Source organism: Stappia stellulata (assembly GCF_020176715.1).
Taxonomy (GTDB): domain Bacteria; phylum Pseudomonadota; class Alphaproteobacteria; order Rhizobiales; family Stappiaceae; genus Stappia.
In genome coordinates this window covers 56,791-114,461 of sequence record NZ_JAIVMF010000003.1, presented here as the reverse complement: position 1 = coordinate 114,461, position 57,671 = coordinate 56,791, and the positions used below count along the sequence as shown (strand labels likewise).

The window sequence follows — 57,671 nt, the reverse complement described above, 5'->3', positions numbered from 1 at the left end:
TCTCTTCGTGTTCGACACCGAGCTGGTGCAGAACATCTTCGGCTCGCGCCTCGCGGATCGCCCGAACAACCCCAACACCACGGATGTGGTCGTGGCGGTGCTGGGCGTGATCTTCCTGCTTGAGGCGACGCGCCGTTCGCTCGGGCCGCCGCTGATGATCGTGGCGATGGTCTTCCTCGGCTACACCTTCCTCGGGCCCTATGCGCCGGGGCTGCTGGCCTGGAAGGGCGCGAGCTTCAACGCGGTTGCCTATCACCAGTGGCTGTCGACGGAGGGCGTGTTCGGTATCGCGCTTGGCGTGTCGACGGACCTTGTGTTCCTGTTCGTTCTGTTCGGCGCACTGCTCGACAAGGCGGGGGCCGGCAACTACTTCATCAAGGTGGCCTTTTCGCTGATGGGCCATTTCAGCGGCGGTCCGGCAAAGGCCGCTGTCGTCGCCTCCGGCATGACCGGGCTGATCTCCGGCTCGTCGATCGCCAATGTGGTGACCACGGGTACCTTCACCATTCCGATGATGCGCCGCGTCGGCTTTTCGCGGGAAAAGGCCGGCGCCGTCGAGGTGGCGTCCTCGGTCAACGGCCAGATCATGCCGCCGGTGATGGGCGCGGCCGCCTTCCTGATGGTCGAATATATCGGCATTTCCTATTTCGAGGTGGTCAAGCACGCCTTCCTGCCGGCGATCATCTCCTACATCGCGCTGGTCTACATCGTTCACCTTGAAGCACTGAAACAGGGTATGGAAGGTCTGCCGCGCGCCGGCGAGGTCAAGCCGCTGAAATGGGCGTTGCTGTCCTTCGGCATCACCATGGCCGTGCTGCTGGCCGCTGCCAGTGGCGTCTATTACCTGTTCCTCGCCTTCCAGGCGCTTGGAACCGCCGAAATGCGCCTGCTGGCGATTGTCATCGTGCTGGCGATCCTGTTTGCCTTCGTCAAGCTGGTCCAGGCGCGCACGGACGCCGACACCCGTGGCCGCATCCTGTCGACGGGTGCGTTGGTGATCGGCGGGTCCGCGGTCGCAGCCTTCGGCCTGTTCTATTTCATGGACGTGCTGCAGGCGTTGGCGGGCGAGGCGACCCTTTGGGTGGTCTCCGCGCTGATTGTTGCCGTCTATGTGGCGCTTGTTCGGTATTGCTCGGTCTTTCCCAAACTGGAAATGGACGATCCGAACGAGCCGGTGGTGCGCTTGCCGGAGCCGGGGCCGACGGTGAAATCCGGCCTGCATTTCCTGCTGCCGGTCTTCGTCCTGATCTGGTGCCTGATGGTCGAACGGCTGTCGCCGTCGCTCTCCGCCTTCTGGGCGACCGCGCTGATGATCTTCATCCTTCTCACGCAACGCCCGCTGTTCGCGATGTTCCGGGGGCAGGACCTTGGCGGAACGGTGGGGCAGGGCTTCTCCGAGCTGATCGACGGCATGATCGCCGGAGCCCGCAACATGATCGGGATCGGCATTGCCACCGCCGCGGCCGGCATCATCGTCGGGGCGGTGTCGCAGACCGGCGTCGGCGCCGTGCTTGCCGCGCTGGTGGAGTTCCTGAGCCAGGGGCAGATCCTGCTGATCCTGCTGTTCACCGCGATTCTCAGCCTGATCCTGGGCATGGGCCTGCCGACGACGGCCAATTACATCGTGGTGTCGTCGCTGCTTGCCCCGGTAATCGTCGCGCTCGGCCAGCAGAACGGGCTGATCGTGCCGTTGATCGCGGTGCATCTCTTCGTGTTCTACTTCGGCATCATGGCGGATGTGACGCCACCAGTGGGGCTTGCCTCCTTCGCGGCGGCGGCCGTGTCGGGCGGCGATCCGATCCGCACCGGTTTCGTGGCCTTCTTCTACTCGTTGCGCACCGCGCTGCTGCCGTTCCTGTTCATCTTCAACACCGATCTGCTGCTGATCGACGTCACCTTCATGGAAGGGGTGATCGTCTTCATCGTGGCAACCGCCGCGATTCTCGTCTTCACCGCGGGCGCGCAGGGCGTGTTCCTGGTGCGGTCGCGGCTGTGGGAATCGGCGACGCTGATCCTCATCGCCTTCACCCTGTTCCGGCCCGGCTTCTGGATGGACATGGTCTATCCGCCCTTCAACACGGTCGATCCGGTGGAGATCGAGCAGGTGATCGGCGATGCCGCGCCGGGGTCGGAGTTGCGCGCGACGGTGGACGCCTTCGACGATGTCGGCGATCCCATTACGCTGACGATGATGATCCCGGTCGGCGACGAGCCGACCGGCGCGGAGCGGCTCGAGGCCTTCGGTCTGGAAATCCTTGTCCAGGACGACAAGCTCATCGTCGACAATGCCGTCTATGATTCGCCCGCCCAGGCGGCCGGGTTCGATTTCGACCAGACCATCAAGACGCTGGCGGTTGCCAGTGCCCAACCGCCGCGCGAGCTGTTCTATGTGCCCGCGCTGGCGTTCCTGGGGCTGATCTACATGTTGCAGCGACGCCGGCGGAAAACGGCGAAGGACGCACGCTTGGCAGCAAAGGGGGAACCGGCATGAGCGCCCTGTTCAAACACGTCCTGGCCTGTGTCGATCTGGGGGACGTCGCGTCTTCGAAACAGGTCGTGCTGGCCGCTCAGGAGATCATGTCGCCGGAAAGCGTGCTGCATATCTTCACCGCGGTTCCCGATTTCGGGCGCTCCATCGTCGGGTCGTTCTTTCCCGACGATTTCGAGACGACGGCGATCGACAAGACGCGGGAAGAATTGCACGGATTTATCGATGCGCAGGTCCCGAAGGGCATCCGCGTTCAGGCGGTGATCGGCCACGGCAACATCTATGAGGAAATCCTCGAGGCCGCCGACAAGGTCGAGGCGGATCTGATCGTGATCGGGTCGCATCGCCCGGAGTTGAAGGACTACCTTCTCGGTCCCAATGCCGCGCGGGTTGTCCGGCATGCGCCGATTTCCGTGCTGGTGGTGCGAAAGACCTGATTTCCCGGATGCCGCTTGCCCGTCGAACCCGGCCAAGGCCCATCGACGGGCGTCGGGATCGCACGGTTGGCGAGACTAGCCGTCCCGGGAAAACGCGTGCGCGGCAAAGACGCCGCGCAAGCTCCCCTCGATCAGCCAGGCGAGACCCGCGCGTGCCCCGATGGCGATCGAGATCATTACCACGGGTGCGGATATCGACAGCGTCGAGGCGGCGGTGATCCCCTGGCCGATGGTGCAGCCGAAGGCCATCACGCCACCGGTTCCCATCAGGAACGCTCCGACAATGTGACGGCGCAACTCGCGCACGTCGTCGCAGGCCTCCCAGCGGAACTCGCGCTTGAACAGCGCACCGGCCAATGCTCCGGCGACGACGCCGATGACGCTGCCGATACCGAAAGTCACCGTGGCCCCGCTGAAGGTCATCAGATAGATCAGCGTGTCGCCGAGCGGACGCACGAAGGTGAAGGATTCAAGCCGCTGCGGGGCAAAGGGATCGCTGCCGGCGAGGCCGGTGGCAAGCCATCCGCCGACAATCGCCAGTCCGACCGCGATACCGCTGAGGACAAGGCGGGTTTCAGCCCGGAATTTCGCATCCTTCAGCGCCCAATAGGCGAGGCCGGCAGCGATCAGCAGGCCGATGGAAGGGCCGCTCTGGAGGCCGGTCAGCGTGTCGAAGATGCCATCGAGCGCCATGCCGCCAGTGGCCTCGAAGGACAGGATCCAGGGATCAATCAATGCCTGACGCACCACGCCGGTCAGTCCGCGCATGGCCATATAGGCGGAAACGCCCATGACCAGGAAGGTAACGACGGCACGCAGGTCGCCGCCGCCGATGCGGGCAAGGGTCCCGTAGCCGCAGGTGCCGACCAGCGCCATGCCGCCGCCGAACATCAGCCCGCCCAGAACCGCGCCGAGCCAGGGAAAGCCGTTGCTGAGATAAATCGAATGGTGGAAGTCCAGAAATCCGGCAAAGGCGAGGGACTGCGACAGCGCTGTTGCGACCGCTATGGCAAGCGCCCAACTGCGAAGGCGACGCCGGTCGGCGCCCAGAAACGCGTCTTCTAGCGCGCCCATGGTGCAGAACCGGCCAACGCGCGCGGCCAGGCCGAGCACCACGCCGCCGGCGAAGCCGTAAAGGGCCACCGTTTGTGCTGTGCCAACGTCCATTGCTCGCGCCTCCCGATCGCGTCGTCAACGGATGTGCCGCGCGCCCTCTTTTCGGGGATTGCGCAGGGTGTCCTGCCAAGTGTCAGTCCCGGCAGAAGACATCATAGACGGATTCAATGATCTTCCGGGCGTCTTCGTTTGCCAAGCTGTAAAATACCGTCTTGCCCTCCCGCCGGGTTGAGACGAGCTTGTCCATGCGCAGCCGCGCCAGTTGCTGGGACACGGTCGGCTGGCGCAGGGACAGGAGCTCTTCCAGCTCGGTGACGGACTTCTCGCCCTCCGCGAGGATGCAAAGGATCAGCAGCCGGCTTTCATGCGCGATTGCCTTGAGGAAATCGCTCGCCGTTTTCGCCCGGTCGATGATCTTCTCGAGGTCGGAGGAACACTCGAGATCCTGAGTGCTGGGAAGAGACACTGCGTAATCCTCATAATTCATCTGGCTTGCCGGCGTGGCAAAACATCCCCGGCAAAGGTCGCGAAACCGGGCTCGTCAGCCTGTTGCCGGATCGCCGCTTTCTTTCGCGGATCAGCATATACTTCGAACCGGCCTCGCTGGGAAGGTTAGGGCGGACATTACCCCGGCGCGGGCCTTTGCGTTTGCGCCGCCGCCGCGTCGGCTGCGGCTTGTCTGTATTTCTCGACCATCTGGGCAAGCAGTCCCCAGAAAAAGTCTTCTCCCGGGTACCCGCGGATCCTCCCGTATTCGCGTCCCTCATGGATGAGCGCGAAGCTCGGGGTGAACACTTCCGGGCGCAGCCAGCGCAGGTCTTCGGGCATTTTTTCGTGAATGTCGACCCGGCGCAGGGGCGCCAGCCGGCCTTCTTCGGTCTTGGGATAGATCGGACCGATTTCCGCGTTCCAGCGCTCGCACCATTCGCAGCCGCGCTGCTCGAACATGATGAGTTCAGCCGCCGTCACGGGCAGAGGGCGCGCCATGACGGTAGCCGCCAGCAGGACGAGGGCGGCAAGGGCAAGGGTGGGCGAATGCCTTGTCAAAAGTCTGGTCATTGAGCGTGCGATGTCCGCTTGCGGGCGCTTCATCCGAGCAGGGAATTTTCAGTGTAGCGCAAATCAGGCTGGATCATATGCAAAAACAGGAATACGAAACTGAGGCGTGTCGTCACATTGTCGTGTGATGAGGGGGGCGGCACGGTGCAGAAATCGCCAGAGACGATATGCTGCGGCGTCTTCCGAATTCGAGCCGCATGGGCGCATGCGGCTTGTTCCGTACCCCGTGGATGGGGTCATCCTCACTGCGAACGGATCCGCTTCATGTTTCAAGAAGTCACTCTCATCGGCTCGTTTTTCGCCGGCCTCCTGTCCTTCGTCTCGCCTTGCGTGTTGCCGCTTGTCCCGCCGTACCTGGGCTTCCTTGCCGGCGTTTCGCTGGACGAGCTCACGGGCGAGGGCGTGGACCGCGCCGACCCCCGCCGCGTCTTCTTCGCCTCGCTTGCCTTCGTCCTCGGCTTCTCCACCGTGTTTGTCGCCCTGGGGGCGAGTGCCTCTTTCGTCGGGCAGTTCGTCACTCAGCACATCCAGATCTTCGGATACATCGCCGGCGCGGCCATCATCGTGATGGGACTGCATTTCCTCGGTGTGTTCCGCATTGGCCTGCTCTACCGCGAGGCGCGGGTGCATGTGGAGCGCAAGCCCGCCGGTCTGATCGGCGCCTATGTCATCGGCCTGGCCTTCGCCTTCGGCTGGACGCCCTGCGTCGGACCGATCCTGGCTGCGATCCTCTTCGTCGCCGGAAGCGAGGAGTCGGTGCTGCAAGGGGCAACGCTGCTTGGCGCCTACTCGTTGGGAATCGGTGTGCCGTTCCTGGTCGCCGGGATGTTCGCCGGGCCGTTCATGCGGTTCATGTCGCGGTTCCGCAAACACATGGTCACCGTCGAGCGGATCATGGGTGTGGTGCTGATCCTGACCGGCATCGCCTTCATGACAGGCCAGATGGCGGCGCTGTCGTTCTGGCTGCTCGAGACCTTCCCGACACTTGGCACAATCGGCTGATATTGAAGCGCTTCTTCGCGCCTGCGCGATGCGGCCGAGAGACCCGTCGCCCGTGCGCCGCCGAAAGGGACCGCGCGGCGACCGGCGGGCCGGACCTGCATCAGACGATAGATGTATTCTGATAATCGAATATGTGAATTGATCCGGGCAAAGCTTGCTGCTACGTTTCGGAATGCGTCGTGGATTAGCGGCCGATCAAAAAAATCAAAGGCCGGGTTCGCCGGCAGAGGGAAGGAAAAACGCCCATGAGTGTCATTCGCCCAGGCATGGCGGCCGCCTGTGTGCTGCTGCTCGGAGTTGCCACGGCCTCCGCCAGTGATATCGCCTCCTTTGAGGTCGTGGACGGAAAAATCCCCCAGCCCCTGACGGACGTCGCCGGTGATCCGGTTGCCGGCCGGCAGGCCGTTGTCGACCGCAAGCTCGGCAATTGTCTTGCCTGCCACACCGCATCGGATCTCTCGAGCGAGCCGTTTCACGGCGAGGTCGGCCCCCCGCTCGACGGCGTGGCCGATCGCTGGGACGAGGCCTCGCTTCGGATGATCGTCGTCAATGCCAAGATGGTCTACGACGGGACGATCATGCCGGCCTTTCACCGCGTGGACGGGTTGAACCTCGTGATGGACAGTTTCGCCGACAAGCCGATTCTCACCGCGCAGCAGGTTGAAGACGTCGTCGCCTATCTCAAGACCCTTTCGCAATAAGCGCCGCAGGGCGCATGCGTCCGCCATGTGCCGTGGCGGGCCCGATCAGAATGAGGATGCAGACAATGACCATCACACGACGCCAGGTGTTTGCCCTGGGAGCCGGGGTTGCGGCCGTCGCCATCACCGGCCTGCCGCGGGTGGCTCTGGCCGAGGAAGACAAGGTCCAGGCCGCAATCGACGCCTTTTCGGGCGGCGCGACGCCGGAAACCGCCAATGTCACGCTGACCGCGCCCGAGATTGCCGAGAACGGCAACACGGTGCCGATCAGCTTCGCCGTCGACAGCCCGATGAGCGACGACGATCACGTGACCGATGTCACGCTGCTGGCCGCCGGCAATCCGTCGCCGGGCGTTGCCACCTTCCATTTCACGCCGATGTCCGGCGCGGCGGAAGCGACGACGCGCATGCGTCTTGCCAAGACGCAGGACGTGATCGCTCTCGCCAAGACCTCGACCGGAAAGGTCTACATCGATCGCAAGACCGTGAAGGTCACCATCGGCGGCTGCGGCGGCTGATCCGCTCACCACGCCCCTTAGTCAGTTTCAGTTAGCCAGGAGAGCCAGATGGCCAAGTCGAAACCCCGGGTCAAGGTGCCCAAGACGGCGTCCAAGGACGAAGTCATCACGATCAAGACGCTGATTTCGCACAAGATGGAATCAGGTCAGCGCAAGGACAAGGACGGCAATCCGATCCCGCGTCAGATCATCAACAAGTTCACGTGCGATTTCAACGGCAAGACCGTGTTTTCATGCGATCTCGAGCCGGCGATTTCCGCCAATCCCTATCTTGAGTTCAGCGCCAAGGTTCCGGAATCCGGCACGTTCAAGTTCACCTGGGTGGATGATGACGGGTCGGAATACTCGTCGGAATCCAAGATCGCGGTCGAGTAAGCGCGATTTGGCTGGCGGCCGCGGTGCCGCCAGTCCTGGGTCTGGAAGAAAACAAAGATAACAAGACGAACCGAAGGGTTCGCGCTGGAGGGAAAGCCATCATGAGGAATCTCCCGGGTATTTTCGTCGCCGGCGCTGCCGCAACCGCCATTCTGGCGACGAGCGGTGTGTTGGCCGACCAATCCAACCTGCCAAGCATCGACGGTGTCGAGTTGAAGACACGCGCCGAAGCGCCGAAAGACCATCCGCTTACCGAAATCATTTCGGGGTTCGAGTTCCGTACCAAGGAAACCCAGGCGCTTGAGCTCGACGATTTTACCAATCCAGGGTTCCTGATGGTGGAAAACGGCGAGGCGGCCTGGTCGACCGTTGAAGGCTCCGCCGGAAAGTCCTGCGAGAGCTGTCATGGCGACGCGTCGGACAGCATGAAGGGCGTGCGCGCCAACATGCCGAAGTGGAACGCGGCCGCCGGACGTCCCTTCACGCTCGAGAACCAGATCAACGAGTGCCGGACGGAACGCATGGGCGCCGACGCCTGGAAATGGGAGTCCGACGACATGCTGTCGATGACGGCCTACGTCGGTCTGCAGTCGCGCGGCATGCCGGTCGCGGTGGACCTTGAAGCCGGCGACATGATGAGCTGGTGGGAGAAGGGCAAGGATTTTTATTACACGCGCTTCGGCCAGCTCGATCTGGCTTGCGCGAACTGTCACGAAGACAACTACGGCAATTACATCCGCGCCGACCGCCTCAGCCAGGGCCAGTCGAACGGATTTCCGACCTATCGTCTGAAGTGGCAGAAGATGGGCTCGCTGCATCGCCGCTTCAAGGGCTGCATGGACAATATCCGGGCGAAGGCTTTCAAGCGCGGATCGGACGAGTTCGTGGCGCTTGAAACCTATCTCGCCTGGCGCGGGCAGGGGTTGTCGGTGGAAACGCCGGCGGTGCGCAACTGACGCGCATGACGTGATTCCGACGTCGGCGGCGGCGTCTGACCGGATCTCCGGTCTTCGCTTCTCGCCGCCGCCGTCGACCGACCGGACGCAGGATCCGCGCTCGCAAGAGGTGGCATCGCCCGGGTCGGCGGGGATCCTTCGGGATCTATAGAACGATGTGTCGGAGCTGGTTCGCCGGCGGGGCTTTCGCCGGAACGGCGGAGCTGTGTCCGTTGGAATATGCCTTGAAAAGGTGGAATGCAGGATGATTTCCAGACGTGAATTCCTGATGGCGGCGGTGGCGACGTCGGCGATTGTCGGTGGCTCGGGGTTCGGCAAATGGAGCCGGCTCGCGGCACAGCAGGCGCTGCGCGAGGATGATATTCTCGGCTTCCAGCCGCTCGGCAATGTCACTTTGGTGCATCTCACCGACATTCACGCACAGCTCATGCCGGTCTACTTCCGCGAGCCGTCGATCAACCTCGGCGTCGGCGAGGTCAAGGGCCTGCCGCCGCATGTGAGCGGTGCCGACTTCCTCAAGCTCTATGACATCCAGCCGGGATCGCCGGAGGCCTATGCGCTGACGTCGCAGGATTTCGACGCGCTGTCGCAGACCTATGGCCGCATGGGCGGCATTGACCGCATCGCCACCGTCTTGAAGTCGATCCGCGCGGACCGCGACGCCAACACGCTGTTCCTTGACGGTGGCGACACCTGGCAGGGCAGCTACACCTCGCTGAAGACCGGCGGCGCCGACATGATCGAGGTGATGAACGCGTTGCGCCCGGACGCGATGACCGGCCACTGGGAATTCACCTATGGCAGCGACCGCGTCGAGGAAATCGTCGCCGAACTGCCCTTCGCCTTTCTGGGCGGCAACATTCGCGACACCGAGTGGGACGAGCCTGTCTTCAAGGCCTACAAGCTGTTCGAGCGCGGTGGCGTCAAGATCGGCGTCGTCGGCCAGGCGTTTCCCTATACGCCGGTCGCCAATCCGCGCTGGATGTTCCCGAACTGGTCGTTCGGCATCCGCGAGGAGGAGGTGCAGGCGAATGTGGAGGCGGCGCGCGCCGACGGGGCCGAGGTCATCGTCATGCTGTCGCACAACGGCTTCGACGTCGACCGCAAGCTGGCGAGCCGGGTCTCGGGCATTGATGTCATTCTCACCGGCCACACCCATGATGCGCTGCCGGAGCCGGTCAAGGTCGGCAAGACGCTGCTGATCGCCTCCGGATCGAACGGCAAGTTCCTGTCGCGCCTCGATCTGGACGTGCGCGACGGCGAGGTGAAGGACTACCGCTACAAGCTGATCCCGATCTTCTCCGACGTGATCACGCCGGATGCCGAGACCGCGGCGCTGGTTGAAAAGGTGCGTGCGCCCTATGCCGACGAGCTTGCTCGCGAGCTCGCCACGACGGAGTCGCTGCTCTATCGCCGCGGCAACTTCAACGGAACCTTCGACGACCTGATCTGCGATGCGCTGATCGACCAGCGCGACGCCGAGATCGCGATGTCGCCCGGCTTCCGCTGGGGCACCACCGTGCCGTCCGGCCAGGAGATCACCGTTGAGGACCTGCACAATGCCACCTCGATGACCTATCCGCAGGCCTATCGCTCCGAAATGAGCGGGGCGCTGATCAAGGAGATCCTCGAGGACGTTGCCGACAACCTGTTCAACGCCGACCCCTATTACCAGCAGGGCGGCGACATGGTGCGTGTCGGCGGCATGGCCTACACCATTGATCCGACCGCGGAAATCGGCAGCCGGATCTCGAACATGACCTTCCTCAAGGACGGCGAGCCGATCGACCCAGGCCGCAACTATGTCGTGGCCGGCTGGGCCAGCGTCAATGAAGGCACCGAAGGTCCGGCGATCTGGGATGTCGTGGAAGGGCACCTGAAGGAGCGCGGCACGGTCAAGCTTGAGGGAAACCGTGCGGTCAAGGTCGTGGGCATGTAACGGGTCCTGCGCGGACCCGACTGCGTCCGCAATGTTCATGTATCTGAATAAATGGATTTGATCCGATCGAACCGGAGAGAGAAAATGTCGAAATCTGATAGGCCGGAGAAAGGCATCGCCAGTCCCTCCAGGCGCAACCTTCTGAAAGCGGGGCTTGCGGCCGGCGGCCTGGCCGCGACGGCCGGGTTCGCGCGTGCGGCCGAGCCGGATCCCTACAACCTGCCGCCCAATGTCGCCGACTGGAGCCGCTATCTCGGCGTCGGCGTCGACAACGCGCCCTACGGCATGCCGTCGGAGCATGAATCGGAGGTGGTGCGGCGCAGCGTCGAATGGCTGACTGCCTCGCGCGAGAGCTCGATCAATTTCACGCCGCTGCATGATCTCGACGGCATCATCACGCCGAACGGCCTGTGCTTCGAGCGCCACCACGGCGGCGTCGCCGAGATGAACCCGACCGATTACCGGTTGATGATCAACGGCCTCGTCGACAAGCCACTGATCTTTACGCTTGAGGACCTGAAGCGCTTTCCGCGCGAGAACCGGATCTATTTCCTGGAGTGTGCGGCGAATTCCGGCATGGAGTGGCGCGGCGCCCAGCTGAATGGCTGCCAGTTCACCCACGGCATGGTTCACTGCGTGATGTATACCGGCGTGCCGCTGAAATACATCCTGGAGGAGGCCGGTCTCAAGACCAACGCCAAGTGGATCATGCCGGAAGGCGGCGACGCGGCCGGAATGAACCGCTCCGTGCCGATCGAAAAGGCGCTCGACGACTGCATGGTCGCCTTCAAGATGAATGGCGAGGCGCTGCGTCCCGAGCAGGGCTATCCGGCGCGTCTGGTCGTCCCGGGCTGGGAAGGCAACATGTGGGTCAAGTGGCTGCGCCGCATCGAGGTGGGCGACCAGCCCTGGCACGCGCGCGAGGAGACGTCGAAATACACCGACCTCCTCGCCAACGGCAAGGCGCGGCGCTTCACCTGGGTGATGGACACAAAGTCCGTGATCACCAATCCGAGCCCGCAGGCGCCGATAACCCACGGCAAGGGCCAGACGGTGCTGACCGGTCTTGCCTGGTCGGGCAACGGCCGGATCACACGCGTCGACGTCACCCTCGATGGCGGTAAGAACTGGCATCAGGCGCGCATCGACGGGCCGAGCCTGCCCAAGGCGTTGCATCGTTTCTACTTCGAGTTCGACTGGGACGGGTCCGACCTGCTGCTGCAGTCGCGCGCCTATGACGAGACGGGCTACGTGCAGCCGACCAAGGACGAGCTCAGGGCCGTGCGCGGCGAGAATTCCATCTATCACAACAACGGCATTCAAACGTGGCACGTGATGGCCGACGGAGGGGTCGAAAATGTCGAAATTTCTTAAGGTCCTCACGGTTGCCGCCGGCGTTTCCCTCGTTGCCGGCGCGGCTGGCGCGGGCAAGCTCGGGCTCGGCACCGAGGCCACGCCCGAACAGATCGCCGGCTGGGACATCGATGTCCGCCCGGACGGGCAGGGACTTCCCGAGGGGCGTGGAACGGTCGCCGAGGGCGAGGTGGTCTTCGCCGAGCAATGCGCGATCTGCCACGGCGATTTCGCCGAAGGGGCGGGACGCTGGCCGGTTCTGGCCGGTGGCTGGGACACGCTGAAGAGCCAGAACCCGGTCAAGACCATCGGGTCCTACTGGCCCTATCTGTCGACGGTCTATGATTACATCTACCGGGCCATGCCGTTTGGCAACGCACAGAGCCTGACCCCCGACCAGACCTATGCGATCGTTGCCTATCTGCTGTATATGAACGATGTGGTGACGGACGACGAATTCGAGCTGTCGAAGGAGAATTTCACCTCGATCCGCATGCCGAACGAGGATGGTTTCATCGACGACGGCCGGCCGGACACGCCGCTGGTGTCCGAGGTCCAGCCTTGCATGACCGATTGCAAGGAGGAGGTGAAGATCACCAAGCGGGCGCGTATCATCGACGTGACGCCGGAAGACGATGGCGAGACTGCGGGGATCAACGTCGACTAGGATCGACGCCGGCCGGATTGGCGAACAGGGAGAACGCGGCATGCGGGGATCAGGCGGATATGCAGTGGTTCTGGCGGCCGCGTTTTTCGTTCTTGGCACAGGGGACGCGCTCGCCAGCGATCCGCTTCTTGACCAGGGCCGCAAGATCTTCCGCAAGTGCCAGTCCTGTCATCAGGTCGGCGTCAGCGCGAAACACACCGTCGGTCCCCTTCTCAACGACATCTACGGCCGGCGCGCCGGCACGCTTGAAGGCTATCGCTATTCCAGGGCGATGGAGGCCGCCGGACAGGACGGGCTCGTGTGGAGCGAGGAAGCGCTCTCCGCCTATCTGGAAGACCCCAAGAGCGCGGTCCACGGCACCAAGATGAATTTCGGCGGCTTGCGGGACCCGGACGACCGCCGGGCGGTGGTGGCCTTTTTACGCCAGTTTTCTCCGGGTGCGGCGAACATTCCCGAAGCGCCGCCGACCGCGCCGCTTGAAAACGCCGACCCGGAGGTCCCGCCGCATATTCTGGCGCTTGAAGGCGACCCGGACTACGGTGAATATCTGTCGTCGGAATGCGTGACCTGCCATCAGGCGGACGGCGAGGACAAGGGCATTCCCTCCATCACCGGCTGGCCGGGCGACCGGTTCGTGACGGTGATGCATGCCTACAAGACGAAGAGCCGGGACAACCCGGTCATGCAGTCCATTGCCGCCAGCCTGTCGGATGAGGAAATCGCCGCCCTCGCGGCTTATTTCTCCAAGGCGGGCCAATAACAAGACGCCGTCCATCGTGGGGACGGGGATCGCTGGGCCGTTTTCCGGGAGGATGCGACATGACGGGAATTTCGAGACGCCATTTCACACAAGGGCTGGGGGTTGTCGCAGGAGCGGGCGTTCTCGCCGGGCGGGGCCGTGCCGCCTTTGCCCAAGGACGGCCGAAGGTGGTGATCATCGGCGGCGGCGCCGGCGGTGCGACCGCGGCGCGCTATCTCGCCAAGGACAGCGAGGGCGCGATCGACATTACCCTGATCGAGCCGACCAAGACCTACTACACCTGCTTCTTCTCCAATCTCTATATCGGCGGGTTCCGTTCGTTTGAGTCCATCGGCCATTCCTATGCGACGCTGGCTTCCGACTATGGCGTCAACGTCGTTCACGACTGGGCGACCGGCATCGACCGGGATGCCAAGGAGGTGGCGCTCGCCTCCGGCGGCCGGGTCGCCTACGACCGGCTGGTCGTCGCACCGGGCATCGACTTCGATTACGACAGTGTGCCGGGCTATTCGATCGAGGCGTCGGGGCTGATGCCGCATGCCTGGAAGGCAGGCACGCAGACGGCTTTGCTGAAGAGCAAGATCGAGGCGATGCGCGAGGGCGGAACCTATGTGATGGTCGCCCCGCCGAACCCCTATCGCTGCCCGCCGGGGCCGTATGAACGCGTTTCGATGGTCGCGCACCACCTAAAATCAACAAATCCAAGCGCAAAAATTGTGATTCTTGATCCAAAAGAAGCCTTTTCCAAGCAGGCTTTGTTCATGGAGGGCTGGGAAAAGCACTATCCCGGCATGATCGAATGGCTGCCGAAATCGATCATCGGCGACATCAAGAATGTGGATGCGCGCGCGGGGACAATCGAGACCGATTTCGATACCTTCAAGGCCGATGTCGCCAATGTTATCCCCGCCCAGACGGCGGGAACCATCGCCCGCGACGCGGGGCTCGCCAATGACAGCGGCTACTGCCCGATCGAACCGGCGACACTGCGCAGCACGATGGATGCGGCGATCCATGTGCTGGGCGATAGCTGCATTGCCGGCGACATGCCGAAATCCGGCTTTTCCGCCAACAGCCAGGCGAAGGCGGCGGCGATGGCAATCCGTGCCGACCTGCTCGACGCCAAGGCCTTTCCGCCGCGGTTCTCGAACACCTGCTGGAGCCTGATCTCGACCGACAACGGCGTGAAGGTCGGCGCCCGCTACGAGGCGGGCGAAGACAAGATCGCCAAGACGGACGGGTTCATCAGTCAGACCGGAGAGGACGCCGAATTGCGCAAGGCGACCTACGAGGAATCGCTCGGCTGGTACGCCGGCATCACGGCCGACATGTTCGGCTGACGGCCGGGTCTGCCGAAACGACAAAGGGGCGGTCCGTCGGGCCGCCTCTTTTTCGTCCGGGGCGCAAGGCCGTTCAGGCGCGTCCGGACACCGGCTTGCGGATCTGTCCGCTCAGGCGGTCGGCGAAGGGGATGCGCGCGATCAGCCACGGCGGGGCGGTGGCCAACACCAGCCCGCTCATGATCAGCACGAAGCCCGCGAAGTGATAGGCGTGCAGCTCCTCGCCGAGGAAGACGACAGCCATCATCACGCCGTAGGGCGGCATGAGGTACATGAAAAGTCCGGTGGTCGACGGCCCGACGAGCTTGATGCCGTACTGGAAACAGGAAAAGGCGAGGACGGAGGACACCAGCGCGATGCCAAAGATCGAGGCCCAGGCGTCGCCGGAGACCGGAAACCGTCCGGTTTCCGCAATCTCGATGACGGTGAAGGGAAACAGCGTGATCGCACCGGCGAGCGCCAGGGCGGCGAAGAGCGAGAGCGTCGGGACCTCCGCCAGCGACTTGCGTTTCAGCAGCACAGAATAGAGCGCCCAGCTCAGGGCGGCGAGCGCGAAGATGACGTCGCCGGCGTTGAATTCCAGCGCCAGCAGGATGGACAGCGAGCCCTTCACCACGATCGCCACGACGCCGAGGATGGCAAGCGCAATGCCGATGCCCTCGCGCAAGCCCACCTGGCGCCCGCGAAACAGCCATTCCAAGAGCACGATCAGGATCGGCGAGGAGGTGTAGATCAAGGTGCCGTTCGTCGCCGTGGTGTAATTGAGCGCGAAATAGACGCCGGCGCCGCAGAACCACATGCCGAGCAGCCCCATCATGCCGATCAGGCTCCACTGCCGCAGCAGGGTGTCGCGGTGTTGCATCAGCCCCTTGTGGGCGAAGGGCAGGAGGATCGCGAAGGCCAGAACCCAGCGCAGGAATGCCAGCGTCCAGGGTTCGACGCTCGAAATCGCCGCGCGCCCGATCACCAGGTTCGACGAGAAGAACAGGGGCATGACAAGCAGGAGGGCGAACGCCCGGTGCCGTTGGTCGGCGGGATCGAACATCGAATGAACCTACGCGTGGGACCGCAAGACCGGAGCAAGCGTTGCGGGCGATGGGCCAGGCGCGTCAGCGGCGCGCAGCCGTGTCCCTCGGGTAGAGGGCCGGCGAACAAGTGATATCGCCGGAGGAGAGGTAAACGCAAGCGGCGGCCGCATCGGCCGCATTGGGGAAGGGGCCGGCCATCAGGCGCATCCCGCCCGGCCCTTGCGGATCCGCGACGATCCGGGAGGAAATCCCGGCGGGAAGGGCCGGTTGCGTTTCGCGGATTTCCGCCCAGCGGCTTTCCGCCGCCTCACGGCTTTCAAAGCGTCCCAGATCGAGGGCGAAATCGCTGCGTCCGATCCGGGTTCCGGTGTCGCCGGAAATACGTCCGGCCGCGCCGGAGACCGACAGCTCCGTGCCGTCGGTGCCGGCCATGGGACGCGCGGCAGGCACCGGCGCCGGTGCCGTGACATCGCCTGAAGGGGCCGGAATGGAGGCGACACTCGCCGGCGATTCCACACCGGGAAGCGCGACGATGCGCACAGGCTCGCGCAGGCTTGCCGGAAGGGTCTCTTCGGCAAAGCGCGTGGCGGTCGCGGGTTTCGCCGGCGCGCTGCGGGTGAGCGGACCGATCGGGGCGGGCAAGGTCTCGACGGGCCCCGGTTTTCCGGCAATTGCCTCGACCGCCGCATCCAGCGTGTCATTGAAGGGTGTCGGTTGGCGCGCCTTTGTCTCGTCGGTCTCCGTCGTTGCTGCGGACTGAGCGTCGGCGACCTTTTCGGCGAGGATGGCCTTGCGTTCCTGCAGGACCGCCACGGTGCGCCGGAGGGCGGCAACCTCGCGTCGCAGGGTTTCGACCTCGCTCTTGATCTGATGGCGGGCCTGGGCCGCATCCGTGCCGCCGACGGAGGGATAGATCTCCAGTCCGGCTCCTTGTTGCCTGCCGATCGATGCGGTTGTGGGGACATCGCCCGCCGGAGGAAGCCGGGTCATGGACATGCGCTGGCCGGTAGGGACGCCGGGCTGCGTCAGAAAAACCGAGGACACGCCGACGACGCCGAACAGAAGCGCTGCGCCGCCCCACAGCGAGATCCGCCCGGCATCGCCGAGCTTGCGGCCCCTGACGGGCGCTTTCTTGCTGTGTTCAAGCGGTTTCACGCGTTTGGTCCCGGCCCGGTTCGAATTCAGGTTCTAGAAAACCCCAAACAGGGTTAACAAGCGATAAAACTTGGTGGTTGGGCCATGATTTTCCCTTTTCTTTCGGTGCCGCCGGCGGTTTGCGCGGTCTGTGTCATGAATTGAAACAGGTTTTGATTGTGCGCGGGCATGGTGCGCGCACTAGAAGAAGCTGCGAATGAAACGCGCAACGGCGCGACTTGGCGAATTTGGAGACAGACATTCATGTGCGGAATCGTAGGGATCCTCGGGAGCGGCGCGGTTGCAGGGCAACTGGTGGACGCGCTGAAGCGGCTGGAGTACCGGGGGTATGATTCGGCGGGTGTCATCACGGTCGATGAAGGTGTGCTGACGCGCCGCCGGGCGCCGGGCAAGCTCAGGAACCTGCAGGAAAAGCTGGAGCGGTCGCCCTTGTCGGGCGCCGCAGGGATCGGCCATACGCGATGGGCAACCCACGGCGCGGCGACCGAGACCAACGCCCATCCGCATGTCGCACCCGGCGTGGCCGTCGTGCACAACGGGATCATCGAGAATCACCTCGAGCTGCGACGCGAGGTCGAAGCCGAGGGCGTCCGCCTGTCGAGCGAAACCGATACCGAAGTCGTGGCGTTTCTTGTGTCCCGCGAGATCGCGCGCGGCAGCAGCCCGAAGGAGGCGGTCGCCGCCGTCCTGCCGCGGCTTTCCGGCGCTTTCGCGCTGGCCTTCGTGTTCGAAAACGAGCCGGACCTCCTGATCGGTGCCCGTCGCGGTTCGCCGCTGGCGGTCGGATGCGGCGACGACGAGATGTACCTTGGCTCGGATGCGATTGCGCTGTCACCCTTCACCGACCGGATCATCTATCTGGAGGAGGGCGACTGGGTCGTGCTGACGCGCGCCGGGTGCAAGATCTTCAACCAGGCCAATGAGCCCGTCACCCGGAAGATGATCACCAGCGAGGCGGTGTCCCAGACCATCGAGAAGGGAAACTACCGGCACTTCATGGAAAAGGAGATCCATGAGCAGCCGGAGGTGATCGGCCACACGGTGTCGCGCTATCTCGACCTCGCGTCGATGACGACGGTGCTGGACGCCGGCAGCGAGGTGGATTTCACACGTCTCGACCGGCTCATCATCTCCGCCTGCGGAACGGCCTATTACGCGGGACTGGTGGCGAAATACTGGTTTGAGCGGATCGCGCGGCTGCCGGTGGAGATCGATGTCGCCTCCGAGTTCCGCTATCGCGAGGCGCCCTTGAGTAACCGCGACATGGCGCTGTTCATCTCCCAGTCCGGCGAGACGGCGGACACGCTGGCCTGCCTGCGCTACTGCAAGGCGGAAGGCGCGCGCACCGGGGCGATCGTCAATGTGCCGGAATCGACCATCGCCCGCGAGGCGGATCTGGTGTTCCCGACCATCGCGGGCCGGGAAATCGGCGTTGCCTCGACCAAGGCGTTCGTCTGCCAGCTGGCGGTTCTGGCCGCGCTCGCCGTCCACGCCGGACGCCAACGCGGTCATCTCGACGACGCGCAGGCGGCCGAGATGGTGCGGGCGCTGTCGGAGTTGCCGGCCCACCTCAGTCGCGCACTCGCCATCGAGCCGGAAATCGAGAAGCTTGCGCAGCCGCTGTCGCGCGCACGCGATGTCCTTTATCTCGGCCGGGGCACGAGTTTCGCGCTTGCCATGGAAGGCGCGCTCAAGCTCAAGGAGATCTCCTATATCCATGCCGAAGGCTATGCGGCAGGCGAACTCAAGCACGGGCCGATCGCGCTGATCGACGAGGAAGTGCCGGTCATCGTGATCGCGCCGCATGACGGCCTGTTCGAAAAGACGATGTCGAACATGCAGGAGGTCGCCGCGCGCGGCGGCAAGATCGTGCTGATTACCGATCAGGCCGGCTTCGCCGCCTGCAGCACGCCGACCTGGAAAACGATCGTCCTGCCGAATGTTCCGGAGTTCATCGCGCCGATCGTTCACTCCGTGCCGGTGCAGCTTCTGGCGTATCACACCGCCGTCTTCATGGGCACGGATGTCGACCAGCCGCGCAATCTGGCGAAGTCCGTCACGGTCGAATAGAAAAGTCCCGGCTGCAAACCGGAAACGAACGCCCGGCGCGTGCTAGGCGTTCGCGTGTCTCTCGGGTGCCGTATCAGTTGGCGGGTGCTGCGTCTTCCTCTGCCTCGGCAGGTTTGGGGCACAGCATGCCGAGGGTTCCAACGGTCACGCAGGACCGGCACCAGGTGATGCCCTGCGTTTCTTCCTGGCGCAGCAGTTCCTCCTCGCTCATTCCCTCGGGTGCGGGAATGCAGCTTCGCCCGCAGGGTTCCAGCGACGGATTTTCCGCACTGAGCAGGCTGTAGAGCCGACCGGAGGCACAAAGCGCGTCGGCGGGGGCGAATGCGCCGTCGACAGCAGCGGTGTCGCCATCCGGCGGGGCGTTTCCTGACGGTTCCTCCTGCTCATCCGGCGTTTCCGGCTCCGGGTTTGCCGGCGGCTCGGTCTCCGGCTGGCAGGCCTGGAACAGTTTCGCCAGGGTCTCCGGGTCGCTGTAGGGCGCGGTTGTCTCGCCCAGGTCGTTTTCCGAGCGGAACGCGTTCCACGCACTGCGCGTCCTGCGACCCGAGACGCCATCGACGGGACCGGCGTCGTAGCCGGCCTCGTTCAGGCAAGCCTGAATCCAGCGGACATTCTCCTGCGGCGTCGCACGCGGACGCTCCGGCGCGCAGCCGGTGCCATAGGGGCGATAGCCTTGCGCGCAGACGCAGCGGTTGCTGCTTTGCGAATAGACGAAGGGGAAGGTACAGGCCTGGCTGTCGCGGCGGACGCATTCCCCCTGCGACACGACATAGCCCGAGGGGCAAATGCAGCCACCTGCGCTTCGGGAATACTGCCAGGGCGCTTCGCAGGCCTGAGGGCGCACGACCGGCGGGATCGGCACGGGCAGGATGCAGCGACGCTGTGCCGGCGAATAGATGTAGGGCAACCGGCAGACGGGCCGGCGCGGCGGCATCACGCACCGCCCGTTGCGCAGCACGCGCGGCGGAGTACAGACGGTGGGGCGCGGCAGGACGCAGCGACCATTGCGCAGGACGCGCGGCGGGGCGCAGACGGTGGGGCGCGGCAGAACGCAGCGGCCATTGCGCATCACGCGCGGCGGGGCGCAGACTTGGGGACGCGGCAGGACGCAACGGCCGTTGCGCATCACGCGCGGCGGGGCGCAGACTTGGGGACGTGGCAGAACGCAGCGGCCGTTGCGCATCACGCGCGGCGGGGCGCAGACTTGGGGACGTGGCAGTACGCAGCGGCCGTTGCGCATCACGCGCGGCGGGGCGCAGACTTGGGGACGCGGCAGCACGCAGCGACCGTTGCGCATGACGCGGGGCGGGGCGCAGATGAGCGGCCGGTTGTTCGGGTTGATGACCGGTCCGTTGGGGCGGATGTCGATGATCTGGGCGCTGACAGGGCCACCGGAAAAGGACAGGGTGGCGACGCAAAGCACGAGAATGGCGAAACAATCGGCGATCCGGCGCGGTAGTGTGGGCGGCCGCTGTCGCTCCTCCCGGGTCGATCCGGCGTGCGTACGGGACAACATGAGCTTTCCTCTCATTTGTTTGGTGCCCGCAGCCGCTGCTGAAAGTTGATCCGTCCGGATGCGGGATGCCAGCAAGTCTGCGCCCGCGCGGACACTGCGACCGTGACCGACATCACATAGTCTCACACGTGCGTGAGAATTGGTAAACGCGGGGTGATACGGACGGCGGCCCTTTCGTCCGTTTGGTCAGGGGCTGTTCGGGCCCGAGGGGCGCGACAGGACATAGGTGGCGCAGGCAATCAGCACGACAGCGAGAACGACCGCAAGCGGCGGCTCCGGTCGGACGGTCAGCCAAAACACCAGGTAGCCGCTGGCCATCCCGGCCACTGCTGCAAATTTGGCCGGCACGGAAATCGCCCCGTTGGCGCGCCACGCGCGGATTGCCGGGCCGATGCGTGGATGGCGCAGCAACCAGCGCTCAAGCCGCGGCGAGGAGCGCGCGAAACAGGCAGCGGCGGCGATAAAGAAAACGGTCGAGGGCAGGATGGGCAGGAAGGCGCCGATCACGCCGATCGCGATCAGTCCGACGCCAACCGAGGCAAAGACGATCCGGGTTGCCGGATCGTGGCGCGGACGTCGGCGTCGCGGGGAGCGGGATGGCGAATTTCTGGTCATCTGTCGCCTATCGATTCCCCAATCGCTCGATCTGCATTATGTATTGCGCAATACGCCAGATGCAGGCAAACGCGGAATGTCCCATGCGCCAGCTATGGCGCGCAACTTGCATTGTGGTCGTTGATGACTCACGCAGGGTACGACAGGACAATGAGCGGCGATACGACTTCCGGAAACACCGAGGATGGCAGCGGCAAGGGGCCCCGGCCGCGCCCGGTCACGCGGCTGAGAAACTATTTCCTCACCGGCCTGGTCATCGCCGGGCCGCTGGGCATTACGGCCTATCTGACCTGGTCCATCGTCCAGTGGGTGGACGGCTGGATCAAGCCGCTCATCCCGGCGGTCTACAATCCCGATACCTATCTGCCGTTTCCCGTTCCCGGGATCGGCTTGATCGTGGCGTTTCTCGGGCTGGTGATTATCGGCTTCCTTACGGCCAATATCGCCGGACGGACGCTGATTTCCTATGGTGAATCCCTGCTCGGGCGCATGCCCGTGGTGCGCAACCTGCACAGCGGGCTGAAGCAGATCTTCGAGACGATCCTCGCCGAACGGTCCAACAGCTTCAAGAAGGCGGCGATCATCCAGTATCCGCGCCCGGGCCTGTGGGCGATCGTCTTCATCGCAACCGATGCCCGGGGCGAGGTCGCCCACAAGCTGCACTCCTACAATGAGGACGTCACGGCGGTGTTCCTGCCGACCACCCCCAACCCGACGTCCGGGTTTCTGCTCTATGTGCCGCGCGACGAGATCATCGAGCTGGACATGTCCGTCGAAGCGGCGGCCAAGCTCGTCATCTCCGCGGGCCTCGTCAGTCCGGACTGGGACACGGTGCTGCCGCTGAAGGATGCCAAGGCGCCGGGAAAGGCCGAACGGGCGCTTGAAACGGCGGAGTGAGGCTCAGCCGGCGCGCAACAGGCGGATCGCCTCGTCGCGCGAAAACAGGTAGAGCAGCACCCGCAGGGCCTGTCCGCGCGGCCTGGTCAGCTCGGGATCCGTTTCCAGTATGAGCCTTGCATCGTCGCGCGCCGTCTCCAGAAGATCGGCCTGCTCGGCGGCGTCGGCGATGCGAAAGCCGGGCGAGCCCGACTGGCGCGTGCCCAGGATCTCGCCTTCGCCGCGCAGTCTGAGATCTTCTTCCGCAATCAGGAAGCCGTCGTTGGTCTCGCGCATGATCGACAGGCGCGCCCGCGCGGTCTCGCCGATCGGCGTCTTGTAGAGCAGCAGACACGTTGAGGCTTCCGACCCGCGCCCGACGCGGCCGCGCAGCTGATGCAATTGCGACAGGCCGAAGCGTTCCGCGTGCTCGATCACCATGATGGTTGCGTCGGGCACGTCGACGCCGACCTCGATCACCGTGGTCGCAACCAGAAGCTGGACCGGTCCGTCCTTGAAGGCGGACATGGCGTCGGCCTTCTCGTCGCTGGTCATGCGTCCGTGCACGAGCGCGACGCGGGGTCCAAGCAGCTGCTGCAGCACCTCGAAGCGTTCCTCCGCCGCCGCGAGGTCGGATTTCTCCGATTCCTCGACCAGCGGACACACCCAATAGGCCTTCTTGCCGTCGTCGAGTGCGGCGCGAAGGCGCTCGACGACGTCGTCCATGCGATCCAGCGGAACGGTGACGGTCTTGATCGGCTGGCGACCGGCGGGCTTTTCCGTCAGCCGCGAGACGTCCATGTCGCCGAAGAAGGTCAGCACCAGCGTGCGCGGGATCGGGGTTGCCGTCATCACCAGCATGTCGACGCCCTTGCCCTTGGCGGAAAGCGTCAGGCGCTGGTGCACGCCGAAGCGATGCTGCTCGTCGACGATTGCCAAGCCGAGGTTGGCGAACTCGACGTCGTTCTGAAACAGCGCATGGGTGCCGACGATCAGGTCGACCCCGCCGGCTTCCAGCGCCGCGCGGGTCTCGCGCTTGTGTTTCGCCGTGTCGCGCCCCGTCAGGCAGGCGATGCGAATGCCGGCAGCCTCGCAGAGCGGCGCAAGCGAGAGATAATGCTGGCGCGCCAGGATTTCCGTCGGCGCCATGAACACGGTTTGCGCCCCGGATTCGATCACCGCGGCGGCGGCCATCAGCGCGACGATGGTCTTGCCGGCCCCGACATCGCCCTGCAGCAGCCGGAGCATGCGCACCGGTTCGGCGAGGTCCGTCTCGATGTCCGCGACTGCCGCAAGCTGTCCGCCCGTCAGTGAATAGGGAAGGGCGGCAAGGATCTTCGCCTTGAGCCGGCCGTCGAAGATGCGCGCGATCCCCCTGGTCTGGCGCATGGAGCGGCGCACCAGCGCGAGCGCGAGCTGGTTTGCCAGAAACTCGTCATAGCTGAGCCGCATGCGCGCGGCGATTGCCTCGTCCGCGCCCAGCGCGTCGGTGGGTGGACGATGCAGCGTGCGCAGGGCCTCGCCAAACCCCGGCCAAGCGCTTCGCCGGCCATGTTCGCCGTCCAGCCAGTCGGGCAATTCCGGCACGAGGTCGAGGGCGGCGGCCATCGCCTTTTGAAGCATCTTGGACGACAGGCCCTGGGTCAGCGGATAGACCGGCTCCACCAGGGGGAGACTTGCCGCATCCTCCGCCATCACCATGTGATCGGGATGGATCATCTGCGGTTGGCCGTTGAACCATTCGATGCGGCCCGAAACGACCATGTCGGCACCGACGGGAAGCGTTTTTTCCAGCCAGCTCTGGCGGGCGTGAAAAAAGACGAGCGTCAGGTCGCCGCTGTCGTCATGTGCCTGGATGCGATAGGGCGCCCGGCTGTGGCGCGGTGGCGGCTGGTGCCGGTCGATGTGAACGTCGAGGGTAACGATCGCGCCTTCCTCGGCTCGCGCCACACCCGGCCGCAGACGCCGGTCGATCACGCCGGTCGGCAGATGTAGCAAGAGGTCGACCACATAGGGTTCGCGGTCTGCGCCCACTCCGAGCAGCGTTGCCAGATGACGGGCGGTGCGCGGACCGATGCCGGGCAGGGCCGAAATGGGAGCGAAGAGCGGATCGAGCAACGTGGGGCGCATGGGGTCTCGGGCGGTTTCGGGCAGGCCGATGGATCACGGTCGGTCGGGTGGCGCGACGGCGCATTGAGTTTCGCGCCGGGGCCGCTATAACCCGCGAACCCACGAAGTTCTGTCAAGAGCAAGCGCCAAAATCAAACACGAGCGCGAGGAAGACAATCATGCCCGACCCTTCGGACCCGAACGCGAGCGCCGGCCCGGACCCGCAAGACGCCCGGCGCAAGCGTATGCTCTACCGGTGTCAGCACCGGGGCATGAAGGAAATGGATATCCTGCTCGGCAATTATGCGAAGGCGCATCTGCAGGCGCTCGGCGATGACGATCTCGACACGCTGGAGCAGCTAATGGATGTGCCGGATCAGGACCTGTTCAGTTGGATGATCGGCAGCGTGCCGGTGCCGGCGAATTACGATACGCCGATCTATCGGGCGATCGTGGAATTTCAGCGGACCGGCTGACGCCTGATATCGTCCTGCGCGCCGCATCGCCAACGCAGGGCGAGAAGATGAACGAGGCGGCGGTTCGCCTTATTGTGCGCAAGGATACGCAAGTTGCAGCTTGAGAAGGTGCTTTCGCAACACGGCAGTGCCGTCGTCACCGGGGTTCCAGACGGGGCGGAGGCGCTGGTGCTCGGCCGGATGCTCGCCGACGGCGCGGCCGGACTGCGGCTGGTGTTCGTGGCGCGCGACGGCGCTCATGCCCGCTCCGTCCAGGAGGCGCTGGGCTATTTCGCGCCGTCCGCCGAGGTGCTCGACCTTCCTGCCTGGGACTGCCTGCCATACGACCGCGTCTCGCCCAATCCGGCCATCGTGGCCAGGCGCCTGACGACCCTTGCGCGTCTTGCAAGCCCGGAGCCGCTGAGCGCGCCGACGGTTCTGATGACCACCGCCAATGCGGTGCTGCAGCGGTTGCCGTCGCGCGCCTTCGCCACCGGTCAGTCCTGGTCGGCGAAACCCGGCAATGTCATCAAGCTCGCCGACCTCGTTGCCTGGCTCGAGACCAACGGCTTCGCCCGCGCCTCCACGGTGCAGGACACCGGCGAATATGCCGTGCGCGGCGGCATCGTCGACGTCTATGCGCCCGGTATGGAACAGCCCGTGCGGCTCGACTTCTTCGGCGACACGCTGGAATCGCTGCGCTCCTTCGACACCCAGACCCAGCGCACCACGAAGCAGCTCAAGCGGCTCGATCTCGTGGCGATGAGCGAGGTGGTCCTTTCGCAGGAGGCGATCTCGCGCTTCCGCAAGGGCTATGTCGCGCAGTTCGGCGCGTCCGAGCGCGACGACATACTCTATCAGTCGATTAGCGAAGGCCGCCGCTATGCCGGCATGGAACACTGGCTGCCGCTGTTCCACGAGACGCTGGAGACGATCTTCGACTATGCGGGCGAGACGCCTTTTGTGCTGTCGGCCGCGCTCGAGGACGTGGTGCGCGAGCGTCAGGAGCAGGTGGCCGAACACCATGCCGCCCGTCGCGAAGTTCGCGAAAGCAGCGGCCGCGCGGGCTCCGTCCCCTACAAGCCGTTGCCGCCGGAAGCGCTCTATCTGACCGACGCGGAGTGGGCCGCGGGCCTTGCCGATGGAACCTCGCTGCGGCTGTCCGCATTCGACGTGCCGCCTGGAACGGGGGTCGCGACGGTGCCGCTCGACGGCCGTCAGGGGCGCAGTTTCGCCGCCGAGCGCGCCGCCGGCGACGTCAATGTGTTCGACACGCTGACCGCGCATGTAACGGCCCGGCGCAAGGCGGGAAACCGGATCGTCATCGCCTGCTGGAGCGAAGGCTCGCGGGAACGCCTGTCGCATGTGCTGGCCGATCACGGCCTCGACCGCACGGTTCCGGTGGCAAGCGATGCCGATGCGCAGGCCCTGCCGAAGGGCATGACGGCGCTGGCGCTTCTCGGCGTCGAGCAGGGGTTCGAGGTCGGAAACCTGACACTGATCTGCGAGCAGGACATTCTCGGCGACCGGCTGGTGCGCCAGCGCCGGCGCAAATCGTCCGGCGCCAATGTGCTGACGGAAGCCTCGAGCCTGTCGCAGAACGATCTCGTCGTCCATGCGGAGCACGGCATCGGCCGTTTCATCGGACTGAAAACCATCGAGGCGGTGGGCGCGCCGCATGATTGCCTCGAGCTGCAATACGCCGGCGGCGACAAGCTGTTCCTGCCGGTGGAGAACATCGAGCTTCTGACCCGTTACGGCTCGGAAGACACCGAGGCGCAGCTCGACAAGCTGGGCGGCGGGGCCTGGCAGGCGCGCAAGGCGCGCATGAAGAAGCGCATCCTCGAGATCGCCGACGGGCTGATCAAGACGGCGGCTGCGCGCGCGCTCAAGACCGCCCCAGCGATTTCGCCGCCGGAAGGCGCCTATGACGAATTCGCCGCCCGCTTCCCTTATGAGGAGACCGACGATCAGATGAACGCCATCGACGCGGTGTTCGAGGATCTGGTGTCCGGGCGGCCGATGGACCGGCTGGTCTGCGGCGATGTCGGCTTCGGCAAGACCGAGGTCGCGCTGCGCGCCGCCTTTATCGCGGCGATGACGGGCCGGCAGGTGGCTCTTGTCGTGCCGACGACCCTGCTTGCCCGCCAGCACTACAAGACGTTTTCCGAGCGCTTCCAGGGGCTGCCGATCCAGGTCGCGCATGCGTCGCGGCTGGTGCCGGCCAAGGAGCTGTCGGCGACCAAGAAGGGCCTGGCGGACGGATCCATCGATATCGTCATCGGCACCCATGCGCTGCTCGGCAAGGGCGTGACCTTCCGCGACCTCGGTCTGCTGATCATTGACGAGGAGCAGCATTTCGGCGTCAAGCACAAGGAACGGCTCAAGGAGCTCAAGTCCGAGGTCCATGTGCTGACGCTTTCTGCGACGCCGATCCCGCGCACGCTGCAACTGGCACTGACGGGCGTCCGGGAACTGTCGCTGATCGCGACCCCGCCGGTGGACCGGCTGGCGGTGCGCACCTTCATCTCGCCCTTCGATCCCGTCGTTGTGCGCGAGGCGCTGTTGCGCGAGCGCTATCGCGGCGGCCAGAGCTTCTATGTCTGCCCGCGAGTGTCGGATCTGGCCGACACCAAGGCCTTCCTCGACGAGACCGTGCCGGAGGTGAAGGTTGCGGTCGCCCACGGCCAGATGCCGGCCGGCGAGCTTGAAGACGTCATGAATGCCTTCTACGAGGGCAAATACGACGTGCTGCTGTCGACGACCATCGTGGAATCCGGGCTCGACGTGCCGACCGCCAACACGCTGATCGTGCATCGGGCGGACATGTTCGGCCTGTCGCAGCTCTATCAGCTCCGCGGCCGCGTCGGCCGCTCCAAGACGCGCGCCTATGCCCTGTTCACGGTGCCGGCCAACAAGACGCTGACCGCCACCGCGGAACGCCGGCTCAAGGTGCTGCAGTCGCTCGACAGCCTTGGGGCGGGCTTTCAGCTCGCCAGCCACGACCTCGACATTCGCGGTGCGGGAAACCTGCTCGGCGAGGAACAGTCCGGCCACATCAAGGAGGTCGGCTTCGAGCTATACCAGCAGATGCTGGAAGAGGCGGTTGCCCAGCTCAAGGATGGCGGCGATGCGGGGCTCGAGGAAGCCTGGTCGCCGCAGATCCAGGTCGGTACGCCGGTGCTCATCCCGGAAAGCTATGTCGCCGACCTGCCGCTGCGCCTGTCGCTTTACCGACGTCTTGCCGATCTCGCCGCGCCGGAAGAGATCGATGCCTTCGGCGCGGAACTGATCGACCGTTTCGGCCCGCTGCCGGAGGAGGTCGAGCATCTCTTGAAGATCGTCTACATCAAGGGCCTGTGCCGCCGCGCCAATGTGGAGAAGATCGACGCCGGCCCGAAGGGTGTCGTCATCGCCTTCCGCGGCAATGAGTTCCCCAACCCGGCCGGCTTGGTGTCCTACATCGGCGAGCAGGGCGTGCTCGCCAAGATCCGCCCCGACCAGAAGGTTGTGCTGTCGCGCGACTGGGCGACGGCGGACCAGCGTCTCAAGGGCTCGGCCGCCGTGCTCTTGAAGCTGGTGCGGCTGGCGGAGGCGGACAGCAAGGCGGCGTGAGGCCGCAGCACCCGCGTCGGCACCGGACGAAACGGCATGCGAGGCGAGACCGCTTCCGCCTCGCGCGCCAGCATTTCGAATGCGTTTGGAAACGCCTCATTAAGGCTGTTGGGCGATGATGAATCGTATCGAGCGGTTCGTATTCAGTCAGGTCTCGTCGCCCCGTGTTTGTCAAAACAACCCGTCATCGTCGCAAGGCTCTCTGGCAGCGGCTCGTCTCGCCGACGATCGCCGCGCTGCTCGTCGCCTATTTCGCGTTTCATGCGCTCAATGGCGAGTTGGGGCTCGTTGGCAAGGCGCGGCTCGATCTGCGCTACGACAAGCTGCAGCAGGAGTTTTCCGCGCTCAAGGCAGAACGCGAGGCCTTGCTGCGCAAGGTGGTTCTGCTGCGCCCCGAGAGCCTCGATCCCGACATGATCGACGAGCGCGCGCGCGCGAGCCTCAACCTGGTCCATCCGAACGAACTGGCGATCCTGCGTCCGTCGCCTCGCCTGTAATTTAATCGAATTCCGATTAAATAACTGATTTGAACCAAAAATCAGTTTAAACGCATTTCGTTCTGTAAATGCAGGCACTTCGTCTGCCTTTTATCTCCGCTGTGCGCGCTTTCATTGACTTTTGCAATGGAGTACCTTCCGCTAAGTTGCTGAAGGGGAAACGCGGCTCCCGTGTGGGGCTTTTCAAGCGAGATGAGGGACATGGCTGCAACGTCACGCAAGACCACCGGCACACGGGCGAAAAGCACGAGCCGGTCCAAGGGAGGGGCGGCCAAGGCGTCGCCCGCGATCGTCGACTTCACCAAGGAGCAGGAGCTCGAGGCCTATCGGCACATGCTGCTGATCCGCCGCTTCGAGGAAAAGGCCGGCCAGCTTTACGGCATGGGCCTGATCGGCGGCTTCTGCCATCTCTACATCGGTCAGGAAGCGGTCGTCGTCGGCATGCGCATGGCGTCGAAGGACGGCGACCAGATGATCACCGGTTACCGCGACCACGGCCACATGCTGGCCATGGACATGGATCCCAAGGGCGTGATGGCGGAACTGACCGGACGCCGGGGCGGCTATTCCAAGGGGAAGGGCGGCTCCATGCACATGTTCTCCAAGGAAAAGCAGTTCTACGGCGGCCACGGTATCGTCGGCGCGCAGGTCTCGCTCGGCACCGGCCTTGGCTTTGCCAACCGCTACCGGGAGAACGGCGCGGTGGCGATGACCTTCTTCGGCGACGGCGCCTCCAACCAGGGCCAGGTCTACGAGAGCTTCAACATGGCCCAGCTGTGGAAGCTGCCGGTCATCTATGTGATCGAGAACAACAAATACGGCATGGGCACCAGCGTCGAACGTGCGTCCGCCACGACCGACCTGTCGCAGCGCGGCGCATCCTTCGGGATCCCCGGCGAGCAGGTCGACGGCATGGATGTGCGCGCCGTGATGGCGGCGAGCGAAAAGGCGCTCGAACACTGCCGTTCGGGCAAGGGGCCGTACATCCTGGAGATGATCACCTATCGCTACCGCGGACACTCCATGTCCGATCCGGCGAAATACCGCTCCAAGGACGAGGTCCAGAAGATGCGGACCGAGCACGACCCGATCGAGCAGGTCCGCAAACGGCTGCTCGACAACGACTGGGCGAGCGAGGACGACCTCAAGGCCATCGACAAGAAGGTGCGCGAGGTTGTCGCGGAGTCTGCGGAATTCGCCCAGAGCGATCCGGAGCCGGACGCGTCCGAGCTTTATACCGATATTCTTCTTTGAGGGTGGGGACGCACGATGCCGATTGAAATCTTGATGCCGGCCCTCTCGCCGACGATGGAAGAGGGCACCCTGGCGAAATGGGTGAAGAAAGAAGGCGACAGCGTCACTGCGGGTGACGTGATCGCCGAGATCGAGACCGACAAGGCGACGATGGAAGTCGAGGCCGTGGACGAGGGCACCATCGGCAAGATCCTTGTCGAAGAGGGCACCGAGAACGTGAAGGTCAACACGCCGATCGCCATGCTTTTGGGTGAGGGCGAGGATGCCTCCGCGCTGGACGCGGCTTCCGCGCCCGCCAAGAAGGACGAACCGGCCTCCGCCGACACGGGCGGAACCGAAACGGCGGCCGCGGCTCCGCAGACGCCGGTCTATGCCCAGCCGGTCGCGCCCGCGCCCGAGGATGCGCAGGACCCCGACATTCCCGAAGGCACGCCGATGAAGACCTCGACCGTGCGCGAAGCGCTGCGCGACGCGATGGCCGAGGAAATGCGCCGCGACAAGGATGTCTTCCTCATGGGCGAGGAAGTCGCCGAATACCAGGGCGCCTACAAGATCTCGCAAGGTCTGCTCGACGAATTCGGTCCCAAGCGGGTGATCGACACGCCGATCACCGAGCATGGCTTCACCGGCCTCGGCGTTGGCGCCGCGATGGCGGGCCTGCGCCCGATCGTGGAGTTCATGACCTTCAACTTCGCCATGCAGGCGATCGACCAGATCATCAACTCCGCCGCCAAGACGCTCTACATGTCCGGCGGTCAGATGGGCGCGCCGATCGTGTTCCGCGGCGCCAATGGCGCGGCCGCGCGCGTCGGTGCGCAGCACAGCCAGGACTATGCCTCCTGGTATGCGCATGTTCCGGGCCTCAAGGTCGTGCAGCCCTATTCGGCGGCCGATGCCAAGGGCCTGCTCAAGGCGGCGATCCGCGACCCGAACCCGGTCGTCTTCCTGGAAAACGAGATCCTCTACGGCCAGTCCTTCGAGATCCCGGACATGGACGATTTCGTCCTGCCGATCGGCAAGGCGAAGATCGAGCGCAAGGGCAGCGACGTCACCATCGTCTCCTGGGGCATCGGCATGACCTATGCCACCAAGGCGGCCGACGAACTCGCCTCGCAGGGCATCTCTGCCGAGGTGATCAACATGCGCAGCATCCGGCCGCTCGACATCGACACGGTGATCGCCTCGGTGAAGAAGACCGGGCGTCTCGTCACGGTGGAGGAAGCCTATCCGATGTGCTCTGTGTCGTCGGAAATCGGCTACCAGGTCCAGGAGCAGGCCTTCGACTGGCTCGACGCGCCGATCCTGCGGGTCACCGGCAAGGATGTTCCGATGCCCTATGCCGCCAACCTGGAAAAGCTGGCGCTGCCGACGGTTGCGGAAGTCATCGATGCGGTGAAAGCCGTCACCTACACGGACTGAGGCGAGGGACAGACGATGCCGATCAAGATTTTGATGCCTGCCCTGTCTCCGACCATGGAAGAGGGCAATCTGGCCAAATGGCTGGTCAAGGAAGGCGACAGCGTCACCGCCGGTGACGTGATCGCCGAGATCGAGACCGACAAGGCGACGATGGAAGTCGAAGCCGTCGACGAGGGAACCGTCGGCAAGATCCTCGTGTCCGAAGGTTCGGAAGGGGTGAAGGTCAACGAGGTGATCGCGCTGCTGCTCGAAGAGGGCGAGGACGCGTCCGCGCTCGAGGGCGCCGGCAGTGGATCCGGCGGCGATGGCGGTGGTCCGAAGGCCGATGCGCCTGCCGCCGCGCCGGAGCCGAAGGCGGACGCCGCCCCGGCCGCGCCCGCACCCGAGCTTGCCAAGGCTCCGCCGCCGCCGGCCGCCGCCGCTGGCGGGCGGATCTTCGCCTCGCCGCTGGCCCGCCGGCTTGCCGCGCAGAACGATCTCGACCTCAAGGCGCTGTCGGGCAGTGGTCCGCACGGTCGCATCGTGAAGCGCGATGTCGACAAGGCGATTTCCGAAGGCACCGGCAAGGCCGCCGCGCCCGCTGCTGCCGAGGCGCCCAAGGCCGCCGCGGCCGCACCGGCACCGGCAAAGGGCCCGTCGAGCGAGCAGATCCTCAAGAACTTCGAGGACGGCTCCTACGAACTCGTTGCGCACGACGGCATGCGCAAGACCATTGCCCGCCGCCTGCAGGAATCCAAGCAGACCATCCCGCATTTCTATGTGACGGTGGATTGCGAACTGGACGCCCTTCTGGCGCTGCGCGGCCAGCTCAACGCGGCCGCGCCGACCGACAAGGACGGCAAGCCCGCCTACAAGCTCTCGGTCAACGACATGACCATCAAGGCGCTGGCGCTGGCGCTGCGTGACGTTCCGGACGCGAATGTGTCCTGGACCGACGAGGCGATGGTCAAGCACAAGCACGCCGACGTCGGTGTGGCCGTGTCGATCCCCGGCGGGCTGATCACTCCGATCGTGCGTCAGGCCGAAATGAAGCCGCTGTCGGTCATCTCCAACGAGATGAAGGACATGGGTGCCCGCGCCAAGGCCAAGAAGCTGAAGCCCGAGGAATATCAGGGTGGCACGACGGCGGTCTCCAACATGGGCATGATGGGCGTGCGCGACTTCGCGGCGGTGGTCAATCCGCCGCATGCGACGATCCTGGCCGTCGGAGCGGGCCAGAAGCGGCCCGTCGTCAAGGACGATGCGCTGGCCATCGCCACGATGATGACCGTCACGCTTTCCACCGATCACCGGGCCGTCGACGGCGCCCTCGGGGCGGAGCTTCTCGCCGCCTTCAAGGGCTACATCGAAAACCCGATGTCGATGCTGGTGTAAGCACCGGGCGGCGCGCGGGGATCCCGCGCGCCGCCTGTCTTTCAAGGATTGCCGTTATCTGGACGCGCGCGGCACCGCCGCAGCGGCTCCAACGACCCATCTGGAGGGGACTTCATGAGCGCGACGTCATATGACGTGATCATCATCGGCTCGGGGCCGGGCGGCTATGTCACCGCAATCCGGGCCGCGCAACTGGGCATGAAAACCGCCATCGTGGAGCGCGAGCACCTGGGCGGCATCTGCCTCAACTGGGGCTGCATCCCGACCAAGGCGCTGCTGCGCTCGGCCGAGATCCTCGATCACGCCAATCATGCCAAGGACTATGGCCTGACGCTTGAGGGCAAGATGACCGCCGACGTCAAGGACGTGGTCAAGCGCTCGCGCGGCGTCTCCGCCCGCCTCAACGGCGGCATCGGCTTCCTGATGAAGAAGAACAAGATCGACGTGATCTGGGGCGAGGCGAAGCTGACGAAGCCCGGCGAGATCGTCGTCGGCAAGCCGTCCAAGCCCGCCGTCGAGCCGCAGCATCCGGCGCCCAAGGGCACCAAGGGCGAAGGCACCTACACGGCCAAGCACATCATCGTCGCCACAGGCGCGCGTCCGCGCGCGTTGCCCGGCATCGAGCCGGACGGCAAGCTGATCTGGACCTATTTCGAGGCGATGAAGCCGGACACGTTGCCGAAGTCCATCGTCGTCATGGGGTCGGGCGCCATCGGCATCGAGTTCGCCTCCTTCTACCGCTCCATGGGCACGGAAGTGACGGTCGTCGAGGTGATGTCGCAGGTCATGCCGGTGGAAGACCCGGAGATTTCCGCGATTGCCCGCAAGGCGCTGGAAAAGCGCGGCATCAAGATCCTGACCGAGGCGAAGGTCGCCAAGGTCGACAAGGCGGCGAATTCGATCACCGCCCATGTCGAGACCAAGGACGGAAAGACGCAGACGATCAGCGCCGACCGGCTGATTTCCGCCGTCGGCGTTCAGGGCAACATCGAGGGCCTTGGCCTGGAAGAGCTCGGCGTGAAAACCGACCGCGGCTGCGTCGTGATCGACGGCTACGGCAAGACCAACGTTCCGGGCGTCTATGCCATTGGCGATGTCGCCGGCCCGCCGATGCTCGCGCACAAGGCGGAGCATGAGGGCGTCGTCTGCATCGAGAAGATCGCCGGCCTGCCGAATGTTCACGCGATGGACAAGGGCAAGATCCCGGGCTGCACCTATTGCAATCCGCAGGTCGCCTCCGTCGGTCTCACGGAAGCCAAGGCCAAGGAACAGGGCCGGGAGGTCCGCGTCGGGCGTTATTCGTTCAATGCCAACGGCAAGGCCATCGCCCTTGGCGAGGACAACGGCATGATCAAGACCATCTTCGACAAGAAGACGGGCGAGCTGCTCGGCGCGCATATGGTCGGGACCGAGGTCACCGAACTGATCCAGGGCTTTGTCGTCGCGATGAATTTGGAGACGACCGAGGAAGAGCTGATGCACACGATCTTCCCGCATCCGACGCTGTCGGAGATGATGAAGGAAAGCGTGCTCGACGCCTACGGACGCGTGCTGAACGCCTGAGGCTGGTGAGGCCGGGCAAAGCGCCGTGCAGTGGCCGTGCCGTTGCTTGTGTTGTCCGGAAGAACCTCTACCTTTGGCAAGCGCCCGCGGGCGCACACGCAACGGGGGACTTGCTATGGAAATCGAAAACATACTGATCTGGTGCGTCATCGGCCTGATCGCCGGCTGGCTGGCAAGCCTCGTGCTCGGCGGGGGCGGGTTGATCCGGTATCTGATCTCCGGCCTGATCGGCGCGTTCGTCGGCGGCTTCCTGTTCAACCTGCTCGGCATAGACATCAACCTCGGCAATGCCATCGTCAACCAGATCGTGGTTGCGACCGTCGGCGCGATTGTCGTCGTCTTCGTCGCCCGGCGGATCACCTGATACTTGCAACGAAAGAGGCTGCCGGCCGGACCTGTCGGGCTGGCAGTCTCCGTTTCACGGGGTGCGGGGCGCGCGTGTCTGCGCCCGTCGCAAGCCGCCGGCTCGCTGAAAGGAGTGTGCAATGGGTCTGATCATGTGGATCATCATTGGCCTGATCGCCGGTGCGGTGGCCTACCGGGTGCTCGGCGGTCGCGGCGGGTTTCTGGGAAGCCTGGTGGTCGGCCTGATCGGCGCGCTTGTCGGTGGCAAGCTCGCGGAGATCCTCAGGCTCAACATCAGCGGCGGCTTTGTCGATCAACTGGTGTTGTCGACCGTTGGCGCGATCCTGCTGCTGTTTCTCTGGCGCAAGATCAGGGGATGACGTCCGGCCCCGCTCAGTCGCGCGAGGATGACGCGATGAACGACCCGCTTTCGCTCGAAAGCTACCCGGCCAGGGTGCGCGAGAAGCTGCGCTATTGCGACACGGACCGACAGGGTCACGTCAACAACGCGGTGTTTTCCGAAATGCTGGAGGCTGGCCGCGTGGCGCTGTTCTATGACAGCGAGACGCCGGTTGCCGACGAGGGCTGCGCCTTTGCGCTGGTGCGGCTGGAGCTCGACCTGATGGCCGAGCTGTTCTGGCCCGGACATGTCGATGTCGGCACCGGGATCATCGAGATCGGCCGAAGCTCGATGACGCTGGAGCAGCTTGTTTGCAAGGAAGACGGCACGCCGGTCGCCCGGGCGCGGACGGTGATCGTCCAGCTCAACCAGACGATCCGAAAATCCCAGCCGTTTTCGGCCGAGGCGCGGCAACGTCTTGCACGTCACATGATGTCGCGTTCGCCGCAGGGCTGATATGCGGAGTAACTCTTGACCTTTCTCTCCAATAACGACAGGTAAGGGCCATGGTAACGATCCTCGACACAGTGACGCCCGAGAAGGGCGATGCCCCGCGCCCCCGTCACCCGGAGAAGGCGCATCGGCCGGACAATCCGATCCAGCGCAAGCCGGCATGGATCCGCGTTCGTGCGCCGACGTCTCCTGTCTACCGCGAGACGCAAAAGGTTGTGCGCAGCAACAATCTCGTGACCGTATGCGAGGAAGCGGGCTGTCCGAACATCGGCGAGTGCTGGTCGAAGAAGCACGCGAGCTTCATGATCCTGGGCGACACCTGCACGCGCGCCTGCGCCTTCTGCAATGTGCGCACGGGCATGCCCGGCCCGGTGGATCCCAATGAGCCGACCGGTGTCGCGGAAGCCGTTGCGACGATGGAACTGCAGCATGTCGTCATCACCTCCGTCGATCGCGACGATCTTGACGATGGCGGCGCGCAGCATTTCGCCGATGTGATCCAGGCGATCCGCGAGCGCGCGCCCGGCACGACCATCGAGGTGCTGACGCCGGATTTCCTGCGCAAGCCCGGTGCGCTGGAAACGGTGGTCAAGGCGCGGCCCGACGTGTTCAACCACAATCTGGAAACCGTTCCTTCCAAGTATCTGACGGTGCGCCCCGGCGCGCGGTATTTCCATTCGATCCGGCTGTTGCAGCAGGTCAAGGAGCTGGATCCGGCGATGTTCACCAAGTCCGGCATCATGGTCGGGCTCGGCGAGGAGCGAAACGAGGTGCTCCAGTTGATGGACGACCTGCGCTCCGCCGATGTCGACTTCCTGACCATCGGCCAGTATCTGCAGCCGAGTTCCAAGCACCATGCGGTGGCGCGCTTCGTCACGCCGGACGAGTTCAAGGCCTATGAGAAAATCGCCTATGCCAAGGGCTTCCTGAAGGTCTCCGCCAGCCCGCTGACGCGCTCGTCGCACCATGCGGGCGAGGATTTCGCCGATCTGCGCCGGGCTCGCGACGCGAAGCTTGGCGGCCAGGGCACGGCCTGAACGCGGCTTGCCTTTCGTTTCGCGCTGACGATGGCCGTCAACGCCGTGCAACCAAACGAGACGCCGGACGCTCCGCGCAAGCGGGGTCCGGCCGTCCTTCGACCCATCGTGACGTCGTGAGTGCCGATGCCGTCTTTCCAGACCGTTCACAAGGTTGATCATTCCGCCGCGGACATGTTCTCGCTGGTGGCGGATGTGGAGAAATACCCCGAATTCGTTCCCTTGTGCGAACACCTGCATGTGCGCGGTCGCAAGGCGCTGGACGACGGTCGGGAAATCCTGGTCGCCGACATGACGGTTGCCTACAAGCTGTTTCGCGAGACCTTCACCAGCCGCGTCACGCTGGAACCAGATGCCGACCGCATCCTTGTGGAATATCTCGACGGACCTTTCCGCCATCTGGAAAACCACTGGACCTTCCGTCCGCTCGGCGAAGGCACCAGCGAGATCGGGTTCTACATTTCCTACGAATTCAAGAATCGTGCGCTCAGCGCCTTGATGTCGGCAATGTTCGACCGGGCGTTTCGGAAGTTTTCCGACGCCTTCGAGGCGCGGGCCGACATCGTTTATGGCGGCGGCTGAAACGCGTTGCGCCAGATCCTTGCCGACCACAGTTTTTCTGCGTGTGTCGGAACCGCTCTTGCCGTGCTCAGGTCCTAGCGGGAGTGAAAGGACGGAGCGGCGCGGCCGGAGTTGCTGAAGCCCGAAAACGCTTCCTTGATGTTGACGAAACGCTGACGTCGCCTTGTCGCCTCGTCGCTGGCGCGCATCACCGTCACATTGTCTTCGCTAACGCCGATATCCGCGAGCTTGACTTGCCGATCCGGGTTTTCACACACCCGGAACCAGCCACTACCCCTGTTGAATTCCAGGCCGACGTCGCGCCCTTCTTCCGCCTCGTAGTTCATCCAGGCAACGGTGGCTGCGCGCGCGAAATAGGCGCGGCCGCACAGGGTGATTTCATGGAGCGACGCGCTATCGCGGTCGAAAACGCGGTGGCTGGACACGAAGGTCCCGTCGGACTGGCGGGAAATCATGTGAAACTCCCCCGCGATCGCCGTTGCCGGGACAATCGAGAACATCACGGTGGCGATTTGCAACGCACGCATGGTCTTTTCCTTCTGCAACGCCGCACGATGCGCCTGTCTATATTGCGAATTCCTTAGCCGGTCAGGGGAGACTGTGTTGCTGGTGAAGGGCCGGTTTTGCTATTCGTTCAACTTTGAAAGACCCGCCAGCGCAACCGCAACCGTTGCAAGCCGGATTTCTGCCCGGGTCAGATCACCGAAGCGGTGCTCCTCATGCGTCGTTGGCCTTCCCTTTGCCGCGAAGCCGAAATGCACCAGACCGACGGGCTTTTCGGGCGATCCGCCACCTGGACCGGCGACGCCTGTGACCGCCACGGCGACATCCGCGCGCGAGGCGGCAAGCGCGCCCTCCGCCATTGCCATCGCGACCTCGCGGCTGACCGCGCCCTTGTCCGCGATCAGTTCCGCCGGCACGGCAATCGCCTCCGCCTTGGCCTCGTTGGAATAGGTCACGAAGCCGCGCTCGACGACGGCGGAGGAGCCGGGCACCTCGGTGAGCACCGCCGCGATCAGCCCGCCTGTGCAGCTTTCGGCGGTCGCGATCATGCGGCCGGTCCGGGTGAAATCGGAGATGAGAGCCTCGGCTGCGGGCATCAGGGGCGACAGGTCGGTCATGGTCTCGCTCAGGCTGTATCGTCGGGAGAAAATGGCAGGCGCACCGTGGCCGAGGCAAGGGCGGCAATGCCTTCGCCGCGCCCCGTGAAGCCCAGCCGTTCCGATGTGGTCGCCTTGACCGACACGCGCGACAGCGGGACCGCGCAGATTTCCGCGATCCGTGCCCGCATGGCCTCGCGATGCGGGCCGATCTTGGGTTCCTCGCAGACGATTGTCGTATCGAGATGGGCGATGGCGCCGTCGCGCGCCCGCACACGCTCGGCCGCGAAGGCGAGAAAGCGGTCGGAGGATGCCTTGTGCCAGGCCGGATCGGAGGGCGGGAAATGGTGGCCGATGTCGCCGTCGCACAGTGTCGCGAGAAGCGCGTCGGTCAGCGCGTGCAGCACGACATCCGCGTCCGAGTGGCCCTTCAGCGCCTTGCCATGGGCAATCTCGATGCCGCCGAGCATCACATGGTCGCCCGGCTCGAAGGCATGGACGTCATAGGCGCTTGCCGTGCGTATGTCGCCGCGCGCGGCCCAGTCTTCGAGGGTCAGCTTCCGGTCCGCCTGCATCAGGTCCTCCGCCGTCGTGATCTTCACATTGGCCGGGTCGCCGGCGACGAAACCCACCGTCTCGCCGGCCCATTGGGCGACCGCCGCATCGTCGGTCAACTCGCTCGCCCCCTCGCGCGCGGCGCGTTCATGCGCGTCGAGAATGGTGGCGAAGCGAAAGCCCTGCGGGGTCTGCGCGGCGCGGAGCGGCGTTCGGTCGACGGTTTCCGCAATGTGCATATCGCCGGCGCCATCGCCCTGCGCGCGTTTTAGCGTGTCGACCACGGGCAGGGCGGCGATCACGCCCGCTTCGCCGGCGGCAAGTGCTTCGACCGTGGCTTCGATGACGGCCCTGGTTACGAACGGTCGCGCGGCGTCATGGATCAGCACACGGCGCGGCGCGTGCGGGCCAAGCGCGCGCAGCCCGGCAAGAACGGACTGCTGCCGGGTGTCGCCGCCGACGACCGGAGGATGCAGGGAGCATCGCAGCGAGAGACCCGCGACGCAGGCCTCATAGAGCGGCATGTCGTCGCGGTGAATGACCACCTGGATGGCGTCGATCGACGGAGCGGACGATAGGGCGAGCAGCGTGCGCCGGAGTACGGGCATGCCGCCGACCAGGCGGTATTGCTTGGGCGCGTCGCCGGATCCGGCCCGCGATCCGCGCCCTGCGGCGACCACCAGGGCCGCCGTTTCGAGGGTGGGCCGGCTCGCTGCGGAGGGCGCATCAATTGCGGGCATTCAGGCATTTTCCCAGGTTGGAGATCCTGTCTGCGTTTTGAAACTTTCCACCGGTTATCTCAAGGCTTATGTGCGGGGGCTGAAATTGTCGCTTGCGAGAGCAGGGCGGATGTCTATTCTATAGGCAAAATGGAAAGTGCACATCATATGAGCATAAACGACGTGGCATCCGAGGCAGGGGAGATCAGGATCGGCGGCATCGCCGTTGCGAACCGCGCTTTCCTCGCGCCCATGTCCGGGGTGACCGACATGCCGTTCCGCAGGCTTGCCCATCGCTTCGGCGCCGGTCTCGTCGTCTCGGAGATGGTCGCCTGCGAGCAGCTCGCCAGCGGCGATCCGGAAACCCGGATGCGCAGCGAAGGCGTGCCGGGCGCGCATCATGTGGTGCAGCTTGCGGGACGGGAAGCCCATTGGATGGAAACGGGCGCGCGGCTTGCCGAGGACGCTGGCGCCGATATCATCGACATCAACATGGGCTGTCCGGCCAAGAAGGTGACGTCGGGCTATTCCGGCTCGGCGCTGATGCGCGATCTCGACCATGCGCTGCGCCTGATCGAGGCGACGGTGGCGGCGGTGAAGGTTCCCGTGACGTTGAAGATGCGCCTTGGCTGGGACCATGACAGTCTCAATGCGCCGGAGCTTGCCGCGCGCGCCGAAGCGGCGGGGGTGAGCATGATCACGGTGCACGGGCGCACCCGCTGCCAGTTCTACAAGGGCACCGCCGACTGGGATGCGATCCGTGCCGTGCGCGAGCGCATTTCCGTGCCGCTGGTTGCCAATGGCGACTGCGGCACGGCCGAGGATGCCCGCGAGATGATGCGCCGCTCCGGCGCGGATGCGGTGATGATCGGCCGCGCCTCCTACGGTCGTCCCTGGCTTGCGGGGCAGATCGGTGCGGAGCTTTCCGGCGGGCCTGCGGTCGAGACGCCGGAGGGAGCCGCGCTTGCCGCTCTCGTGTGCGAGCACATCGAGGCGATGCTCGAGCACTACGGCCGCGACAAGGGTCTGAAACTGGCGCGCAAGCATGTCGCCTGGTACCTCGACGGCGTGACGCCGGCGATGCCGGCTTCGCTTCGCAAGGCGGTGCTGACGTCGCATGACGCGGCTTTCGTGCTGTCGACCCTGCGCGACGGGATCCTTCAGGGCGGGCAGGAGGCCGCGGCATGAGCGATGCGTCGATGCACTCCGAGCAGGTCGCCCAGACCTCCTCGTCCCCCATTCTCGATGCGCTGCCGCATCCGCTGCTGCTGATCGATCCGCAGGGGCGGGTGGTCGAGGCGAACATGGCGGCGGAGAGCTTCTTCCGCGCCAGCGCGCCGGTGCTGCGCCGCCATCCGATGTCGCATTTCGTGCCCTTCGGCAGTCCCTTGCTGCTGCTGATCTCGCAGGTGCGCGACCGTGGCGCGCCGGTCAACGAATACAAGGTCGACATCGGCTCGCCGCGGATCGGCTCGGAAAAGATCGTCGACATCATCGCGGCGCCCGTGGCGGATTCGCCCGGCTCCGTCGTCCTGATGCTGCAGGAACGCGGGATGGCGGAAAAGATCGACCGCCAGCTGACCTCGCGCGGTGCGGCACGCACGGTGTCCGGTCTTGCCACCATGCTGGCGCATGAGATCAAGAACCCGCTGTCGGGCATTCGCGGTGCCGCGCAACTGCTGGAAGGCGCAGCCTCCGACGAGGACAGGGCGTTGACCCGGCTGATCATGGACGAGGCCGACCGCATCGTGAAGCTGGTCGACCGGATGGAAGTGTTTTCCGACGAGCGCCCGATCGAGCGCGAGCCGGTGAACATCCACGTCGTGCTCGACCATGTGCAGCGGCTGGCCTCCTCCGGCTTTGCCCGCAACGTACCGATCAATGTCGACTACGATCCCTCGCTGCCGCTGGTCTATGCCAACCGCGACCAGCTGGTGCAGGTTTTCCTCAACCTCCTGAAGAACGCTTCCGAGGCGGTCTCCGGCGGGCAAGGCGGCGAGATCACGCTGACGACGGCTTATCGCCCGGGCATTCGCCTGTCGGTGCCTGGATCGCGCGAACGGGTCAGCCTGCCGCTCGAATTCTGCGTGCGCGACAGTGGACCGGGCGTGCCGGAGGACCTGTTGCCGCATCTGTTCGACCCCTTCGTGACCACCAAGGCGAACGGTTCCGGTCTTGGTCTTGCGCTCGTTGCCAAGATCATCGGCGACCATGGCGGCGTGATCGAATGCGACAGCCAGCCGGGGCGGACCGTGTTCCGCATCCTGATGCCGGCCTATGCGACACAAGACGAGACCTGACACCCAAGAGATCCGACACCGGGGAACCTCAACACATGCCGACCGGTACCATTCTAGTCGCCGACGACGATGCCGCGATCCGCACGGTGCTCAATCAGGCGCTGTCGCGGGCGGGATACACCGTTCGCCTGACCTCAAATGCAACGACGCTGTGGCGCTGGATCAGTTCCGGCGACGGCGATCTTGTGGTCACAGACGTGATGATGCCGGACGAAAACGCCTTCGACGTGCTGCCGCGCATCAAGAAGATGCGTCCGGACCTGCCGGTGATCGTGATGAGCGCGCAGAACACGTTCATGACCGCGATCCGCGCGTCGGAGAAGGGCGCCTACGAATATCTGCCCAAACCCTTCGACCTGAAGGAACTGACCAATATCGTCAGCCGCGCGCTGTCGGAACCCAAGCGCGCCCAGGTCGATGCGCCGGAGGACGGCGGCGAGAGCATTCCGCTGATCGGCCGTTCGCCGGCGATGCAGGAGATCTACCGCGTGCTGGCGCGGCTGATGCAGACCGACCTGTCGGTGATGATCAATGGCGAGTCGGGAACCGGCAAGGAACTGGTGGCGCGCGCGCTGCACGACTACGGCAAGCGCCGCAACGGCCCCTTCGTCGCGATCAACATGGCGGCCATTCCGCGCGACCTGATCGAGGCGGAGCTCTTCGGGCACGAGAAGGGCGCCTTCACCGGCGCGCAGCAGCGCTCGGCCGGCCGCTTCGAGCAGGCCGACGGCGGCACGCTGTTTCTCGACGAGATCGGCGACATGCCGATGGAGGCGCAGACCCGTCTGCTGCGCGTGCTCCAGCAGGGCGAGTATACCACCGTCGGCGGACGGGTGCCGATCCGCACCGATGTGCGCATTGTCGCCGCGACCAACAAGGACCTGCGCCAGCTGATCAATCAGGGGCTGTTTCGCGAAGACCTCTATTACCGGCTCAATGTCGTGCCGATCCGGCTTCCGCCGCTGCGCGAACGTATCGAGGACATTCCCGATCTTGTGCGCCATTTCTTCGCGCTCGCGGAGCGCGAGGGGCTGCCGGCAAAGCAGATCGAAAACGCGGCGATCGACCGGATGCGCCACTACCGCTGGCCCGGAAACGTGCGCGAGCTGGAAAATCTCGTGCGCCGGCTGTCGGCACTCTATCCGCAGGATGTGATTTCGGCCTCGCTGATCGATCAGGAGCTCAGCCAGCCGGCCTCCATGCCCGAGGAGGAGGAAAACGGCACCGTCGATCTGTCAGGATCGGTCGAGCGTTATCTCAACACCTATTTCCAGGCCTTCGGCGACGCCTTGCCGCCCCCGGGTCTCTATCACCGCATCCTGCGGGAGGTGGAATACCCGCTGATCGGCGCTGCCCTTGCCGCCACGCGCGGCAACCAGATCAAGGCGGCGGAACTCCTCGGGGTCAACCGCAACACGCTGCGCAAGAAGATCCGCGACCTCGACGTGCAGGTGATCCGCGCGAACAGATAGGCGGTCGAAACCTGCCGCGCGACATTCACAAAGCATTCTGCCTGTCGTAATTTGGCAACAATGTGTGGTAAGGGTGCCGCATCTTTGCGCCGGTCCCGCATGGACCGATTCCAGACGATGGTTGCCCGACCTTGACCGCCGAACAAACGAGCGCCACAGCCTATCAGGCAGATCATGGCCGCACGGGGCTACGCGTGCGTCGGCTCGGTTTCGTGCTTGTGGTCGTGTCGCTGATCTCGATCACCTTCACCTTCTTCCTGTTGATGGGGGTGACCCCCATTCCCCCCGATGGGCCCGTCGCTCAGGTGGCGATGGTGATCAACGGCGTTCTGGTCGCAGCCCTCCTGTTGCTGATCGGGCTGGAACTGCTCTCGCTCTGGCAGGCGCGGCGGCGGGGCCGCGCGGCAGCCCGGCTGCACGGCCGGATCGTCACGCTGTTTAGCTTCGTCGCCGCGGTGCCGGCGATCCTTGTTGCCATTCTCGCGACGATCACGCTGGATCGCGGTCTCGACCGCTGGTTCGAGGATCGTACCCGGCTGATCATCGACAATGCGCTGACGGTGGCGCAGGCTTATCTTCAGGAACATGCCCGGGTCCTGCGCGGCGACCTGATCGCCATGGCCAATGACATCGACCGGGCCAAGGCGGTTTACGAGTTCGAGCCGACGCGCTTCGATTCCTTCTTCCAGACCCAGACGTCGCTGCGGGCGCTGCTCGGCGCGTTCCTGATGAAATCCGACGGAACGGTGATCACGCGGATTATCGTCAATCCGGAGATGGACGTGCTTCTGCCGCCGAACCAGGCTTTCGAGCAGGCGAGCGGCGGAGAGCCGGTGATCATCGCGCCGGGCGTCTCCAATCTGGTCGGCGGCGTGATGAAGCTTTCCGCCTATGACGACATGTATCTCTATGTCACCCGCGCGATGGACAAGCGCGTGGTCGACTACATGCGGCTGGCTGAGGAGGGGGCGAACCAGTACACGCGCATGGAGCAAAGCCGCTTCGGCGTCCAGGTCGCCTTTGCGCTGGTCTATACCGGGGTCACGCTTGTTCTGCTCCTGTCGTCGATCTGGATCGGCTTCGGTTTCGCCAACATGCTGGTGGCGCCGATCCGGCGGCTGATCGGCGCGGCGGACCAGGTCTCCAAGGGCAATCTCTACGTCCAGGTGGAAACCGACAAGTCGGCTGGCGATCTCGCCAATCTGGGCGCGACCTTCAACAACATGACCGCGCAGTTGCGCGGGCAGCGCGACGCGCTGCTGGCCGCAAACGACCAGATCGACCGCCGCCGCCGGTTCACGGAGGCCGTGCTGTCGGGCGTGACCGCCGGCGTCATCGGTGTCGACGACAGCGGGCGCATCACCCTGGTGAACCGCTCGGCGCTGTCGCTCGTCGGTGTCAGCGAAAGCGCACTGCTTGACGAGCCACTCGCGCAGGCGGTGCCGGAGCTGGCCGGGATCATCGAGGATGTGCTGGCACGCGCGGACGACCGCATGAGCGAGACGCAGGTGTCCCTGCATCGCCACGGCAGGGAGCGCACCGTCAACGTGCGGGTGACCAGCGAGCAGTCCACCCGAAGCGAACACGGGTTCGTTGTCACGCTGGACGACATCACCGATCTGGTGACGGCGCAGCGCACCTCGGCCTGGGCGGATGTGGCGCGTCGCATCGCCCATGAGATCAAGAACCCGCTCACGCCGATCCAGCTGTCGGCGGAACGCATTCGCCGCCGCTACGGCAAGGTGATCGTCGAGGACCGCGGGATCTTCGACCAGTGCGTCGACACGATCATCCGCCAGGTCGGCGACATCGGCCGCATGGTCGACGAGTTCTCCTCCTTCGCGCGCATGCCCAAGCCGACGATGGAGGTCTCCGACCTGCGCACCACCGTGCGCGAGGCGGCCTTCCTGCAAGGGGTGGCCAATCCCGATATTTCGATCCGCACGGATCTGCCGGAGAGCGCGGTGAGAATGCGCTTCGACCAGCGACTGGTCGGCCAGGCGCTGACGAATGTGATTAAGAACGCAACGGAATCCGTTCTCGCGCTTCCCGCGGAGCAGGTCGCGGACGGGCGGATCGACATTCATCTTGCGCAAGGTGACGGCAAGGTGGTGATCGATGTCACCGACAACGGCATCGGCCTTCCGGTCGAAAACCGGCAGCGGCTGCTCGAGCCCTATATGACGACGCGTGAAAAGGGCACCGGCCTCGGCCTGGCGATCGTCAAGAAGATCCTGGAAGAACACGGTGGCGGCATCGAGCTGCTCGATGCGCCCCGAGACACAGCGGAGTCGTCCGGCGGGCGCGGCGCCACGGTGCGGCTGACGCTCGCGGTTGAACCCGTCCCGACCCTCCCGGTCGACGCGGATCAGCTCCCTCCCACCTCGGAAACGGTTGCGACAGATGGCGTATGATATTCTGGTAGTCGACGATGAAGCCGATATTCGCGATCTGATCGCCGGTATTCTCGATGACGAGGGCTACAATACCCGCACCGCCTCCGACAGCGACACCGCGCTTGCCGCGATCCAGGAGCGGCGGCCGTCGCTGGTGGTGCTCGATATCTGGCTGCAAGGAAGCAAGCTCGACGGGCTCGACCTGCTCGACGTCATCAAGGAACAGGACCCGGACCTTCCCGTTGTCATCATCTCCGGCCATGGCAACATCGAAACGGCCGTGTCCGCGATCAAGCGCGGCGCCTATGATTATGTCGAGAAGCCGTTCAAGGCCGACCGGCTGGTGCTGATCGCGGAACGGGCACTCGAGGCCTCGTCGCTGCGCCGGGAAATCCGCCAGCTCAAGCAGCGCAGTTCCGATGCGCTCGACCTGCTTGGCAAGAGCAGCGCGATGAGCCAGCTGCGCTCGACCATCGACCGCGTTGCCCCGACCAACAGCCGCGTCCTGATCACCGGACCGTCGGGGTCGGGCAAGGAGCTTACGGCGCGCACCATCCACGCCGCCTCCCAGCGCGAGAAAAGCCCGTTCGTGGTGATCAATGCCGCGACGATCACCCCTGAGCGGATGGAAGAGGAACTCTTCGGCATCGAGGGCGAGGACGGCCGGATCCGCAAGATCGGCGCCATGGAAGAGGCGCATGGCGGCACGCTCTACATCGACGAGGTGGCGGACATGCCCCATGGCACGCAGGGTAAGATCCTGCGCGTGCTCGTCGACCAGACCTTCACCCGCGTCGGGGGAGCCGGCAAGGTGAGCGTCGACATCCGCATCCTGTCGTCGAGCGCGCGCAATCTGGAGCAGGAGATCGCCGAGGGCCGGCTGCGCGAGGATCTCTTCCACCGGCTCGGCGTCGTGCCGCTGCATGTTCCGGCCCTTGCCGACCGCCGCGAGGACATCCCCGAACTCGTGCAGTTCTTCATGGAACAAATCTCGCTGAGTTCCGGCCTTCCGATCCGCCGCATCGGCGAGGATGCGATGGCCGTGTTGCAGGCGCATGACTGGCCGGGCAACGTGCGCCAGCTACGCAACAACGTCGAGCGGCTGATGATCCTGACGCGCGCCGATCCGGACGCGGTGATCACCGCGGACCTTCTGCCGGGCGAGATAGGCGCGGATGCCCCCAACCTGCCGACCAATGGCGGCGGCGAGCATTTGATGGCGCTGCCCTTGCGCGACGCGCGGGAGTTGTTCGAACGCGACTATCTGCAGGCGCAGATAAAGCGCTTCGGCGGCAATGTGTCACGCACGGCGGAATTCGTGGGGATGGAACGCTCCGCTTTGCATCGCAAGCTCAAGTCGCTAGGACTGTCGTAGGCACGACCCGACCACACGGTCCCGTCCGTCCCGGTATGCGATGAAGGAACCCGATCCATGAGAGTGGTGATTTGCGGCGCCGGCCAGGTCGGCTACGGCATCGCCGAGAAGCTCGCGGCCGAACAGAACGACGTTTCCGTCATCGATTCGTCGCCGCGTCTGATCAATGCGATCCGCGACACGCTCGACGTGCGCGGCTTCGTCGGCCATGGCGCGCATCCCGACGTGCTGGCGCAGGCGGGTGCCGAACAGGCCGACATGCTGATTGCCGTCACCCTCTATGACGAGGTCAACATGGTGGCCTGCCAGGTGGCGCATTCGCTGTTCCGCGTGCCGACCAAGGTCGCCCGCGTGCGCGCGCAAAGCTATCTGAAGCCGCAGTGGAGCGACCTGTTCTCACGCGACAACATGCCGATCGACGTGATCATCTCGCCGGAAATCGAGGTCGGAGAGATGGTTCTGCGTCGTCTGGCGCTCCCGGGTGCGGTCGAGACGGTGCGTTTCGCCGACGACCAGGTCGTTGTCGTCGGCGTCGTCTGCCGGGAGGACTGTCCGGTGGTGAACACGCCGCTGCGCCAGCTCACCGAGCTGTTTCCCGATCTCGGCTCCGTCGTCACCGGCGTTTTCCGGGGTAATCACCTGTTCGTTCCCAAAAGCTCCGATACGCTTCTGGTCGACGATCTCGTCTATGTGATCGCCCGTCGCGACCGCGTTCGCCGGACTCTGGCGATCTTCGGGCACGAGGAGCCGGAGGCGACGCGCGTGGTGATCGCCGGCGGCGGCAATATCGGCAATTACGTCGCGCACACGCTGGAACAGCGCCAGTCGACGGCCAAGGTCAAGATCATCGAGCATTCCAGGGAGCGGGCGCTCAGCATCGCCGATACCCTGAAACGCACGGTCATCCTGCACGGCAGCGCGCTCGACCAGAACCTGCTGCTGGAAGCCGACATTCAGGATGCCGACACGCTGATCGCGCTGACCAATGAGGACGAGGTCAACATTCTCTCCTGCGTCATGGCGAAGAAGCTCGGCTGCAAGCGCAACCTGTCGCTGCTCAACAATCCGAGTTATCCGACCTTCGCCCACGCGCTGGGGATCGATGCCTTCGTCAATCCGCGCCAGGTGACGATTTCGAAGATCCTGCAGCATGTGCGCCGCGGCCGGATTCGCGGCGTGCATGCGCTGCAAAACGGCGCGGCGGAGGTGATCGAGGCCGAGGCGCTGGAAACCTCGCCGCTCGTCGGCAAGCCGCTGCGCGACACGGATCTCCCCGACGGTATCCGCGTCGGCGCCATCTTCCGCGATGGCACGGTGATCACGCCGGACGGCAGCACGATCATCCGCGCGCACGACCGGGTGGTGCTTTTCGCGATCGCCGAAAGGGTGCGCCAGGTGGAGCAGATGTTCCGGGTCAGTCTGGAATTTTTCTGATACGGATCGATATAGAAGGATGGCCGCGCGCTTGCAGCACTGCGGGCCGGCCGTGAGGACCCGGATAAAAGGACCGGATGAACGATGTCACGAATTGCCTATGTCAACGGACGCTATGTTCGCCATGCCGAAGCAGCGGTGCATATTGAGGACCGCGGGTATCAGTTCGCGGACGGCGTCTATGAGGTCTGCGAGGTCTGGCACGGCAAGATCGTCGACGAACGACGTCATTGCGACCGGCTCGAGCGGTCCTTGCGGGAGCTGTCTATCCGCATGCCGATGACGCGCGCCGCTCTCTCGCAGGTCATGCGCGAGGTGCTGCGCCGCAACCGGGTGCGCAGCGGCTTCGTCTATTTGCAGGTGACGCGGGGCGTGGCCCGCCGCGACCACTATTTCCCGTCGCCCGACACGCCGCCGGCCCTTGTCGTCACGGCCCGCAATGTGGCGCCGGAAACGGGCGACAAGGCCGCGGAAGCCGGCGTTGGCGTGATCACCGTGCCGGAAAACCGCTGGGACCGTGTCGATATCAAGACCGTCGGCCTGTTGCCGAACGTCCTCGCCAAGCAAAAGGCAAAGGAAGCCGGCGCCAAGGAGGCGTGGTTCGTCGATGCCAACGGCTATGTCACCGAAGGCGGATCGACCAACGCATGGATCGTGACCAAGGACAACACGCTCGTGACGCGACCGGCGGAACACGGCATCCTGAAGGGCATCACCCGGCAGGTTGTTCTTGATATGATTGCGCGAAACGGTTTGTCCTTTGACGAAAGGCCCTTTACCGTGGACGAGGCAAAGCAGGCGAAGGAAGCCTTCATCACCGCGGCTTCGACGCTCGTGATGCCTGTGGTACGCATTGACGACGCCGCCATCGGCAACGGCCATCCCGGCGAACTGTCCCGCGAGCTTCGTCAGCAGTTCCACGAGGTGAGCGAACTCGAGCCGGTCTGATACGAATGGAGTGCCGGAGATGACCACCGGCGCTTTTCAAAAGGCCTCCGGCGCTGCGTCCGGGGTGGGGCCGACCGGGATCGACTGGTTTGTTTTTGGGCTGCAGTGCACTCAAAAACGGGCAGAAAATCGGTTTCGGATAGGATAGACTTTCGGCCAAGCGCAGGAATCCTTATTGATGGTTCCAGGGTTCGATCGCAGGCGAGACAGAAAAAGGCGTCGGGGCAGGCGACCGTCTCGCGGGATCTCCTTCGAAGCGCAATAGAACGACCAGGCGAATGCAGGAAATAATAAAACATGGCTGACCGCGCACAGAATCTTCAAGACACTTTTCTTAACCATGTCCGGAAACAGAAAACTCCGCTGACGATTTTTCTGATCAATGGCGTCAAGTTGCAGGGTGTTGTGACTTGGTTTGACAATTTTTGCGTCTTGTTGCGCCGGGACGGACATTCCCAGCTTGTCTACAAGCACGCGATCTCGACAGTGATGCCCAACGCACCGGTGCAACTTTTCGACCCGGGCGATGAGGCGGACGAAAAGGCGGCGAGCTGATTGAAAACCCAGGTACGGCCAAAGACTGACAACCGGGCGGAATCCCCTTCGGACCATGCCTTCGACGGTCCGCGCGGAGCGTCCGGCGCCCGTGCGGCGGTGATCGTCCCGGTGCTGACCCACCGCGGCGACGCCGGCAGCGAGACGAAACGCCGCTCGCCGGAGGCGCGGCTCGAGGAAGCCATCGGTCTGGCCGCGGCGATCGAACTCGAGATCGTGTCATCAGGCATCGTGAACATCGCGACGCCCAAGCCGGGCATGCTTTTCGGCAGCGGCAAGGTCGAGGAACTGGCGGCGATCGTGCAGGCCGAAGAGGTCGAACTGCTGATCGTCGACCATCCGCTGACCCCCATCCAGCAGAGAAACCTGGAAAAGGCGCTCAAGTGCAAGGTGCTCGACCGCACCGGCCTGATCCTGGAGATCTTCGGCGCGCGGGCGAGCACGGCCGAAGGCACGCTGCAGGTCGAACTCGCGCACCTGAAGTGGCAGAAGAGCCGCCTGGTGCGCTCCTGGACGCACCTTGAGCGCCAGCGTGGCGGCCTCGGCTTCATCGGCGGACCGGGCGAGACCCAGATCGAGGCGGACCGGCGACTGATTCAGGAGCGCATTACCCGTCTGGAGCGCGAACTTGCCCAGGTGAGCCGGACCCGCGACCTGCATCGCCGCAAGCGCAAGAAGGTGCCGCAGCCCGTAGTCGCGCTCGTCGGCTATACCAACGCCGGCAAGTCGACGCTGTTCAACCGGCTGACCCGCTCAGACGTCTTCGCCAAGGACCTCTTGTTTGCGACCCTCGACCCGACGCTGCGCCGGGTTGCGCTGCCGCACGGCCGGGAAATCATCCTGTCCGATACGGTGGGCTTCATTTCCGACCTGCCGACGCATCTGATCGCGGCCTTCCGCGCGACGCTCGAAGAGGTCACCGAGGCCGATCTGGTGCTGCATGTGCGCGACATCGCGCATGAGGATACGCAGGCTCAGGCCGCGGATGTCACCACGACGCTGGAACTGCTCGGGCTGGGCGATGACCGGGATGTCACCATCGTCGAGGTCTGGAACAAGATCGACCTGCTGCCGCCCGAGCGGCGCGATGGCCTGCTTGCCGCGAATGGCGCCGCCAAGGACGCGGTCGCGGTTTCCGCGGTCACGGGCGCGGGCATGGACGACCTGCTGGCGCGGATCGAACTGGAGCTTTCCGCCGGCAGCGTGGTCTTCGATGTGTCTCTTCCCGCCGACGACGGCGAGGCGATCGCCTGGCTGCATCGCAACACCGACGTGTTATCGCGCGAGGATGAGGAGATGCGGTGCCACTTCCGCATTCGTGTTGCGGAACGGCGCAAGGGCGAGGTGATGCAGCGGTTTCGGGGGCGGCTCGATCCGGTCGCCGAACCGGCCGTGAGCTGATCGGCGGCAGGCGCGGAAGCGTCAGCTGGGGTCAGTCAGCCTTGGGATGCTTGGCAGCCTGCCAGGCAGCTTCCATCTCCTCGAGGGTCAGATCGTCCAGCGTGCGCCGCTGACGTTCGGCTTCGCGCTCGATGGCGGCGAACCGGCTGCGGAACTTGCGGTTGGTGCGCTTCAGCGCCTCCTCGGGATCGATTTCGAGATGACGCGCGAGATTGGCGACGGCGAAGATCAGGTCGCCCAGCTCATCCTCGATCCGGTCCGTCCGACTGTCGCTTTCCGCTGATGCGATCTCTTCGGCGAGCTCGTCGATTTCCTCACGGATCTTGTCCAGCACCGGGCCGGCCGCACCCCAGTCGAAGCCGACGCGCGCGGCGCGCTTCTGCAGTTTCTCCGCTTCCGTCAGGGCCGGAAACACGGGCGGGACGCTGTCGAGATAGCCGGATTTCCGCGCGGCAAGCCCAAGCCGCTCCCGCGCCAGCGCGCGCGCGGCCTTTTCCTGATCCTTGATCCGCTCCCAGGCGCCCTTTGCCATTCCGGCGGTGCGGGCGGTCTCGTCGCCGAAGACATGCGGATGGCGGCGGATCATCTTGGCCGTGATCTCCTCCACCACGTCGCCGAAGTCGAACTGGCCGTCCTCGCTTGCCATTTGCGTGTGATAGACGACCTGGAGCAGGAGGTCGCCCAGCTCCTCGCGCAGATCGACCGGGTCGCCCCGGTGGATCGCGTCCACAACCTCATAGGCCTCCTCGATCGTGTAGGGCGCGATCGTCGCGAAGGTCTGCTCTAGGTCCCAGGGACAGCCGGTTTCCGGCGTGCGCAGGGCGGCCATGATCTCGATCAGGCGCGTGATGTCGCGGGCAGGGGTCACAGGGTTACCTTCGGCTCGTTGCGGGCGTGCTCCCGACGTAGCATTCGCGCACCCGCGTGCAAAGCGGTTGCCGGGCCTAAGAAAATCTTCACGCGGCGATCTGGCGCCCCGGGCGCGCTCATGCGAAACAGGAAAAATGAGCGAAGGACCACAGGACGGGCTCGACGTCGGGCGCGGATACATCATTCCGGCCCGGGAGCTTTCAGAGAGTTTCATCCGGGCATCGGGGCCGGGCGGACAGAACGTCAACAAGGTCGCGAGCGCGGTGCAGTTGCGCTTCCATCTCGGCGACAACACCAACCTGCCGGAGGACGTGAAGCGCCGGCTCGCGCGACTCGCCGGCAGCCGGTTGACGCTTTCCGGCGATATTCTCATCCAGTCCGACCGGTTTCGAAGCCAGGAGCGCAATCGCGAGGACGCGATGGAGCGGCTGGCGGAGCTGGTGCGCAAGGCGTTCGAACGGCCCAAACCGCGCAAGGCGACACGGCCCACGAAGGGGTCGAAGGAACGCCGGCTGAAGGCAAAGAAGCAACGCGGCGCCATGAAGAAGCTGAGATCCGGCCCCATCGACTGAGGCGACCGCCACGGGGAGGCCATCACCGGGGAGGGGGACGGCATGTACATCGGGATCGACATCGGCACCTCCGCCGTCAAGACCGTGCTCACGGACGAGCGTGGCGCCGTCGTTGCCCATGAGAGCGAAGCGCTGAGTCTGTCGCGCCCGCGGCCGGGGTGGTCGGAACAGGACCCGCGCGCATGGTGGGACGTCGTTTGCCGCACACTCGACCGGCTGTCGGCCGCCGCACCTGCGGAGATGACCGGGGTCACCGGGATCGGCCTGTCCGGCCAGATGCATGGGGCAACCCTTCTTGATGCGCGGGACAGGGTCCTGCGGCCCGCGATCCTTTGGAACGACGCCCGCTCGGGGCGCGAATGTGCGGCGCTCGATGCGCGCGCCGATTATCGCGGCATTGCCGGAAATCTCGTCATGCCGGGCTTCACCGCACCCAAGCTGGAATGGGTGCGCCGGAACGAGCCGGAGATTTTTTCGCAAACCGCCCGGGTGCTGCTGCCCAAGGACTATGTCCGTCTCCTGCTGACCGGCGATGCCGTTTCCGACATGTCGGATGCGTCGGGTACGCTGTGGCTCGATGTCGGCAAGCGTGCCTGGTCGGACGAGCTGCTTGCCGCCGGCGGGTTGACGCTGTCCCGAATGCCGGCGCTGGTCGAGGGCAGCGATCCGTCGGGGACGGTGCTTGGGGATCTCTGCAAGCGGTGGGGCTTCGCCGCTCCGCCGGTTGTGGCCGGCGGCGCCGGAGACAATGCCGCCAGCGCTTGCGCCCTCGGCGTCATGCGTGAGGGCGAGGCCTTCCTTTCGCTTGGCACCTCGGGCGTGCTGTTTGCGGCGACCGACGGCTTCCGGCCCTTTGTCGACGGTGCCGTTCACGCCTTTTGCCATGCATGCCCGCAGACCTGGCACCAGATGGGTGTCATGCTGGCGGCAACCGACAGTCTCGAATGGCTGGGCACGATCACCGGCGCCACTGCGGCAACGCTTGTCGCCGAGGCCGGGGCGCTGCGGGACACAAGACCGGGTCCGTCTCCGGTTCTGTTCCTGCCGTATCTGTCCGGCGAACGCACCCCGCACAATGATCCCGCCGCGCGCGGCGCCTTTGTCGGACTTGACCGCGGTGTCGGCCGGGGCGATCTGGCGCTTGCGGTGCTCGAAGGGGTCGCCTTTGCCCTGTGCGATTGCCGCGACGCGCTCGCCGATGCGGGAACGCGGGTGGACCGCCTGACGGCGGTTGGCGGTGGCGCGCGCTCCGATCTGTGGCTTTCGATCCTTGCGGATGTTCTGGCGTGCGAGATCGCCCGACCGGTGCACGGGGATTTCGGTGCAGCCGTCGGAGCGGCACGGCTTGGCCGGGCAGCGACCGCCGGCGGCTATGCACCGCATCTCTTTCCCGCGCCCGACATCGGCACGCGAGTTTTGCCGCAGAGCCGCCGCGCGGAGGCTTACACGCATGCGCGGGAGCGATTTCGCGCTGCCTATCCGGCCCTTGCCGCCCTGCCGGAGTGAGCCGCGGTGTGCCGGTTCAGTCAAACAAAGAGCAGGCAAACAAAAACCGCCGGGCGGCGCACAGCCCGGCGGTTCGAGATTTTCGTTCGGCCCTTGAAGAGGGCGTGCTAGCGGCCGTTGACGCCGAGACGGGCGGCCTGCGAGGCGCCGGGCTCACCGACGCGGAAAGCGCCAAAGCGGGCGCGGCTGGCCTCGTCGCCGGCAAAGCCGAGATCGGACAGCGCGCGCGGATCGGAATCCGCGACATGAAGGGGGTGGACGCGGGAGGCAACGCCGAAGGCATTGCCGAGGACTTTGGTCAGATAGGACATTGCGCTCTCCTGAGTGCTCGCTTTTCGGGCCACGCACCTGCCCTCGGCAAGTTGCGATAGGCTGGATATGTGCGTATTCGACCTATCAATCAAACCAAAAGATCTTATGTGTTAGATCAATCTGATTGACGTGACCGCGGGAGGGCGCGAGATGGAAGAAGTTCCGGGCAAAGGCACGCCGCTGATCGAGACCGATCTTTACCGGACCTTTCTGGTGATCTCGGAAACCGGCAGTTTTTCAAGGGCTTCGGAGGCGATCGGCCGCACACCATCGGCGGTTTCGATGCAGATCAAGAAACTGGAAACCATTCTGGGTGTTTCGCTGTTCGCGCGCGAGGGGCGGGCCGTTCGCCTGACCGCAGAGGGCGAAGCCCTGATCGGCTATGCCCGGCGGATCCTGATGCTCAATGCCGAGGCGGTTTCGCTGTTCCGCTCGCCGGCGATCGAGGGCGAGGTGCGCTTCGGCGCGCCGTCTGATTTCGGCACCCGCTTCCTGCCGAACATTCTCAAGCGGTTTGCCCGCTCCCATCCCGGCGTGAATGTCGATGTGCATCTCGATGGCAGCCCGAACCTTCTGCACAAGCTCAAGGAGCGGCAGCTCGACCTGATCCTCTACACCGTGCGCACCGACAGCGATCTCGCCCGCGGTGGCGAGATCGTCTACACCGAGCCGCTGGCCTGGGCGGGGCTTGAGGGCGGGGTTGCCTACAGCCGCGATCCCTTGCCGCTGGCCCTGTCGGTGTCCGGCTGTCCCTGGCGCAAGGCCGCGCGGATCGCCCTCGACAAGGCCGAGCACCCCTATCGCATCGCCTATCAGAGCTTTCACAATGCCGGTCAGGAAGCGGCCTTGCTGGCCGATCTCGCGGTTGCGCCGTTCCCCGCCAGCGTAATCGTGCCGCCGCTACAGCGCCTCGACGACCGTCACGGTCTGCCGGAAATCGGCGACTACCAACTGATCCTCAAGGAGGGCAGCCGGGCCGGAAAGGCGACCGACGCCTTTGCACAGCATGTCATCGAGTGTTTTCGGGAAATTTCCTGAGAGTCTCGCAATAACAATAGGATATTTAATTCTATTAACAAATTGAATTCACAAAGGTGCGTCTGGACTTGTTTGTTTCGTAGTACGCAGCTTGATTGAGATGATAATAATATAATTATAACAATGCGTTGAAGGAAGTTTCTCAAGTCCCGTACCGAGGCTGCGGCCGGCGCGTGCTGTGGTTTGCCGTTGCTCTCGACCCTTGCTCCGGCACCCGCTGCGCGTCACATCGATTCGAGCTCCATTGCAGAGTCTGCGCTGGCCGGTTTGTGCCGTTTTTGGAAACAGAAACAATCGGGCGGGAGTTTCGCCTGCGGTCTGGATGGCACCGGAGCCCTGTCGGTGCGGGACGCCAATACTGCTTGTCGCCAATCCGCATGCGCCGGCAGAGCGGAACTGCGGCTGCTTGGTCGAGTGATCATCGGTGGGGACGGTTCCATTGAAAACCAAGGGTCTGTCGCCTTTTCGGACCATGCGGTTTGCTGTCTTGGGCGTGTGCCGGACAGGGCGTCGCAAACGGTCTCCCAGCCGGCGCGCGAGGCGATTCACAAGATTTTTTCGGGTAATTTTCGCTAGAGCTATTTATTTATTCATTTTCACGTCGATTTCTTTTTTTATTTTATAAGTATAAATCTTTCATTGAGGTATTTATCGAATTTCACTCTCGTGAAATTCACTTTTCTTGGAATATCGACATCCTTTTTTTGATTGCCGCGCGGAGTGTTTTTGGGGTTGGCCACAAGGTGTTGCGGAAAGAGCCGGATTGGGCTTTGCATGTTCATCCGCTTTCATTGTTAACTTGCGTGTATATTGTCAGGCGCTTGAAATAGATGCCTTGAACATGGTTTGCGCATTCCCGCCCGGCACGTTCGGCGGATGCGCGACCTGGCAATCCGGCGGTCGCACCCTTCGTGCGCTGCCGGCACAAAGACGAAAATCGAGGGAAGACAGGGCCAATGTCGAACAAGGACACATCGAAAACACTTCATCCGAAAGTGGCGGAAGCCCGCCGCGACATGGAAACAGGGAAGCTGAACCGTCGCGAGTTCGTTCGCTTCGCAGCGCTTCTCGGCGTCGGCGCCGGAGCGGCCTATGCCATGGCCGGCCTGCCGAACCCGGCGGTTGCGCAGGATGCGGCCAACCTGCCGTTTCCCGCCGACGACCCGGACGCGAAAATGGGCGGTGCGCTGAACGTCGCGATGCAGGTCCAGAAAATGGAGGACCCGGCAACCTATTCCTGGATCGAGATGTCGAACCAGACCCGCCATATCCTGGAGCATCTGTCCTTCACCGGGCCGGACAATGTGACCCGTCCGATGCTGGCCGAGCGTTGGGAAGCGTCGGAGGATCTCAAGTCCTGGACGTTTTATCTGCGCAAGGGCGTGAAGTGGCACAACGGCGACGATTTCACGACGGAAGACGTGCTGTTCAACTTCACGCGCTGGACCGATCCCGACCTGGGGTCGTCCAATGTGGGGCTGTCGTCCATCTCCGCCATGCTGGAGGAAAAGGACGGCAAGAAGGTGCTGCGCGAAGGCGCTATCGAGGTGATCGACGATCACACCATCCGCTTCAACCTCGCCAAGCCGGTGCTGTCCTTCCCCGAAGACATGTACAATTATCCGACCGCCCTGGTGCATCGCAGCTTCAAGCCGCCGTTCTCCGACAATCCGATCGGCACCGGTCCCTTCACGCTGGTGGAAAACGTCGTCGGCGACCGCTGCCTTCTCAAGCGCGTCGAAGGCATCGAGTACTGGGGCGGCAAGGTCTATCTCGATGAAATCCGCTACTACAATTTCGACGAGGACAACCAGCTCACGGCCTTTGCCAGCGGGGATGTCGATGCGATCTACGAGTTCGGCGTCGAACAGATGGAACTGGCCAAGGCGCTCGACGGCGACATCATTCCGGCGCGGACCGCGCAGACCCTGTGCTGCCGGTTCCAGGTCACGCAAAAGCCGTTCGACGACAAACGCGTGCGCCAGGCCATCGTCAAGGCCATCGACAACGCGCGGGTGAAGGAGCTCGTGTATCCGGACGGCGG

At 64.6% G+C, this 57,671-nt stretch carries 52 protein-coding genes (2 of these 52 only partly in view); 39 read left to right on the top strand and 13 right to left on the bottom strand.

Annotated features, from left to right (window positions below):
• Together LC092_RS05240 and LC092_RS05235 are read left to right on the top strand one after the other, a co-directional pair.
• Positions 1-2,491: the 3' portion of a TRAP transporter permease gene (locus tag LC092_RS05240; RefSeq protein ID WP_224805390.1), read on the top strand. Its footprint begins 341 nt before the window's first position; only the last 2,491 of its 2,832 coding nucleotides appear in the window; its start codon lies beyond the left edge, outside the window; the stop codon is at positions 2,489-2,491.
• Entirely contained in the window at positions 2,488-2,925 is a 438-nt protein-coding gene (locus LC092_RS05235) for a universal stress protein (RefSeq protein ID WP_224805389.1), read from the top strand. The genes LC092_RS05240 and LC092_RS05235 overlap by 4 nt, the downstream gene beginning before the upstream one ends.
• 75 nt (positions 2,926-3,000) lie before the next feature.
• On the opposite strand, the gene LC092_RS05230 is transcribed toward LC092_RS05235, so the two are convergent.
• From LC092_RS05230 to LC092_RS05220, 3 genes are all read right to left on the bottom strand, one after another.
• Positions 3,001-4,092, bottom strand: a complete 1,092-nt coding sequence (locus LC092_RS05230; protein WP_224805388.1) for a YeeE/YedE family protein — start codon at positions 4,090-4,092, stop codon at positions 3,001-3,003.
• Between the two features lie 82 nt (positions 4,093-4,174).
• Positions 4,175-4,507: an ArsR/SmtB family transcription factor gene (locus LC092_RS05225; protein ID WP_224805387.1), complete on the bottom strand. Its 333-nt coding sequence runs from the start codon at positions 4,505-4,507 to the stop codon at positions 4,175-4,177.
• Between the two features lie 158 nt (positions 4,508-4,665).
• Complete coding sequence (locus LC092_RS05220; protein WP_224805386.1) at positions 4,666-5,100, bottom strand: hypothetical protein; 435 nt, start codon at positions 5,098-5,100, stop codon at positions 4,666-4,668.
• Positions 5,101-5,364: 264 nt separating this feature from the next.
• Here LC092_RS05220 and LC092_RS05215 point away from each other — a divergent pair, with 264 nt between their 5' ends.
• The 10 genes from LC092_RS05215 to LC092_RS05170 all read left to right on the top strand — a co-directional run bounded on the left by LC092_RS05215 (position 5,365) and on the right by LC092_RS05170 (position 14,711).
• Complete coding sequence (locus LC092_RS05215) at positions 5,365-6,102, top strand: cytochrome c biogenesis CcdA family protein (RefSeq protein ID WP_224805385.1); 738 nt, start codon at positions 5,365-5,367, stop codon at positions 6,100-6,102.
• A 245-nt stretch (positions 6,103-6,347) separates the two neighbouring features.
• Entirely contained in the window at positions 6,348-6,803 is a 456-nt protein-coding gene (gene soxX / locus LC092_RS05210; RefSeq protein ID WP_224805384.1) for a sulfur oxidation c-type cytochrome SoxX, read from the top strand.
• Positions 6,804-6,868: 65 nt separating this feature from the next.
• Positions 6,869-7,321 (top strand): thiosulfate oxidation carrier protein SoxY, encoded by a 453-nt coding sequence (gene soxY / locus LC092_RS05205; protein ID WP_224805383.1) that lies wholly within the window; start codon positions 6,869-6,871, stop codon positions 7,319-7,321.
• A 48-nt stretch (positions 7,322-7,369) separates the two neighbouring features.
• Positions 7,370-7,696, top strand: coding sequence for a thiosulfate oxidation carrier complex protein SoxZ (soxZ, locus tag LC092_RS05200; protein ID WP_224805382.1), 327 nt, complete (start codon positions 7,370-7,372; stop codon positions 7,694-7,696).
• Between the two features lie 101 nt (positions 7,697-7,797).
• Entirely contained in the window at positions 7,798-8,652 is an 855-nt protein-coding gene (soxA, locus tag LC092_RS05195) for a sulfur oxidation c-type cytochrome SoxA (RefSeq protein ID WP_224805381.1), read from the top strand.
• Between the two features lie 244 nt (positions 8,653-8,896).
• Positions 8,897-10,591: a thiosulfohydrolase SoxB gene (gene soxB / locus LC092_RS05190; protein ID WP_224805380.1), complete on the top strand. Its 1,695-nt coding sequence runs from the start codon at positions 8,897-8,899 to the stop codon at positions 10,589-10,591.
• A gap of 84 nt (positions 10,592-10,675) precedes the next feature.
• Positions 10,676-11,965: a sulfite dehydrogenase gene (gene soxC, locus LC092_RS05185; protein WP_224805379.1), complete on the top strand. Its 1,290-nt coding sequence runs from the start codon at positions 10,676-10,678 to the stop codon at positions 11,963-11,965.
• Positions 11,949-12,611, top strand: a complete 663-nt coding sequence (locus LC092_RS05180; protein WP_224805378.1) for a c-type cytochrome — start codon at positions 11,949-11,951, stop codon at positions 12,609-12,611. The genes soxC and LC092_RS05180 overlap by 17 nt, the downstream gene beginning before the upstream one ends.
• 40 nt (positions 12,612-12,651) lie before the next feature.
• A complete protein-coding gene (locus LC092_RS05175) occupies positions 12,652-13,371 on the top strand; it encodes a c-type cytochrome (protein ID WP_224805377.1) in 720 nt (239 codons plus the stop codon).
• 59 nt (positions 13,372-13,430) lie between these two features.
• Positions 13,431-14,711, top strand: a complete 1,281-nt coding sequence (locus LC092_RS05170) for an NAD(P)/FAD-dependent oxidoreductase (protein WP_224805376.1) — start codon at positions 13,431-13,433, stop codon at positions 14,709-14,711.
• 73 nt (positions 14,712-14,784) lie between these two features.
• Here the strand turns inward: LC092_RS05170 and LC092_RS05165 are convergent, their stop codons facing one another.
• The gene (locus LC092_RS05165; RefSeq protein WP_224805375.1) at positions 14,785-15,756 is read right to left on the bottom strand and encodes a DMT family transporter; all 972 of its coding nucleotides are present in this window, start codon (positions 15,754-15,756) and stop codon (positions 14,785-14,787) included.
• Between the two features lie 64 nt (positions 15,757-15,820).
• Positions 15,821-16,894, bottom strand: coding sequence for an SPOR domain-containing protein (locus LC092_RS21260; RefSeq protein WP_224805374.1), 1,074 nt, complete (start codon positions 16,892-16,894; stop codon positions 15,821-15,823).
• Positions 16,895-17,137: 243 nt separating this feature from the next.
• Here LC092_RS21260 and glmS point away from each other — a divergent pair, with 243 nt between their 5' ends.
• Complete coding sequence (glmS, locus tag LC092_RS05155) at positions 17,138-18,964, top strand: glutamine--fructose-6-phosphate transaminase (isomerizing) (protein ID WP_224805373.1); 1,827 nt, start codon at positions 17,138-17,140, stop codon at positions 18,962-18,964.
• 73 nt (positions 18,965-19,037) lie between these two features.
• Here glmS and LC092_RS05150 read toward each other — a convergent pair whose 3' ends face one another.
• Together LC092_RS05150 and LC092_RS05145 are read right to left on the bottom strand one after the other, a co-directional pair.
• Positions 19,038-20,480: a peptidoglycan-binding domain-containing protein gene (locus LC092_RS05150; protein ID WP_224805372.1), complete on the bottom strand. Its 1,443-nt coding sequence runs from the start codon at positions 20,478-20,480 to the stop codon at positions 19,038-19,040.
• 186 nt (positions 20,481-20,666) lie between these two features.
• Positions 20,667-21,095 (bottom strand): YbaN family protein, encoded by a 429-nt coding sequence (locus LC092_RS05145; RefSeq protein ID WP_263627016.1) that lies wholly within the window; start codon positions 21,093-21,095, stop codon positions 20,667-20,669.
• Between the two features lie 150 nt (positions 21,096-21,245).
• On the opposite strand from LC092_RS05145, the gene LC092_RS05140 reads away from it, so the two are divergent.
• The gene (locus LC092_RS05140) at positions 21,246-21,992 is read left to right on the top strand and encodes a DUF502 domain-containing protein (RefSeq protein WP_224805371.1); all 747 of its coding nucleotides are present in this window, start codon (positions 21,246-21,248) and stop codon (positions 21,990-21,992) included.
• A 3-nt stretch (positions 21,993-21,995) separates the two neighbouring features.
• Here the strand turns inward: LC092_RS05140 and recG are convergent, their stop codons facing one another.
• Positions 21,996-24,101: an ATP-dependent DNA helicase RecG gene (recG, locus tag LC092_RS05135; RefSeq protein WP_224805370.1), complete on the bottom strand. Its 2,106-nt coding sequence runs from the start codon at positions 24,099-24,101 to the stop codon at positions 21,996-21,998.
• 158 nt (positions 24,102-24,259) lie between these two features.
• Between recG and LC092_RS05130 the strand changes: the two genes are divergently transcribed.
• From LC092_RS05130 to LC092_RS05075, 12 genes are all read left to right on the top strand, one after another.
• Positions 24,260-24,556 carry a succinate dehydrogenase assembly factor 2 gene (locus tag LC092_RS05130; protein WP_224805369.1) on the top strand — a complete coding sequence of 99 codons (297 nt, stop codon included), beginning with the start codon at positions 24,260-24,262 and terminating at the stop codon, positions 24,554-24,556.
• Positions 24,557-24,649: 93 nt separating this feature from the next.
• On the top strand, positions 24,650-28,150 hold the full coding sequence (mfd, locus tag LC092_RS05125; RefSeq protein ID WP_224805368.1) for a transcription-repair coupling factor: 3,501 nt from the start codon (positions 24,650-24,652) through the stop codon (positions 28,148-28,150).
• A 164-nt stretch (positions 28,151-28,314) separates the two neighbouring features.
• Positions 28,315-28,647: an FtsB family cell division protein gene (locus tag LC092_RS05120; protein WP_224805367.1), complete on the top strand. Its 333-nt coding sequence runs from the start codon at positions 28,315-28,317 to the stop codon at positions 28,645-28,647.
• A gap of 201 nt (positions 28,648-28,848) precedes the next feature.
• Positions 28,849-29,901: a pyruvate dehydrogenase (acetyl-transferring) E1 component subunit alpha gene (gene pdhA / locus LC092_RS05115; RefSeq protein WP_224805366.1), complete on the top strand. Its 1,053-nt coding sequence runs from the start codon at positions 28,849-28,851 to the stop codon at positions 29,899-29,901.
• A 15-nt stretch (positions 29,902-29,916) separates the two neighbouring features.
• Positions 29,917-31,320: a pyruvate dehydrogenase complex E1 component subunit beta gene (locus LC092_RS05110; RefSeq protein ID WP_224805365.1), complete on the top strand. Its 1,404-nt coding sequence runs from the start codon at positions 29,917-29,919 to the stop codon at positions 31,318-31,320.
• Positions 31,321-31,335: 15 nt separating this feature from the next.
• Positions 31,336-32,694: a pyruvate dehydrogenase complex dihydrolipoamide acetyltransferase gene (locus LC092_RS05105; protein WP_224805364.1), complete on the top strand. Its 1,359-nt coding sequence runs from the start codon at positions 31,336-31,338 to the stop codon at positions 32,692-32,694.
• 114 nt (positions 32,695-32,808) lie between these two features.
• Positions 32,809-34,257 carry a dihydrolipoyl dehydrogenase gene (gene lpdA, locus LC092_RS05100; RefSeq protein ID WP_224805363.1) on the top strand — a complete coding sequence of 483 codons (1,449 nt, stop codon included), beginning with the start codon at positions 32,809-32,811 and terminating at the stop codon, positions 34,255-34,257.
• A 115-nt stretch (positions 34,258-34,372) separates the two neighbouring features.
• Positions 34,373-34,621, top strand: coding sequence for a GlsB/YeaQ/YmgE family stress response membrane protein (locus tag LC092_RS05095; RefSeq protein ID WP_224805362.1), 249 nt, complete (start codon positions 34,373-34,375; stop codon positions 34,619-34,621).
• A 121-nt stretch (positions 34,622-34,742) separates the two neighbouring features.
• On the top strand, positions 34,743-34,982 hold the full coding sequence (locus tag LC092_RS05090) for a GlsB/YeaQ/YmgE family stress response membrane protein (protein ID WP_224805361.1): 240 nt from the start codon (positions 34,743-34,745) through the stop codon (positions 34,980-34,982).
• Positions 34,983-35,017: 35 nt separating this feature from the next.
• A complete protein-coding gene (locus LC092_RS05085; RefSeq protein WP_224805360.1) occupies positions 35,018-35,458 on the top strand; it encodes an acyl-CoA thioesterase in 441 nt (146 codons plus the stop codon).
• 50 nt (positions 35,459-35,508) lie between these two features.
• Positions 35,509-36,492, top strand: coding sequence for a lipoyl synthase (lipA, locus tag LC092_RS05080; RefSeq protein ID WP_224805359.1), 984 nt, complete (start codon positions 35,509-35,511; stop codon positions 36,490-36,492).
• Between the two features lie 126 nt (positions 36,493-36,618).
• Positions 36,619-37,074, top strand: a complete 456-nt coding sequence (locus LC092_RS05075; RefSeq protein ID WP_224805358.1) for a type II toxin-antitoxin system RatA family toxin — start codon at positions 36,619-36,621, stop codon at positions 37,072-37,074.
• A gap of 74 nt (positions 37,075-37,148) precedes the next feature.
• On the opposite strand, the gene LC092_RS05070 is transcribed toward LC092_RS05075, so the two are convergent.
• From LC092_RS05070 to LC092_RS05060, 3 genes are all read right to left on the bottom strand, one after another.
• Positions 37,149-37,601, bottom strand: coding sequence for a hypothetical protein (locus LC092_RS05070; protein WP_224805357.1), 453 nt, complete (start codon positions 37,599-37,601; stop codon positions 37,149-37,151).
• A gap of 99 nt (positions 37,602-37,700) precedes the next feature.
• Positions 37,701-38,195 (bottom strand): CinA family protein, encoded by a 495-nt coding sequence (locus LC092_RS05065; RefSeq protein WP_224805356.1) that lies wholly within the window; start codon positions 38,193-38,195, stop codon positions 37,701-37,703.
• 8 nt (positions 38,196-38,203) lie between these two features.
• Positions 38,204-39,469, bottom strand: coding sequence for a bifunctional 2-C-methyl-D-erythritol 4-phosphate cytidylyltransferase/2-C-methyl-D-erythritol 2,4-cyclodiphosphate synthase (locus LC092_RS05060; protein WP_224805355.1), 1,266 nt, complete (start codon positions 39,467-39,469; stop codon positions 38,204-38,206).
• A 147-nt stretch (positions 39,470-39,616) separates the two neighbouring features.
• On the opposite strand from LC092_RS05060, the gene dusB reads away from it, so the two are divergent.
• The 9 genes from dusB to hflX all read left to right on the top strand — a co-directional run bounded on the left by dusB (position 39,617) and on the right by hflX (position 51,329).
• A complete protein-coding gene (gene dusB, locus LC092_RS05055; protein ID WP_224805354.1) occupies positions 39,617-40,636 on the top strand; it encodes a tRNA dihydrouridine synthase DusB in 1,020 nt (339 codons plus the stop codon).
• Positions 40,633-41,748 carry a two-component system sensor histidine kinase NtrB gene (locus tag LC092_RS05050; protein ID WP_224805353.1) on the top strand — a complete coding sequence of 372 codons (1,116 nt, stop codon included), beginning with the start codon at positions 40,633-40,635 and terminating at the stop codon, positions 41,746-41,748. Before dusB ends, LC092_RS05050 begins: the two co-directional genes overlap by 4 nt.
• 35 nt (positions 41,749-41,783) lie before the next feature.
• Entirely contained in the window at positions 41,784-43,220 is a 1,437-nt protein-coding gene (gene ntrC, locus LC092_RS05045; protein WP_224805352.1) for a nitrogen regulation protein NR(I), read from the top strand.
• A 131-nt stretch (positions 43,221-43,351) separates the two neighbouring features.
• Positions 43,352-45,634: a sensor histidine kinase NtrY-like gene (locus LC092_RS05040; protein WP_263627015.1), complete on the top strand. Its 2,283-nt coding sequence runs from the start codon at positions 43,352-43,354 to the stop codon at positions 45,632-45,634.
• Positions 45,624-46,991, top strand: coding sequence for a sigma-54-dependent transcriptional regulator (locus tag LC092_RS05035; protein ID WP_224805351.1), 1,368 nt, complete (start codon positions 45,624-45,626; stop codon positions 46,989-46,991). The genes LC092_RS05040 and LC092_RS05035 overlap by 11 nt, the downstream gene beginning before the upstream one ends.
• Before the next feature lie 57 nt (positions 46,992-47,048).
• Positions 47,049-48,425 (top strand): Trk system potassium transporter TrkA, encoded by a 1,377-nt coding sequence (gene trkA / locus LC092_RS05030; RefSeq protein WP_224805350.1) that lies wholly within the window; start codon positions 47,049-47,051, stop codon positions 48,423-48,425.
• 84 nt (positions 48,426-48,509) lie between these two features.
• Positions 48,510-49,373, top strand: coding sequence for a D-amino-acid transaminase (locus LC092_RS05025; protein ID WP_224805349.1), 864 nt, complete (start codon positions 48,510-48,512; stop codon positions 49,371-49,373).
• A gap of 297 nt (positions 49,374-49,670) precedes the next feature.
• Positions 49,671-49,928: an RNA chaperone Hfq gene (gene hfq / locus LC092_RS05020; RefSeq protein ID WP_224805348.1), complete on the top strand. Its 258-nt coding sequence runs from the start codon at positions 49,671-49,673 to the stop codon at positions 49,926-49,928.
• Positions 49,929-51,329 (top strand): GTPase HflX, encoded by a 1,401-nt coding sequence (hflX, locus tag LC092_RS05015; RefSeq protein WP_412103523.1) that lies wholly within the window; start codon positions 49,929-49,931, stop codon positions 51,327-51,329.
• A 31-nt stretch (positions 51,330-51,360) separates the two neighbouring features.
• Here hflX and mazG read toward each other — a convergent pair whose 3' ends face one another.
• Positions 51,361-52,197, bottom strand: a complete 837-nt coding sequence (gene mazG / locus LC092_RS05010; protein WP_224805347.1) for a nucleoside triphosphate pyrophosphohydrolase — start codon at positions 52,195-52,197, stop codon at positions 51,361-51,363.
• A 136-nt stretch (positions 52,198-52,333) separates the two neighbouring features.
• On the opposite strand from mazG, the gene arfB reads away from it, so the two are divergent.
• The gene (gene arfB, locus LC092_RS05005) at positions 52,334-52,771 is read left to right on the top strand and encodes an alternative ribosome rescue aminoacyl-tRNA hydrolase ArfB (RefSeq protein ID WP_224805346.1); all 438 of its coding nucleotides are present in this window, start codon (positions 52,334-52,336) and stop codon (positions 52,769-52,771) included.
• Between the two features lie 42 nt (positions 52,772-52,813).
• Positions 52,814-54,277 (top strand): xylulokinase, encoded by a 1,464-nt coding sequence (xylB, locus tag LC092_RS05000; RefSeq protein WP_224805345.1) that lies wholly within the window; start codon positions 52,814-52,816, stop codon positions 54,275-54,277.
• 107 nt (positions 54,278-54,384) lie between these two features.
• On the opposite strand, the gene LC092_RS04995 is transcribed toward xylB, so the two are convergent.
• On the bottom strand, positions 54,385-54,588 hold the full coding sequence (locus LC092_RS04995; protein ID WP_224805344.1) for a hypothetical protein: 204 nt from the start codon (positions 54,586-54,588) through the stop codon (positions 54,385-54,387).
• Between the two features lie 151 nt (positions 54,589-54,739).
• Here LC092_RS04995 and LC092_RS04990 point away from each other — a divergent pair, with 151 nt between their 5' ends.
• Complete coding sequence (locus LC092_RS04990; RefSeq protein WP_224805343.1) at positions 54,740-55,627, top strand: LysR family transcriptional regulator; 888 nt, start codon at positions 54,740-54,742, stop codon at positions 55,625-55,627.
• Positions 55,628-56,583: 956 nt separating this feature from the next.
• Positions 56,584-57,671 carry the 5' portion of an ABC transporter substrate-binding protein gene (locus LC092_RS04985; protein WP_224805342.1) on the top strand. The gene runs 589 nt beyond the window's last position, so the window shows 1,088 of its 1,677 coding nt (coding positions 1-1,088); its start codon is at positions 56,584-56,586; the stop codon falls past the right edge of the window.

Excerpts from the sequence above, each read along its gene's own strand:
- LC092_RS05235 (WP_224805389.1), top strand. The coding sequence starts at position 2,488 with ATGAGCGCCCTGTTCAAACACGTCCTGGCCTGTGTCGATCTGGGGGAC.
- LC092_RS05230 (WP_224805388.1), bottom strand. The coding sequence starts at position 4,092 with ATGGACGTTGGCACAGCACAAACGGTGGCCCTTTACGGCTTCGCCGGC.
- LC092_RS05220 (WP_224805386.1), bottom strand. The coding sequence starts at position 5,100 with ATGACCAGACTTTTGACAAGGCATTCGCCCACCCTTGCCCTTGCCGCC.
- LC092_RS05215 (WP_224805385.1), top strand. The coding sequence starts at position 5,365 with ATGTTTCAAGAAGTCACTCTCATCGGCTCGTTTTTCGCCGGCCTCCTG.
- soxX (WP_224805384.1), top strand. The coding sequence starts at position 6,348 with ATGAGTGTCATTCGCCCAGGCATGGCGGCCGCCTGTGTGCTGCTGCTC.
- soxY (WP_224805383.1), top strand. The coding sequence starts at position 6,869 with ATGACCATCACACGACGCCAGGTGTTTGCCCTGGGAGCCGGGGTTGCG.
- soxZ (WP_224805382.1), top strand. The coding sequence starts at position 7,370 with ATGGCCAAGTCGAAACCCCGGGTCAAGGTGCCCAAGACGGCGTCCAAG.
- soxA (WP_224805381.1), top strand. The coding sequence starts at position 7,798 with ATGAGGAATCTCCCGGGTATTTTCGTCGCCGGCGCTGCCGCAACCGCC.
- soxB (WP_224805380.1), top strand. The coding sequence starts at position 8,897 with ATGATTTCCAGACGTGAATTCCTGATGGCGGCGGTGGCGACGTCGGCG.
- soxC (WP_224805379.1), top strand. The coding sequence starts at position 10,676 with ATGTCGAAATCTGATAGGCCGGAGAAAGGCATCGCCAGTCCCTCCAGG.
- LC092_RS05180 (WP_224805378.1), top strand. The coding sequence starts at position 11,949 with ATGTCGAAATTTCTTAAGGTCCTCACGGTTGCCGCCGGCGTTTCCCTC.
- LC092_RS05175 (WP_224805377.1), top strand. The coding sequence starts at position 12,652 with ATGCGGGGATCAGGCGGATATGCAGTGGTTCTGGCGGCCGCGTTTTTC.
- LC092_RS05170 (WP_224805376.1), top strand. The coding sequence starts at position 13,431 with ATGACGGGAATTTCGAGACGCCATTTCACACAAGGGCTGGGGGTTGTC.
- LC092_RS05165 (WP_224805375.1), bottom strand. The coding sequence starts at position 15,756 with ATGTTCGATCCCGCCGACCAACGGCACCGGGCGTTCGCCCTCCTGCTT.
- glmS (WP_224805373.1), top strand. The coding sequence starts at position 17,138 with ATGTGCGGAATCGTAGGGATCCTCGGGAGCGGCGCGGTTGCAGGGCAA.
- LC092_RS05150 (WP_224805372.1), bottom strand. The coding sequence starts at position 20,480 with ATGTTGTCCCGTACGCACGCCGGATCGACCCGGGAGGAGCGACAGCGG.
- LC092_RS05145 (WP_263627016.1), bottom strand. The coding sequence starts at position 21,095 with ATGACCAGAAATTCGCCATCCCGCTCCCCGCGACGCCGACGTCCGCGC.
- LC092_RS05140 (WP_224805371.1), top strand. The coding sequence starts at position 21,246 with ATGAGCGGCGATACGACTTCCGGAAACACCGAGGATGGCAGCGGCAAG.
- recG (WP_224805370.1), bottom strand. The coding sequence starts at position 24,101 with ATGCGCCCCACGTTGCTCGATCCGCTCTTCGCTCCCATTTCGGCCCTG.
- LC092_RS05130 (WP_224805369.1), top strand. The coding sequence starts at position 24,260 with ATGCCCGACCCTTCGGACCCGAACGCGAGCGCCGGCCCGGACCCGCAA.
- pdhA (WP_224805366.1), top strand. The coding sequence starts at position 28,849 with ATGGCTGCAACGTCACGCAAGACCACCGGCACACGGGCGAAAAGCACG.
- LC092_RS05110 (WP_224805365.1), top strand. The coding sequence starts at position 29,917 with ATGCCGATTGAAATCTTGATGCCGGCCCTCTCGCCGACGATGGAAGAG.
- LC092_RS05105 (WP_224805364.1), top strand. The coding sequence starts at position 31,336 with ATGCCGATCAAGATTTTGATGCCTGCCCTGTCTCCGACCATGGAAGAG.
- lpdA (WP_224805363.1), top strand. The coding sequence starts at position 32,809 with ATGAGCGCGACGTCATATGACGTGATCATCATCGGCTCGGGGCCGGGC.
- LC092_RS05095 (WP_224805362.1), top strand. The coding sequence starts at position 34,373 with ATGGAAATCGAAAACATACTGATCTGGTGCGTCATCGGCCTGATCGCC.
- LC092_RS05090 (WP_224805361.1), top strand. The coding sequence starts at position 34,743 with ATGGGTCTGATCATGTGGATCATCATTGGCCTGATCGCCGGTGCGGTG.
- LC092_RS05085 (WP_224805360.1), top strand. The coding sequence starts at position 35,018 with ATGAACGACCCGCTTTCGCTCGAAAGCTACCCGGCCAGGGTGCGCGAG.
- lipA (WP_224805359.1), top strand. The coding sequence starts at position 35,509 with ATGGTAACGATCCTCGACACAGTGACGCCCGAGAAGGGCGATGCCCCG.
- LC092_RS05075 (WP_224805358.1), top strand. The coding sequence starts at position 36,619 with ATGCCGTCTTTCCAGACCGTTCACAAGGTTGATCATTCCGCCGCGGAC.
- LC092_RS05070 (WP_224805357.1), bottom strand. The coding sequence starts at position 37,601 with ATGCGTGCGTTGCAAATCGCCACCGTGATGTTCTCGATTGTCCCGGCA.
- LC092_RS05065 (WP_224805356.1), bottom strand. The coding sequence starts at position 38,195 with ATGACCGACCTGTCGCCCCTGATGCCCGCAGCCGAGGCTCTCATCTCC.
- LC092_RS05060 (WP_224805355.1), bottom strand. The coding sequence starts at position 39,469 with ATGCCCGCAATTGATGCGCCCTCCGCAGCGAGCCGGCCCACCCTCGAA.
- dusB (WP_224805354.1), top strand. The coding sequence starts at position 39,617 with ATGAGCATAAACGACGTGGCATCCGAGGCAGGGGAGATCAGGATCGGC.
- LC092_RS05050 (WP_224805353.1), top strand. The coding sequence starts at position 40,633 with ATGAGCGATGCGTCGATGCACTCCGAGCAGGTCGCCCAGACCTCCTCG.
- ntrC (WP_224805352.1), top strand. The coding sequence starts at position 41,784 with ATGCCGACCGGTACCATTCTAGTCGCCGACGACGATGCCGCGATCCGC.
- LC092_RS05035 (WP_224805351.1), top strand. The coding sequence starts at position 45,624 with ATGGCGTATGATATTCTGGTAGTCGACGATGAAGCCGATATTCGCGAT.
- trkA (WP_224805350.1), top strand. The coding sequence starts at position 47,049 with ATGAGAGTGGTGATTTGCGGCGCCGGCCAGGTCGGCTACGGCATCGCC.
- LC092_RS05025 (WP_224805349.1), top strand. The coding sequence starts at position 48,510 with ATGTCACGAATTGCCTATGTCAACGGACGCTATGTTCGCCATGCCGAA.
- hfq (WP_224805348.1), top strand. The coding sequence starts at position 49,671 with ATGGCTGACCGCGCACAGAATCTTCAAGACACTTTTCTTAACCATGTC.
- arfB (WP_224805346.1), top strand. The coding sequence starts at position 52,334 with ATGAGCGAAGGACCACAGGACGGGCTCGACGTCGGGCGCGGATACATC.
- xylB (WP_224805345.1), top strand. The coding sequence starts at position 52,814 with ATGTACATCGGGATCGACATCGGCACCTCCGCCGTCAAGACCGTGCTC.
- LC092_RS04995 (WP_224805344.1), bottom strand. The coding sequence starts at position 54,588 with ATGTCCTATCTGACCAAAGTCCTCGGCAATGCCTTCGGCGTTGCCTCC.
- LC092_RS04990 (WP_224805343.1), top strand. The coding sequence starts at position 54,740 with ATGGAAGAAGTTCCGGGCAAAGGCACGCCGCTGATCGAGACCGATCTT.